This window comes from Bradyrhizobium sp. IC4059, assembly GCF_020193615.1.
GTDB classification, from domain to species: Bacteria; Pseudomonadota; Alphaproteobacteria; order Rhizobiales; family Xanthobacteraceae; genus Bradyrhizobium; species Bradyrhizobium yuanmingense.
In genome coordinates this window covers 1-55145 of record NZ_JADYVH010000010.1, presented here as the reverse complement: position 1 = coordinate 55145, position 55145 = coordinate 1, and the positions used below count along the sequence as shown (strand labels likewise).

General features: G+C 65.0%; 56 protein-coding genes and 1 pseudogene (1 of these 57 running past the window's edge). 14 read left to right on the top strand and 43 right to left on the bottom strand.

All coding sequences use genetic code 11. The features are described from left to right. On the top strand, window positions 1–808 hold the 3' portion of the coding sequence (locus I6F12_RS27410) for a LysR family transcriptional regulator (protein ID WP_225157645.1). It extends 104 nt beyond the left edge of the window; only the last 808 of its 912 coding nucleotides appear in the window; its start codon lies off the left edge, out of view; its stop codon occupies window positions 806–808. Between the two features lie 3 nt (window positions 809–811). Here I6F12_RS27410 and I6F12_RS27405 read toward each other — a convergent pair whose 3' ends face one another. Beyond that, a complete protein-coding gene (locus I6F12_RS27405; protein ID WP_225157644.1) occupies window positions 812–1813 on the bottom strand; it encodes a D-glycerate dehydrogenase in 1002 nt (333 codons plus the stop codon). A gap of 322 nt (window positions 1814–2135) precedes the next feature. Between I6F12_RS27405 and I6F12_RS27400 the strand changes: the two genes are divergently transcribed. After that, the gene (locus tag I6F12_RS27400; protein ID WP_036009040.1) at window positions 2136–2666 is read left to right on the top strand and encodes an SH3 domain-containing protein; all 531 of its coding nucleotides are present in this window, start codon (window positions 2136–2138) and stop codon (window positions 2664–2666) included. Between the two features lie 179 nt (window positions 2667–2845). On the opposite strand, the gene irrA is transcribed toward I6F12_RS27400, so the two are convergent. After that, window positions 2846–3334 carry an iron response transcriptional regulator IrrA gene (irrA, locus tag I6F12_RS27395; protein ID WP_036009037.1) on the bottom strand — a complete coding sequence of 163 codons (489 nt, stop codon included), beginning with the start codon at window positions 3332–3334 and terminating at the stop codon, window positions 2846–2848. Window positions 3335–3682: 348 nt separating this feature from the next. Here irrA and fabA point away from each other — a divergent pair, with 348 nt between their 5' ends. The 3 genes from fabA to fabI all read left to right on the top strand — a co-directional run bounded on the left by fabA (window position 3683) and on the right by fabI (window position 6404). Further along, entirely contained in the window at window positions 3683–4204 is a 522-nt protein-coding gene (gene fabA / locus I6F12_RS27390; protein WP_036009034.1) for a bifunctional 3-hydroxydecanoyl-ACP dehydratase/trans-2-decenoyl-ACP isomerase, read from the top strand. 39 nt (window positions 4205–4243) lie between these two features. Next, a complete protein-coding gene (gene fabB, locus I6F12_RS27385; RefSeq protein WP_036024480.1) occupies window positions 4244–5467 on the top strand; it encodes a beta-ketoacyl-ACP synthase I in 1224 nt (407 codons plus the stop codon). 136 nt (window positions 5468–5603) lie between these two features. Then, window positions 5604–6404 (top strand): enoyl-ACP reductase FabI, encoded by an 801-nt coding sequence (gene fabI / locus I6F12_RS27380; protein ID WP_036024482.1) that lies wholly within the window; start codon window positions 5604–5606, stop codon window positions 6402–6404. A 130-nt stretch (window positions 6405–6534) separates the two neighbouring features. Here the strand turns inward: fabI and I6F12_RS27375 are convergent, their stop codons facing one another. The 4 genes and pseudogenes from I6F12_RS27375 to I6F12_RS27360 all read right to left on the bottom strand — a co-directional run bounded on the left by I6F12_RS27375 (window position 6535) and on the right by I6F12_RS27360 (window position 9440). Further along, window positions 6535–7131: a glutathione S-transferase family protein gene (locus I6F12_RS27375; RefSeq protein ID WP_225128066.1), complete on the bottom strand. Its 597-nt coding sequence runs from the start codon at window positions 7129–7131 to the stop codon at window positions 6535–6537. A 12-nt stretch (window positions 7132–7143) separates the two neighbouring features. Continuing rightward, window positions 7144–8007: a hypothetical protein gene (locus tag I6F12_RS27370; RefSeq protein ID WP_225157643.1), complete on the bottom strand. Its 864-nt coding sequence runs from the start codon at window positions 8005–8007 to the stop codon at window positions 7144–7146. 47 nt (window positions 8008–8054) lie between these two features. Continuing rightward, a pseudogene (locus tag I6F12_RS27365) lies at window positions 8055–8506 on the bottom strand (GNAT family N-acetyltransferase). A gap of 7 nt (window positions 8507–8513) precedes the next feature. Beyond that, window positions 8514–9440, bottom strand: coding sequence for a hydrogen peroxide-inducible genes activator (locus I6F12_RS27360; RefSeq protein WP_225157642.1), 927 nt, complete (start codon window positions 9438–9440; stop codon window positions 8514–8516). A 112-nt stretch (window positions 9441–9552) separates the two neighbouring features. Between I6F12_RS27360 and katG the strand changes: the two genes are divergently transcribed. Then, window positions 9553–11727, top strand: a complete 2175-nt coding sequence (gene katG, locus I6F12_RS27355) for a catalase/peroxidase HPI (protein WP_036009010.1) — start codon at window positions 9553–9555, stop codon at window positions 11725–11727. A 64-nt stretch (window positions 11728–11791) separates the two neighbouring features. On the opposite strand, the gene I6F12_RS27350 is transcribed toward katG, so the two are convergent. From I6F12_RS27350 to rimP, 9 genes are all read right to left on the bottom strand, one after another. Continuing rightward, window positions 11792–12523, bottom strand: a complete 732-nt coding sequence (locus tag I6F12_RS27350) for a superoxide dismutase (protein WP_275970689.1) — start codon at window positions 12521–12523, stop codon at window positions 11792–11794. 205 nt (window positions 12524–12728) lie between these two features. Continuing rightward, a complete protein-coding gene (gene pnp / locus I6F12_RS27345) occupies window positions 12729–14891 on the bottom strand; it encodes a polyribonucleotide nucleotidyltransferase (protein WP_225157641.1) in 2163 nt (720 codons plus the stop codon). A 376-nt stretch (window positions 14892–15267) separates the two neighbouring features. Continuing rightward, entirely contained in the window at window positions 15268–15537 is a 270-nt protein-coding gene (rpsO, locus tag I6F12_RS27340; RefSeq protein WP_008540131.1) for a 30S ribosomal protein S15, read from the bottom strand. Between the two features lie 2 nt (window positions 15538–15539). Beyond that, window positions 15540–16658, bottom strand: a complete 1119-nt coding sequence (gene truB, locus I6F12_RS27335) for a tRNA pseudouridine(55) synthase TruB (protein WP_225157640.1) — start codon at window positions 16656–16658, stop codon at window positions 15540–15542. After that, window positions 16655–17086, bottom strand: coding sequence for a 30S ribosome-binding factor RbfA (gene rbfA, locus I6F12_RS27330; protein WP_225142402.1), 432 nt, complete (start codon window positions 17084–17086; stop codon window positions 16655–16657). The genes truB and rbfA overlap by 4 nt, the downstream gene beginning before the upstream one ends. Window positions 17087–17242: 156 nt before the next feature. After that, on the bottom strand, window positions 17243–19948 hold the full coding sequence (gene infB / locus I6F12_RS27325) for a translation initiation factor IF-2 (RefSeq protein WP_225157639.1): 2706 nt from the start codon (window positions 19946–19948) through the stop codon (window positions 17243–17245). A gap of 70 nt (window positions 19949–20018) precedes the next feature. Further along, window positions 20019–20702, bottom strand: coding sequence for an RNA-binding protein (locus I6F12_RS27320; RefSeq protein WP_036040844.1), 684 nt, complete (start codon window positions 20700–20702; stop codon window positions 20019–20021). A 23-nt stretch (window positions 20703–20725) separates the two neighbouring features. Further along, window positions 20726–22336, bottom strand: coding sequence for a transcription termination factor NusA (gene nusA / locus I6F12_RS27315; protein WP_225157638.1), 1611 nt, complete (start codon window positions 22334–22336; stop codon window positions 20726–20728). Window positions 22337–22338: 2 nt separating this feature from the next. Further along, window positions 22339–23094 carry a ribosome maturation factor RimP gene (rimP, locus tag I6F12_RS27310; RefSeq protein ID WP_124162444.1) on the bottom strand — a complete coding sequence of 252 codons (756 nt, stop codon included), beginning with the start codon at window positions 23092–23094 and terminating at the stop codon, window positions 22339–22341. Between the two features lie 368 nt (window positions 23095–23462). Here rimP and I6F12_RS27305 point away from each other — a divergent pair, with 368 nt between their 5' ends. Next, window positions 23463–24545, top strand: a complete 1083-nt coding sequence (locus tag I6F12_RS27305) for a DUF2336 domain-containing protein (protein WP_225157637.1) — start codon at window positions 23463–23465, stop codon at window positions 24543–24545. A gap of 125 nt (window positions 24546–24670) precedes the next feature. Here the strand turns inward: I6F12_RS27305 and trmB are convergent, their stop codons facing one another. From trmB to I6F12_RS27240, 13 genes are all read right to left on the bottom strand, one after another. After that, window positions 24671–25384: a tRNA (guanosine(46)-N7)-methyltransferase TrmB gene (gene trmB / locus I6F12_RS27300; RefSeq protein ID WP_109141849.1), complete on the bottom strand. Its 714-nt coding sequence runs from the start codon at window positions 25382–25384 to the stop codon at window positions 24671–24673. Beyond that, entirely contained in the window at window positions 25381–26538 is a 1158-nt protein-coding gene (locus I6F12_RS27295) for a M20 family metallopeptidase (protein ID WP_225157636.1), read from the bottom strand. Before I6F12_RS27295 ends, trmB begins: the two co-directional genes overlap by 4 nt. An 85-nt stretch (window positions 26539–26623) precedes the next feature. Further along, window positions 26624–27037, bottom strand: coding sequence for a helix-turn-helix transcriptional regulator (locus I6F12_RS27290; RefSeq protein ID WP_018319423.1), 414 nt, complete (start codon window positions 27035–27037; stop codon window positions 26624–26626). A 219-nt stretch (window positions 27038–27256) separates the two neighbouring features. Next, complete coding sequence (gene lnt / locus I6F12_RS27285) at window positions 27257–28870, bottom strand: apolipoprotein N-acyltransferase (RefSeq protein ID WP_225157635.1); 1614 nt, start codon at window positions 28868–28870, stop codon at window positions 27257–27259. After that, window positions 28867–29985, bottom strand: a complete 1119-nt coding sequence (locus tag I6F12_RS27280; RefSeq protein ID WP_225157634.1) for a hemolysin family protein — start codon at window positions 29983–29985, stop codon at window positions 28867–28869. Before I6F12_RS27280 ends, lnt begins: the two co-directional genes overlap by 4 nt. 1 nt (window position 29986) lies before the next feature. Then, window positions 29987–30496 (bottom strand): rRNA maturation RNase YbeY, encoded by a 510-nt coding sequence (ybeY, locus tag I6F12_RS27275; protein WP_225142384.1) that lies wholly within the window; start codon window positions 30494–30496, stop codon window positions 29987–29989. Window positions 30497–30555: 59 nt separating this feature from the next. Further along, complete coding sequence (locus I6F12_RS27270; protein WP_036008958.1) at window positions 30556–31551, bottom strand: PhoH family protein; 996 nt, start codon at window positions 31549–31551, stop codon at window positions 30556–30558. Window positions 31552–31615: 64 nt separating this feature from the next. Continuing rightward, window positions 31616–33010, bottom strand: coding sequence for a tRNA (N6-isopentenyl adenosine(37)-C2)-methylthiotransferase MiaB (gene miaB / locus I6F12_RS27265; protein WP_225157633.1), 1395 nt, complete (start codon window positions 33008–33010; stop codon window positions 31616–31618). 190 nt (window positions 33011–33200) lie between these two features. After that, window positions 33201–33881: an HAD family hydrolase gene (locus I6F12_RS27260; RefSeq protein WP_225157632.1), complete on the bottom strand. Its 681-nt coding sequence runs from the start codon at window positions 33879–33881 to the stop codon at window positions 33201–33203. A gap of 5 nt (window positions 33882–33886) precedes the next feature. Then, complete coding sequence (locus tag I6F12_RS27255; RefSeq protein WP_225113781.1) at window positions 33887–34342, bottom strand: Fur family transcriptional regulator; 456 nt, start codon at window positions 34340–34342, stop codon at window positions 33887–33889. A gap of 39 nt (window positions 34343–34381) precedes the next feature. Next, the gene (gene rimI / locus I6F12_RS27250) at window positions 34382–34867 is read right to left on the bottom strand and encodes a ribosomal protein S18-alanine N-acetyltransferase (protein WP_036008947.1); all 486 of its coding nucleotides are present in this window, start codon (window positions 34865–34867) and stop codon (window positions 34382–34384) included. Further along, window positions 34864–35559 (bottom strand): tRNA (adenosine(37)-N6)-threonylcarbamoyltransferase complex dimerization subunit type 1 TsaB, encoded by a 696-nt coding sequence (tsaB, locus tag I6F12_RS27245; protein ID WP_225157631.1) that lies wholly within the window; start codon window positions 35557–35559, stop codon window positions 34864–34866. Before tsaB ends, rimI begins: the two co-directional genes overlap by 4 nt. 338 nt (window positions 35560–35897) lie before the next feature. After that, window positions 35898–36539: a carbonic anhydrase gene (locus I6F12_RS27240; RefSeq protein WP_036008941.1), complete on the bottom strand. Its 642-nt coding sequence runs from the start codon at window positions 36537–36539 to the stop codon at window positions 35898–35900. A gap of 101 nt (window positions 36540–36640) precedes the next feature. Here I6F12_RS27240 and I6F12_RS27235 point away from each other — a divergent pair, with 101 nt between their 5' ends. After that, window positions 36641–37522 carry a CoA ester lyase gene (locus I6F12_RS27235; RefSeq protein ID WP_036008938.1) on the top strand — a complete coding sequence of 294 codons (882 nt, stop codon included), beginning with the start codon at window positions 36641–36643 and terminating at the stop codon, window positions 37520–37522. Window positions 37523–37565: 43 nt separating this feature from the next. Here the strand turns inward: I6F12_RS27235 and I6F12_RS27230 are convergent, their stop codons facing one another. Further along, window positions 37566–38438, bottom strand: a complete 873-nt coding sequence (locus tag I6F12_RS27230) for a Crp/Fnr family transcriptional regulator (RefSeq protein ID WP_225157630.1) — start codon at window positions 38436–38438, stop codon at window positions 37566–37568. A gap of 318 nt (window positions 38439–38756) precedes the next feature. Further along, on the bottom strand, window positions 38757–39512 hold the full coding sequence (locus tag I6F12_RS27225; protein ID WP_225157629.1) for an SDR family oxidoreductase: 756 nt from the start codon (window positions 39510–39512) through the stop codon (window positions 38757–38759). Between the two features lie 194 nt (window positions 39513–39706). Between I6F12_RS27225 and I6F12_RS27220 the strand changes: the two genes are divergently transcribed. Beyond that, window positions 39707–40600, top strand: a complete 894-nt coding sequence (locus I6F12_RS27220; RefSeq protein ID WP_225157628.1) for an AraC family transcriptional regulator — start codon at window positions 39707–39709, stop codon at window positions 40598–40600. Window positions 40601–40611: 11 nt separating this feature from the next. Continuing rightward, window positions 40612–41385, top strand: a complete 774-nt coding sequence (locus I6F12_RS27215) for an N-acyl homoserine lactonase family protein (RefSeq protein WP_225157627.1) — start codon at window positions 40612–40614, stop codon at window positions 41383–41385. A 9-nt stretch (window positions 41386–41394) separates the two neighbouring features. Here I6F12_RS27215 and I6F12_RS27210 read toward each other — a convergent pair whose 3' ends face one another. The 4 genes from I6F12_RS27210 to I6F12_RS27195 all read right to left on the bottom strand — a co-directional run bounded on the left by I6F12_RS27210 (window position 41395) and on the right by I6F12_RS27195 (window position 44091). Continuing rightward, window positions 41395–41814, bottom strand: coding sequence for a hypothetical protein (locus I6F12_RS27210; RefSeq protein ID WP_036008979.1), 420 nt, complete (start codon window positions 41812–41814; stop codon window positions 41395–41397). Window positions 41815–42051: 237 nt separating this feature from the next. Further along, on the bottom strand, window positions 42052–42837 hold the full coding sequence (locus tag I6F12_RS27205; RefSeq protein ID WP_036024535.1) for a hypothetical protein: 786 nt from the start codon (window positions 42835–42837) through the stop codon (window positions 42052–42054). Between the two features lie 79 nt (window positions 42838–42916). Then, window positions 42917–43522: a 3-isopropylmalate dehydratase small subunit gene (leuD, locus tag I6F12_RS27200; RefSeq protein WP_057026583.1), complete on the bottom strand. Its 606-nt coding sequence runs from the start codon at window positions 43520–43522 to the stop codon at window positions 42917–42919. A 170-nt stretch (window positions 43523–43692) separates the two neighbouring features. Then, complete coding sequence (locus I6F12_RS27195; RefSeq protein ID WP_036008911.1) at window positions 43693–44091, bottom strand: metallopeptidase family protein; 399 nt, start codon at window positions 44089–44091, stop codon at window positions 43693–43695. Window positions 44092–44247: 156 nt separating this feature from the next. On the opposite strand from I6F12_RS27195, the gene I6F12_RS27190 reads away from it, so the two are divergent. Beyond that, window positions 44248–44523: a hypothetical protein gene (locus I6F12_RS27190; protein WP_036008907.1), complete on the top strand. Its 276-nt coding sequence runs from the start codon at window positions 44248–44250 to the stop codon at window positions 44521–44523. Between the two features lie 473 nt (window positions 44524–44996). Then, a complete protein-coding gene (locus I6F12_RS27180; protein WP_225157626.1) occupies window positions 44997–45527 on the top strand; it encodes a hypothetical protein in 531 nt (176 codons plus the stop codon). A 161-nt stretch (window positions 45528–45688) separates the two neighbouring features. Here the strand turns inward: I6F12_RS27180 and I6F12_RS27175 are convergent, their stop codons facing one another. The 7 genes from I6F12_RS27175 to ffh form a co-directional block, all read right to left on the bottom strand. Next, window positions 45689–45898 carry a hypothetical protein gene (locus I6F12_RS27175; RefSeq protein WP_036008898.1) on the bottom strand — a complete coding sequence of 70 codons (210 nt, stop codon included), beginning with the start codon at window positions 45896–45898 and terminating at the stop codon, window positions 45689–45691. A 91-nt stretch (window positions 45899–45989) separates the two neighbouring features. Continuing rightward, window positions 45990–47396, bottom strand: coding sequence for a 3-isopropylmalate dehydratase large subunit (gene leuC / locus I6F12_RS27170; protein ID WP_036024581.1), 1407 nt, complete (start codon window positions 47394–47396; stop codon window positions 45990–45992). 444 nt (window positions 47397–47840) lie between these two features. Further along, window positions 47841–48221, bottom strand: a complete 381-nt coding sequence (gene rplS, locus I6F12_RS27165; protein WP_036008895.1) for a 50S ribosomal protein L19 — start codon at window positions 48219–48221, stop codon at window positions 47841–47843. Window positions 48222–48331: 110 nt separating this feature from the next. Beyond that, complete coding sequence (trmD, locus tag I6F12_RS27160) at window positions 48332–49087, bottom strand: tRNA (guanosine(37)-N1)-methyltransferase TrmD (protein WP_225157625.1); 756 nt, start codon at window positions 49085–49087, stop codon at window positions 48332–48334. A 147-nt stretch (window positions 49088–49234) separates the two neighbouring features. After that, window positions 49235–49768, bottom strand: coding sequence for a ribosome maturation factor RimM (gene rimM, locus I6F12_RS27155; protein WP_225157750.1), 534 nt, complete (start codon window positions 49766–49768; stop codon window positions 49235–49237). Window positions 49769–49774: 6 nt separating this feature from the next. Next, on the bottom strand, window positions 49775–50107 hold the full coding sequence (gene rpsP, locus I6F12_RS27150; RefSeq protein ID WP_025032875.1) for a 30S ribosomal protein S16: 333 nt from the start codon (window positions 50105–50107) through the stop codon (window positions 49775–49777). 100 nt (window positions 50108–50207) lie between these two features. Continuing rightward, window positions 50208–51758: a signal recognition particle protein gene (ffh, locus tag I6F12_RS27145; RefSeq protein ID WP_225128097.1), complete on the bottom strand. Its 1551-nt coding sequence runs from the start codon at window positions 51756–51758 to the stop codon at window positions 50208–50210. Window positions 51759–52211: 453 nt separating this feature from the next. On the opposite strand from ffh, the gene I6F12_RS27140 reads away from it, so the two are divergent. Together I6F12_RS27140 and I6F12_RS27135 are read left to right on the top strand one after the other, a co-directional pair. Then, window positions 52212–53276 (top strand): MBL fold metallo-hydrolase, encoded by a 1065-nt coding sequence (locus tag I6F12_RS27140; RefSeq protein ID WP_225157624.1) that lies wholly within the window; start codon window positions 52212–52214, stop codon window positions 53274–53276. A 176-nt stretch (window positions 53277–53452) separates the two neighbouring features. Beyond that, window positions 53453–53863, top strand: a complete 411-nt coding sequence (locus tag I6F12_RS27135) for a hypothetical protein (RefSeq protein ID WP_225157623.1) — start codon at window positions 53453–53455, stop codon at window positions 53861–53863. An 89-nt stretch (window positions 53864–53952) separates the two neighbouring features. Here I6F12_RS27135 and I6F12_RS27130 read toward each other — a convergent pair whose 3' ends face one another. Beyond that, window positions 53953–54657, bottom strand: a complete 705-nt coding sequence (locus I6F12_RS27130) for an SIMPL domain-containing protein (RefSeq protein WP_225142365.1) — start codon at window positions 54655–54657, stop codon at window positions 53953–53955. Window positions 54658–54662: 5 nt separating this feature from the next. Next, window positions 54663–55145: GyrI-like domain-containing protein (locus I6F12_RS27125; RefSeq protein WP_225157622.1), on the bottom strand; the 483-nt coding region annotated here is incomplete at its 5' end.

Genomic DNA, 55145 nt, shown 5'->3' with positions numbered 1-55145 from the left:
TAGCCAACGGCTGCGGGACCTGGAGGAACGCCTCGGCGTCCGCCTGATGAACCGCACGACCCGCAGCGTCGCGCTGACCGAGGCGGGTGAGCTGTTGCTCTCGCGCGTGGCCCCGGCGCTGCGCGATGTCGGTGATGCCCTGGAGCAGGTCCGGGGCCTGCGCGAGGTCGCCTCCGGCCCCCTGCGCATCAATGCGCCGCCGCCCGCGGTCGATCTGGTGCTGGCGCCGCTGGCCGGGCCGTTCCTGAGTGCCCATCCGCAGGTCGATCTCGACATCGTCAGCGAAAGCGGCTTCGTCGACATCGTGAGCGGGGGCTATGACGCCGGCGTGCGCTATGGCGAGCATCTCGCGCAGGACATGGTGGCGATCCCGCTGAGCGGCCCACAGAGCTACGTCGTGGTCGCTTCGCCCGGTTACATCGCGCGGCGCGGCAGGCCGAAGCATCCGAAGGACCTGCTCGACCATGATTGCATCCGCGCACGCTATTCGAGCGGCGTCATGCACGATCTGGAATTCGAGAGAGCCGGGCAGGTGGTGAAGGTCGATCCGCCGGCGAAGCTGATCTCGACCAATATGAATCTTGCGATGCGCGCCGCGCTCGACGGCGTCGGCATCTGGGCCACGCTCGACGGCTATGTTGGCGATGCCGTGAAGTCGGGCGATCTGATCAGCCTGATGGAAGAATGGTGCGAGCCGTTTCCAGGCCCGTTCCTGTATTATCCGAGCCCGCGCCAGACGCCGCCAGCGCTGCGCGCGTTCATCGATTTCGTTGCGGATTGGCGCAAGCGCGAAGGGCGCGGGAAGTAAACCTCAAAGCATGCTCGGCAGCACGCGGTCCGGCGGCTTGTGGGCGTCGAGGAAGGTGCGGATGTTGATGATCACCTTCTCGCCCATCTCGACGCGGCCTTCGATCGTGGCCGAGCCCATATGCGGCAGCAGCGTCACCTTGCCGGCTCTGGCGAGCCGCACCAGCTTCGGATTGACCGCGGGCTCGTGCTCGTAGACGTCGAGGCCGGCGCCGCCGATCTCGCCGCCTTCGATCAGCTTGATCAGCGTGTCCTCGTCGGTGACCTCGCCGCGCGCGGTGTTGACGATATAGGCGTCTTTGCGGATCAGCTTCAGCCGCCGCGCCGAGAGCAAGTGATAGGTCGCCGGCGTGTGCGGGCAGTTCACCGAGATGATGTCCATCCGCGCCAGCATCTGGTCGAGGCTTTCCCAATAGGTCGCCCCTAGCTCCTCGGCGATCACGGGGGCGACGGGACGGCGATTGTGATAGTGGATCTGCAGGCCGAAGGCGCGGGCGCGGCGCGCCACCGCCTGGCCGATGCGGCCCATGCCGATGATGCCGAGGCGTTTGCCTCCGATGCGGTGACCGAGCATCCAGGTCGGCGACCAGCCGGCCCAGGGCTTGCCTTCGGTCAGGATCGAGGCGCCTTCGATCATGCGCCTGGGCACCGCGAGGATCAGCGCCATGGTCATGTCGGCGGTGTCTTCGGTCAGCACCTTCGGCGTGTTGGTGACGGTGATGCCGCGGGCATGGGCGGCTGGGACGTCGATATTGTCGACGCCATTGCCGAAATTGGCGATCAGGCGGAGCTTGCAGTCGGGCTGGTTCACGACCTCGGCGCTGATGTGATCGGTCACGGTCGGAACCAGCACGTCGGCGGTGCGGGCGGCTTCCGCGATCTGCTCGGGCGACATCGGCGTGTCGTCGAGATTGATCCGCGCGTCGAACAGCTCGCGCATCCGCGTCTCGATCGAATCCGGCAGCTTGCGCGTCACCACGACGAGGGGCTTTTTCTTCACCGACATGTCCTGCTCTCATGAGACATCGCAGGCCGCCTCTGTCGCCAAAGGCCGGTCGTTGAGGCCTCATTAACCCGGTTGTTCGACACTGCCCTTGCCGTGTCCGTCCCCGGCGTTTCCTCCAAGCTCACCCGACATTTCCGGCCGGAAAATCGGGGCCAATTGGTTGCTCAAGTGCCCGTTCTCTCTAGCAGAAGGCCGGGCCAAGACAAGAACCACGGCTCAAGGCTTGGAACCCGCGTGGGGCGGGGAGAAGGGGCAGGCGCGGCAGGGTTTTGGAATTTGGGGTGAGGGCCCGGTGTGCCGGGTCTTCGAAGGAGACGGGTTGATGGCGTTGGGGCGTTTTTGTTGGGTGATGGCGCTCGTTTGCACTTGGTTGAGCGCCTCGGTCGGGCCCTCGCATGCGGCGAAGGACAATACCCCGCAGACCACCAGCGGCTTGCCGGTGCCGCGCTATGTCAGCCTCAAATCGGATCACGTGAACGTCCGCGCCGGCCCGACCAAGGACAATGACGTCGCCTGGGTCTACACCCGCGCCGGCCTGCCGGTCGAAATTACCGCCGAGTTCGAGAACTGGCGCCGGGTGCGCGATTCCGAAGGCGCCGAGGGCTGGGTCTATCATTCCCTGCTGTCGGGCCGCCGCACCGCGGTCGTCACCATGAAGCACAAGGACGATCTCGCTCCGATCTATGACCGGCCCGATCCCGACAGCGCGGTTGCGGCCAAGCTCCAGGCCGGCGTCGTCACCCAGGTCAAGAAATGCGCCGCAGGCTGGTGCCGCGTCATCGGCAATGGCTTCGACGGCTGGATCCAGCAGGAGCGCCTCTGGGGCGTCTATTCGGACGAGCAGGTCAACTGACGCCGGGCGGCGGAGCAATCTGCCGCCCCAACGTCATGCCCGGGCTTGTCCCGGGCATCCACGCTCTTCTGACTAGTCCCAAAACGTGGATGGCCGGGACATAGGCGAGCGCAAGCGACGCCGTCCCTTTGGACGGCTATGCCCGGCCATGACGACCAAATCAGTGATGCAGGATTAGCTCAGCGCTTCTTGCGCAGGCGCACGACCATGTCGATGCGGGAGATCTCGTAGCCCTCGGGCACCTCCGGCATCTTGGACAGCGCCAGATGCGGATCCTCGATGTCGACCAGCTCGTGGCTGTTCTCGAGATAATAGTGGTGGTGGGTGGTGACGTTGGTGTCGAAATAGGTCTTCGTGCCGTCGACGCTGACCTGGCGCAGCAGGCCGGCATCGGTGAGCTGGTTCAGCGTGTTGTAGACGGTCGCCAGCGACACCGGGACCTTGGCGAGGGTGGCTTCCTCGTAGAGCATTTCAGCCGTGAGGTGGCGTGCGCCCTTGCCGAACAGCAGCCAGCCCAGCGCCATGCGCTGGCGCGTCGGCCGCAACCCCGCGGACTGCAGCATTTCGTTGACGTCGTGCCAGGGACACCCGGTCAGGGCCGGCTGGCGGCCGGACAGGAGGGCCGCGGCATGGTCGTCGTCGTGTTGGGACGCGGTATTCTCGTTCATTTCCAAGATTTCGGGCACGCGTGAACAATATCTCCCTGTAACATAAGAAGAGAAAGATGCAGATGCAAGTTTCTCGCAACTAGAGACGTTCTAATTAGGCTCGGAACCGGTTGGGGGAGCCCGTCATTTTACCTTCATCTCTGCGCTTTGCTACCCGAAATGGCCTGTGTTAGAGAGCGCGCGGTTCCGCTTAGCCGATTTTGGCGCAGCCGGGCATGGAGGCCCGGTTGGCAATCCATGCGAAGCTTGCGCAAGTCGCGGCCGGCGGTGGCGATTGGCGGTCCGATCGAGACGGGCCCATTTTCGCCAGGAACGCCGCTCAATCGGGATTTGAACAGAGGCTCGTGAATGCTGAACAGGCGCAACGGTTACGACTATGAAGATCTGCTGGCTTGTGCCCGCGGCGAGATGTTCGGCCCAGGCAACGCCCAGCTGCCGCTGCCGCCGATGCTGATGTTCGACCGCATCACCGACATCAACGACAATGGCGGTGAGTTCGGCAAGGGTCTGGTGCGCGCCGAGCTCGACGTGAAGCCCGACCTCTGGTTCTTCGGCTGCCATTTCAAGAACGATCCGGTCATGCCCGGCTGCCTCGGCCTCGATGCGCTGTGGCAGATGGTCGGCTTCTACCTCGGCTGGAGCGGGGGTGAAGGGCGCGGCCGGGCGCTTGGCCTGAGCGAACTGAAGTTCGGCGGCCAGGTGCTGACCGACGCCCGCAAGGTTGTGTACAACGTCGATATCAAGCGCGTGATGCGTTCGAAGCTCGTGCTCGGCATCGCCGACGGGTGGCTTTCGGTCGATGACCAGATTATCTATCGCGCCAAGGATCTGAAGGTCGGCCTGTTCAAGCAGGGCACGAGCCTGGGCTGAGCGCATCACTAAGAAGACAACGATTGAGGCGAGGCTGTCATGAGGCGGGTTGTGGTCACCGGGATGGGCATCGTCTCGTCGATCGGAAACAACACCCAGGAAGTGCTTGCGAGCCTTCACGAGGCGAAGTCGGGCATTTCGCGGGCTGAGAAATATGCCGAGCTCGGCTTCCGTTCGCAGGTGCAAGGCGAGCCGTCGCTCGATCCATCGACGGTGGTCGACCGCCGCGCGATGCGCTTCCTCGGCCAGGGCGCGGCGTGGAATCACATCGCGATGGAGCAGGCGATCCAGGATTCCGGCCTGTCGCCCGACGAGGTCTCCAACATCCGTACCGGCATCATCATGGGCTCCGGCGGCCCCTCGGCGCGCACCATCGTCGAAGCCGCCGACATCACCCGCTCCAAGGGACCGAAGCGCGTCGGCCCGTTTGCGGTGCCGAAGGCGATGTCCTCCACGGCGTCCGCGACGCTCGCGACCTGGTTCAAGATCAAGGGCGTGAACTATTCGATCTCATCGGCCTGCGCGACCTCCAACCATTGCGTCGGCAATGCCTATGAGACCATCCAGATCGGCAAGCAGGACGTCATCTTCGCCGGCGGCTGCGAGGAGCTGGACTGGTCACTGTCGGTGCTGTTCGACGCCATGGGCGCGATGTCCTCGAAGTACAACGACACGCCGGCCACGGCCTCGCGTCCCTACGATCTCAATCGCGACGGCTTCGTCATCGCTGGCGGCGCCGGCGTCTTGGTGCTGGAAGAGCTCGAGCATGCCAAGGCGCGCGGCGCGCGCATCTATGGCGAGGTGGTCGGCTATGGCGCGACCTCTGATGGCCACGACATGGTGGCGCCGTCGGGCGAAGGCGCCGAGCGCTGCATGCGCATGGCGATGTCGACGGTGAAGACCAAGGTCGACTACATCAACCCGCACGCGACCTCGACGCCGGCCGGGGACCCGCCGGAGATCGAGGCGATCCGCAAAGTGTTCGGCGTCGGCGAGAAGTGCCCGCCGATCTCGGCGACCAAGGCGCTGACCGGCCATTCGCTCGGCGCCACCGGCGTGCAGGAAGCGATCTATTCGCTGCTGATGATGAACAACGGCTTCATCTGCGAGAGCGCGCACATCCAGGAGCTCGACCCCGTGTTCGCCGACATGCCGATCGTGCGCAAGCGCATCGACAACGCCAAGATCGGCACCGTGCTGTCGAACTCCTTCGGCTTCGGCGGCACCAACGCCACGCTGGTGTTCAGCCGGCTGGATGCGTGATCTCTGACTTTGTCATGCCCCGCGAAGGCGGGGCATCCAGTACGCCGCGGCTTCTCTATTTATCACGACGGTCTCTGGAATACTGGATCGCCCGCCTGCGCGGGCGATGACGTCGAAAATAGGAGCGATGGCGGCAATGGAAGGTTTGATGAAAGGCAAGCGCGGTCTGATCATGGGCATCGCCAATGATCATTCCATCGCCTGGGGCATGGCGCGGACGCTTCATGCCCATGGCGCCGAGCTTGCCTTCACCTTCCAGGGCGAGGCGCTCGGCAAGCGCGTCAAGCCGCTGGCGGAGCAGCTCGGCGTCGATCTGGTGCTGCCTTGCGACGTCGAGGACATCGCAAGCGTCGATGCCACCTTCGCGGTGCTCCGCGAAAAGTGGGGCAAGCTCGACTTCGTGATCCACGCGATCGGCTTTGCCGACAAGAACGAGCTGAAGGGCCGCTATGCCGACACCAGCCGCGAGAATTTCTCGCGCACCATGGTGATCTCCTGCTTCTCGTTTACGGAAGTCGCAAAGCGCGCCGCCGAGCTGATGACGGAGGGGGGCAGCATGATCACGCTGACCTTCGGCGCCTCAGAGCGCGCGATGCCGAACTACAACGTGATGGGCGTGGCCAAGGCGGCGCTGGAGGCCTCCGTGCGCTATCTCGCCGCCGATTTCGGACCGCGCGGCATCCGCGTCAACGCGATCTCCGCCGGCCCCATCCGCACGCTCGCCGGCTCCGGCATCGGCGAGGCGCGGGCGATGTTCGCCTTCATGCAGAAGCATTCGCCGCTGCGCCGCGGCGTCACGCTCGACGACCTCGGCGGCTCGGCGCTGTATCTGCTGTCGGACCTCTCCGGCGGCGTGACCGGCGAGGTCCATTATGTGGATTCCGGCTACAACGTCATCCTGATGCCGCGGCCGGATGATCTGAAGTCATCGGAATAGCTTCGTAGCCTGGATGGAGCGCAGCGAAATCCGGGACAGGCTCATCCGCGGATGCGATTGCCCCGGATTGCGCTGCGCTCCATCCGGGCTACTGCAGCTACTTCGCTTTGCCTCCCCTACGAGAGCTTGCTTAACCCGCCGCGATCTTCTCCGCGCGCTGGAACGCCGGGCGCGCCGTGCAGCGCGCGAGGTAGGCGTCGAACGCGGGGCGCGACGGCACCATCTTGAACAGGCGCACCGCGAAATTCAGGCCGGAGCCGATGACGACGTCGGCTGCGGAAAATTCCCCGCCGAGAATCCACGGGCCCTTCTCGAGCGCGGCCTCCAGCACGTCGAACACCTGCGTCGCGCTGCCCCACGCCGCGGTCGAGGTCGGGATCTCGATCTTGGTGAAGATCTGGATAATGGCGGGCTCGATGCAGCCCGGCGAGAAGAACAGCCATTGCAGGTAGCGCGCCCGACGCGGATCGGTCAGGGCTGGCGCGAGCTTGGTTTCGGGATAGCGGTCGGCGATGTAGGCGCAGATCGCCGCGGCTTCGGCGAGCGCGGCATCGCCGTCGGTCAGCGCCGGCACCTTGCCCATCGGATTGATCTTCAGATAGTCCGGCGCTTTCTGCGCGCCTGTCGAGATGTCGGTCAGCACGCGCTCATAGGGCAGGCCGCTCTCCTCCATCAGCCAGAGCGTCGTGAACGAGCGCGAGCGGGGCGACCAATAGAGTTTGATCATGGCGGCGAACCTTTATTGCTGGAGCAGCTGAGGTAGCGTTTTGTCGAGACTCGTCGTCAGCAGCGTGCGGACACCATCGCGCAGCGCTTGGTTGCCCGCCACCTCGTTGGCAGACGCCGGAAAGGCCGTCTCATCCAATTCCTTGTTGGGGCCGCTGATCGGGTTGATCCCGATCAAGCGTGATATCATGGGTTCGGCATCCGTTGACGCCGCGCCTTTCTTGACGACCTCGAACGACTGTCCGCCGTACACGGTGATATAGGTCAGCGCGAACAGGAAAGTGCGTCGCTTGATGGGATTGCCCCACTTCACGATGCCAAATCCTTCGACCGATTGATTCGTGTTGCTGAAGCCGTTCTGAAATCTCTCGACCAGGACATAGAGCTGACATTTGGTGCCTGCCGCGCTCTGCTGAACGAATTCCTGCCGCTCCTGGTTTCGTCTCAGCATCGGCGATCCGGATCCGCCGGCCTGCGCCCAGGCGCTCGGTGAATAAGCGAGGCGCTTGACAGATTTGCCGGCCGCGGCCGCGCGAACCCGCGACATGACGATGTCATCAAGTCCCCAGCCATCGATCGCGACGGGCACGTACTCGTTGCCAAACATGGTGAAGCCAACCTGCTGAACACCGAACCGGTTGCCGACGACGGAAATGAGACCAATCCCGCACGGTCCTGCATCCGCAGCGGCAGCCTGTTTGGAGCTCGGGGCGGCTTTGGGCGTGGTGCTCTTGGCTGGCCGAGTCGGCGATGGAGCGGATTGGGCCGCCGCGCCGGCGATGAGCCCTAACAGAAAGATCGTAGTCAAGCAGATGCGAAACATGGGACGGCTGATGCGGGTTGCGGCTTCCAGGATATTCTCATCGACGAGAGACATCTACTAGTGCGCGCCGATGACAACCGCAAGGTGAAGACCCGCTCGTCCTACCCGCCGCCTGGCCGTTGCCGCTTCCACCGGTAACACTTCATCACGAACCCGTTCGACGGCTCGATCTCTTCCTTCTCGAACACGACCAGCGCCAGGCCTTCTCGTTCTCGCGGACGCAGCGCAGATAGATCTCGTCGGGCATTTGCGTGCGCGTGAAGGCGAGCAATTGCCGGCCGAGCGATCGGCCCTGATGGGCAGGCGCGACGAACAGCATGTCGAGATAGAGCTTCGGCAGGTGCAGCGCGAGCATCGCGGCGATCGTGCCGCGATCGTCGGCGACGAACAGGCTCCAGCCGTTCTCGATCTCGCGCCTGATCCGCGCACGCAAGTTCGCCAGCAGGAAGTCGCTGGCTTCGGCGAGCCCGGTCGAGGCCCAGCTCTCCATCCAGACGCGGCCGATCTCATCGTATTCGTCGGAGCGGGCGAGGCGGATGACCGGATGCGACATCAGCCGGTCAAGCCTTCTGGCCGCGCAGGGATTGCCGGGCGCGCACCTTGCCGGCCGACAGGCACACCACCTCGGAAATCTGCAGCAGCTGCCGCGCCAGCGGGCTGGTCTTGCGCCAGACCATGCCGATGGTGCGCGACGGCTCGGGGTCGCGGAAGCGCGCCAGCGAGACCGAGGCGGAGCGCGTCTCCACCGGCACCGCCATCTCCGGGATCAACGTGACGCCGATGCCGGCGCTGACCATCTGCACCAGCGTCGATAGCGAGTTCGCATCGAGCATCTCGCGCGGCGGCGCAGCCTGCATGTTGCAGAAGGAGAGCGCCTGGTCGCGGAAACAGTGCCCTTCCTCGAGCAGCAGAAGCCGCATCTCGCGCATCATCTCGCGCGACGGCACCGGCGTGCCTTCATCGGCGCCCGGCCGCACCAGCAGAAACTTCTCCTCGAACAGCGCTACCTCGGTGAGCGAGGGCTCCGACACCGGCAGCGCCACGATGGCGGTGTCGAGCCGGCCCTCCACCAGCTCCTGGATCAGCCGCGGCGTCATGGTCTCGCGCACGCGGATGTCGAGCTCCGGGTGCATGCGCGTGAGGTTCTTGGTGATCTTGGGTAGCAAATAGGGCGCGATGGTCGGGATCATGCCGATGCGCAGGCGGCCGGCGAAGCGGTCCTGCGAAGCGCGCGCGAAATCGCCGAGTTCGTCGACTGAGCGCAGGATGTCGCGAACCCGTTGCGCCAGCTCCTCGCCGAACCGGGTCAGCGCGACCTGGCGCGCGCTGCGTTCCAGCAACAGGCCGCCGAGCGTCTCCTCCAATTCCTTGATTTGCATCGACAGGGCCGGCTGCGAGATCGAGCAGGCCTCGGCGGCACGGCCGAAATGGCCGTGGCGCGCCAGCGCATCGAAATACCGGAGCTGGCGCAGCGTCAGGTTTATCATCAGAAAATCCTATCGCAGCGATCACTAAAGTCAACTTCCCCTGATAGGACGCGACGCTTAGAGTGGTTCTACCTGGTCAAGGGCGCGATCGACGCCGCCAGAGGAGGTATTCATGGACGACACTTCGAAGTGCCCGTTTTCGGGCGGAAAACCCACGCGCTCAAACCGCGATTGGTGGCCGACGCAGCTCAACATCGAGGTGCTGCACAAGAATTCCGACAAGTCCGATCCGATGGACAAGGACTTCGATTACGCCAAGGAGTTCAAGTCGCTCGACCTGAACGCGGTCATCAAGGACCTGACCGCGTTGATGACGGATTCTCAGGAATGGTGGCCGGCCGACTTCGGCCACTATGGCGGCCTCATGATCCGCATGGCCTGGCACAGCGCCGGCACCTATCGCACCACCGACGGCCGCGGTGGCGCCGGCGCCGGTCAGCAGCGTTTCGCCCCGCTCAACAGCTGGCCCGACAACGCCAATCTCGACAAGGCCCGCCGGCTGCTCTGGCCGATCAAGCAGAAATACGGCCAGAAGATTTCCTGGGCCGACCTGATGGTGCTCGCCGGCAACGTCGCGCTCGAATCGATGGGCTTCAAGACCTTTGGTTTCGCCGGCGGTCGCGTCGACGTCTGGGAGCCGGAAGAGCTCTATTGGGGTCCGGAAGGCACCTGGCTCGGTGATGAGCGCTATAGCGGCGAGCGCCAGCTCGCCGAGCCGCTCGGCGCGGTGCAGATGGGCCTCATCTACGTCAATCCGGAAGGCCCGAACGGCAAGCCGGATCCGGTCGCCGCGGCCAAGGACATCCGCGAGACCTTCGCCCGCATGGCGATGAACGACGAGGAGACCGTCGCGCTGATCGCTGGCGGCCACAGCTTCGGCAAGACCCATGGCGCCGGCGATCCCTCGCTGGTCGGTCCAGAACCGGAAGCCGGTGCGCTTGAAGACCAGGGCCTCGGCTGGAAGAGCAAGCATGGGGCGGGCCACTCCGCCGACTCCATCACCAGCGGTCTGGAAGTGACCTGGACGAAGACGCCGACGAAGTGGAGCAACAACTTCTTCGAAAATCTCTTCAACTTCGAATGGGAGCTGACGAAGAGCCCGGCCGGCGCTCAGCAATGGACCGCCAAGAACGCCGAAGCGATCATTCCGGACGCGTTCGATCCGTCGAAGAAGCATCGGCCGACCATGCTGACGACCGACCTCTCGCTGCGCTTCGATCCCGCATATGAGAAGATCTCGCGTCGCTTCCTGGAGAACCCGGATCAGTTCGCGGACGCCTTCGCCCGTGCCTGGTTCAAGCTCACCCATCGCGACATGGGTCCGATCCAGCGCTATCTCGGCCCGCTGGTGCCGAAGGAGACGCTGATCTGGCAGGATCCGATCCCGGCCGTGAACCACGAGCTGGTCAGTGAGCAGGACATCGCGGCCCTCAAGTCGAAGATCCTGGCCTCGGGCCTGACGGTGCCGGAGTTGGTCTCGACGGCCTGGGCCTCGGCCTCGACGTTCCGCGGCTCGGACAAGCGCGGCGGCGCCAACGGTGCGCGCATCCGCCTTGCTCCGCAGAAGGACTGGGAGGTCAACGAGCCGGCCCAGCTCGCCAAGGTGCTCGGCAAGCTCGAAGCGATCCAGAAGGACTTCAACGCCTCATCCGGCGCCAAGAAGGTCTCGCTCGCCGACCTGATCGTGCTCGGCGGCACCGCCGCCGTCGAGAAGGCTGCCAAGGATGCCGGCGTCGACGTCAAGGTCGGCTTCACGCCGGGCCGCATGGATGCTTCGCAGGAGCAGACCGATGCGGCCTCCTTCGCCCCGCTGGAGCCGCGAGCCGATGGCTTCCGCAACTACATCGGCAAGCGGCATCAGTTCATGCAGCCCGAAGAGGCCCTCGTCGACCGCGCCCAGCTGCTGCGGCTGACCGGTCCGGAGATGACGGTGCTGGTCGGTGGCCTGCGTGTGCTCGGCGCCAATGCCGGCGGGTTGAAGCACGGCGTCTTCACCTCGAAGGTGGGAACGCTAAGCAACGACTATTTCGTCAACCTGCTCGACATGAGCACGCAGTGGGCACCGCCCGGTGCGGACGGCGTCTACGAAGGCCGCGACCGCAAGACCAACACCGTCAAGTGGACCGCAACGCGCGTCGATCTGATCTTCGGCTCGCACTCGCAGCTTCGCGCCTTCGCCGAGGTCTATGCCACCTCGGACTCCAAGGAGAAGTTCGTGAAGGACTTTGCGAAAGCCTGGACCAAGGTGATGAACCTCGACCGCTACGACATCGCGGCGCGATCCTGATCGGGGGCCCGCAAACAAAAGGGCGGCCGAGAGGCCGCCCTTTTTTCATCATCCCGGATCGGCGTTACACGTCGAGTATGCCGGCCTTCGCGGCAGCGTAGCGCTCGCCCACCGCCTTCCAGTTCACTGTGTTCCACCATGCCTTGAGATAATCGGCGCGCCGGTTCTGGTAGTTCAGATAGTAGGCGTGCTCCCAGACGTCGTTGCCGAGCAGCGCCCGCTTGCCGTCCATCATCGGATTGTCCTGATTGGGCCTTGTCTCGATTGCGAGCTTGCCGTCCTTGCTGACGGTCACGAACACCCAGCCCGAGCCGAACACGCGCCCGCCGGCAGCGTTGAAGTCCGTTTGCAATTTCTCCATGCCACCGAGATCGCTGTCGATCGCGGCGAGCAGGGCGCCTTCCGGCTTGCCGCCGTTCGGTCCCATGATCTGCCAGAACATCGTGTGGTTGGCGTGGCCTCCCATGTTGTTGCGGACGCCGGTGCGGATCGCGTCGGGTACGGCGCCGAGATTGCCGAGCACCTCGCCGACCGGCTTTCCAGCGATCTGCGGATTGTCCTTCGCGAAATTGTTCAGGTTGGTAATGAACGCCTGGTGATGGCGGCCGTGATGAATCTCCATCGTCTTGGCATCGATATGCGGTTCCAACGCGTTCGGCGGATAGGCCAGCGGATCGAGTTTGAACGGCCCTGTGGGCGCCATGGCCGCCTGCGCAAACGCCAAGCGCGGGGCAGCGGCGGCCGCAACGAGGCCGGTGGCTGCGAACATGAGACGGCGCCGGGATATGGATGACATCTGGTTCTCCTGTCTGGGACGATCCGCTGAGTGAAGCGTATGGCGGTAGACGTAGATACGCGGTTGCAGCCACTGCGGGTTTCGAACGAAGTGGCTGTGATGGTGCGACGGAATCGCGCATGGCGTTCGACGAAGCAGGTAGCAAACGGCCAAAAAAAGAAGGGCGGCCTTTCGGCCGCCCTTGGTGTTCAGATGTTCCGAGAGGTTACTCGCCGGCGGCTTCGCGCGGGGCCTTTTCGCCCTCGGCGGCCTTCTCCTTGCCCTCGAGATCCTCACCGGTGGTCTGGTCGACCACCTTCATCGACAGGCGGGTCTTGCCGCGATCGTCGAAGCCGAGCAGCTTGACCTTGACCTTGTCGCCTTCCTTGACGACGTCGGAGGTCTTCTGCACGCGGTTGGCCGCGAGCTGGCTGATGTGGACGAGACCATCCTTGGAACCGAAGAAGTTCACGAAGGCGCCGAACTCCATCACCTTGACGACAGTGCCGTCATAGATCTGGCCGACTTCCGGATCGGACGCGATCGACTTGATCCACTTGATCGCCGCCTTCATCGCCTCGCCGTCGCTGGAGGCGACCTTCACGGTGCCGTCATCCTCGATGTTGACCTTGGCGCCGGTCTTCTCGACGATCTCGCGGATCACCTTGCCGCCGGTGCCGATCACCTCGCGGATCTTGTCGGTGGCGATCTTGAAGGTCTCGATGCGCGGCGCATATTCGCCGAGCTCGGCGCGGGCCGCGGTGAGGGCCTTGGCCATCTCGCCGAGGATATGGATGCGGCCGTCCTTGGCCTGAGCCAGCGCGACCTTCATGATCTCTTCGGTGATGCCCTCGATCTTGATGTCCATCTGGAGCGAGGTGATGCCCGCTTCCGTGCCGGCGACCTTGAAGTCCATGTCGCCGAGATGGTCCTCGTCGCCGAGGATGTCCGAGAGAACCGCAAAGCGCTTGTCTTCGAGGATCAGGCCCATCGCGATGCCCGCGGTCGGCCGCTTCAGCGGCACGCCCGCATCCATCAGCGCCAGCGAGGCGCCGCAGACCGAAGCCATCGAGGACGAGCCGTTGGACTCGGTGATCTCCGAGACCACGCGCGTGGTGTAGGGGAATTCATGGTGCGGCGGCAGCACCGGACGAATCGCGCGCCAGGCCAGCTTGCCGTGGCCGATCTCGCGGCGCTTGGTGCCGCCGAGGCGGCCGGTCTCGCCGACCGAATAGGGGGGGAAGTTGTAGTGCAGCAGGAACGTTTCCTTGTAGGTTCCGGACAGCGCGTCGATGTACTGCTCGTCCTCGCCGGTGCCGAGCGTGGTCACGACCATCGCCTGGGTCTCGCCGCGGGTGAACAGCGCCGAGCCGTGGGCGCGGGGCAGCACGCCGACTTCGGCGACGATGTTGCGGACCGTCTTGCTGTCGCGGCCGTCGATGCGCTTGCCGGTATCGAGGATATTCCAGCGAACGATCTTGGCCTCGAGCTCCTTGAACACGCCGGCGACACGGAGCTTGTCGTATTTCGGCTCCTGGCCCTCCGGGAAGTAGTGGGCCATCACCTTTTCCTTGGCGACGCCGACGGCGGCATAACGCTGCTGCTTGATCGGAATCGCGTAGGCGGCGCGCAGCTCCTGCTCGACCAGGCCGAGCATCTCCTTCTCGAGCGCGGCGTTGTCGATGACGGTGACTTCGCGCGGCTCCTTGGCGGCCTTCTCGGCGAGCTCGATGATCGCGTTGATGACAGGCTGGAAGTGGCGGTGACCGAACATCACGGCGCCGAGCATGATGTCTTCGTTCAGTTCCTTGGCTTCCGATTCCACCATCAGCACGGCGTCGGCAGTGCCGGCGACGACGAGGTCGAGCTGGGTGTCGACCATCTCGTCGAGCGTCGGATTGAGAATGAACTCGTCGTTGGCGAAGCCGACACGGGCTGCGCCAATCGGGCCCTTGAACGGCACGCCGGACAGGGTCAGCGCCGCGGAGGCCGCGACCATCGCCACGACGTCGGGATCGTTCTCCATATCGTGCGACAGCACGGTGACGATCACCTGGGTCTCGTTACGCCAGCCGTCGACGAACAGCGGGCGGATCGGTCGGTCGATCAGGCGGGAGACCAGCGTCTCCTTCTCGGTCGGACGGCCCTCGCGCTTGAAATAGCCGCCGGGAATGCGCCCCGCAGCGTAGGCCTTTTCCTGGTAATCGACGGTCAGCGGCAGGAAGTCGACGCCCTCGCGCGGCGCCTTCGCCGCGACGACGGTGGCGAGCACCACGGTCTCGCCATAGGTGGCGACGACGGCGCCGTCGGCCTGGCGGGCGATCTTGCCGGTTTCGAGCTTGAGTGGGCGTCCGCCCCAGTCGATCTCGACTGAATGCTTATTGAACATAGAGGTCTTCTTTCATGGGTTCTCGAAAGAAGGGACGGCTCTCGAAAAACAAAAACCATGCGCAAGATTGCGGGACGCTGATCGGAGCGGATGATCAGCGTCCTGCGATCCTGCCATGGTTTTTGGATGTCGGATGGCGTCCATCCTTTCGGGTCATACGGGCGCCTTGCCCGTTGTGCCCAGCCGCCGGATTGCTGCTGGACTGTCAGTCGGCACGAATGCAAACACCGAAACTTCGATCTTCGCTCATCATGCCCGGACGCGAATCAACAATCCGCATCCGACGCGCACGCAACCTCGATCAAAAAGCTTAAAACAAGCGCTTTCGTTCGAAACCACGCGCGAAAACGCGCGCCGGTGGCGCGCGCAGGAACTCTTAACGACGAATATTGTGCTTCTCGAGCAGCGCCTTGTACCGCGCCTCGTCCTTCTTCTTGAGATAGTCGAGGAGCGAGCGGCGGGTCGAGACCAGCTTCAAGAGGCCGCGACGCGAATGGTTGTCCTTCACGTGGGTCTTGAAATGGTTGGTGAGGTTGTTGATGCGTTCCGACAGGATCGCGACCTGAACCTCGGGCGAGCCGGTGTCGCCGGCCTTGGTGGCATTCGTCTTGATGACTTCCGCTTTGCGTTCTGCGGCAATCGACATCGTCAATTTCTCTCGTTGCGACCGGGGCTGGCAGTCAGGCCGGTCAGGTTGAACACACGCTTGGGGATGATTTCGCCATTGCCAACTTCGGCAAGCGCCAAAAGACGGCCTGCCACCGTGACATAGACTGTGCCGCTACAAGTGGGCGCATCCCGTCCGCGCAACAAAACGGCCTGGCCCCGATGGAGCCTTGCCGCATCAGCCCGAGTGACGGCCAGTGCCGGGATGTCGTCCAGCGCGGTCTCAACGGGCAAAAGCGCGTCGGCGAGGCTGCCCTCGCCGGACGCGGCTCTATCGCACAAAGCCTCCAACTGATCCAGCGGAATCATGTCGTTTTCGCCAAATGGGCCGACCAGGGTCCGCCGCAGCGCGCAGATATGGCCGTAAGTGCCGAGGATCCGGCCCATATCGCGGGCGAGCGCCCGGACATAGGTGCCCTTGCCGCATTCGGCCTCGAACACGGCCCGGTCGTTATCTGGTTGATCGACAAGGGTTAAATGGTGAATCTCGACCGGGCGGGGCGCCAGTTCCACAACCTCGCCGTCGCGGGCGAGGTCATAGGCGCGCTCGCCCTGGATCTTGATCGCCGAATAGCGCGGCGGGATCTGCTCGATCACCCCGGTGAAGCGGGGCAGCAGCGCCAGGATGGCCTCCCGGCTCGGGCGCTGGTCCGAGGTCGCGGTCACCCGGCCCTCGATGTCGTCGGTATCGCGCTCCTGGCCCCAGCAGACCGTGAAGCGGTAGCGCTTGCGGCCGTCCATCACGAAGGGGACGGTCTTGGTGGCTTCCCCGAGCGCGATCGGCAAGCCCCCCGAGGCGAGCGGATCGAGCGTGCCGGCGTGTCCGGCGCGCTTGGCGTTGAACAGGCGCTTGAGCACGGCGACGGCCTGCGTCGAGGTCATGCCGATCGGCTTGTCGAGCACGACCCAGCCATGGACGTCGCGGCGGTCGCGGCGGACCTGGTTGCCCTTCTGCTGCTTGGCGCGCGGATCGTTGTTGACGCGGCGCGGCTCCTGATGCGGCTGCGAATTGCCGCCCATCTCCGCGAAATCGTTGGTCTGCGCGTCGCGCTGATCGGTGTCGTTGCCGCCGATCGTGCCGTGAGCGGGGTCCATGGTCATTGCTCTTCTTCCCGATCCGAATGCGGATCCTGTTCCAAATCCTTCTGCACCGCAGGCGTTCGCAAAAGCTTCTCGATCCGTTCCGCTTCGTCGAATCGTTCGTCGACGCGGAAGCGAATGTCAGGTGCAAATTTCAGGTTAACGCGCCGCGCGACCTCGCCGCGCAAGAACTTCTTGTTGCGCTCGAGCGCAGCGATGACGATCTCGGTGTCGCGGCCACCGAGCGGCATCACGTAGACCGTCGCGAGCTTCAGGTCGGGCGACATCCGCACCTCCGGCACGGTGATGATGTGACCTTCGAGGTCGGCATCATGCACATTGCCTTGCGCCAGAATATCGGCCATCGCGTGGCGAACCTGCTCGCCGACGCGCAGCTGACGCTGCGAGCCGCCGGGCGCGGAACCCTTCTTCTGATGATGCCGTGGCATTTTCTGAAAATCACCTCGTCATGCCCGCATCTGGGACACGGGCATTGTCATTTGTCCTGTTGAAACGAAGAGGGGGTGGATGGCCGGAAACATCCGGCCATCGCACTCCCGCAATCTCAGTTCAAAAAGATCCGAACGCTTCGGTAAGATTTGGACTTACAGGGAGCGCTGGATCGTCTCCACGCGATAACACTCGATCACGTCACCGGCACGCATGTCGTGGTAGTTCTCGAAGGCCATGCCGCATTCCTGGCCGGACTGGACTTCCTTCACTTCGTCCTTGAAGCGCTTCAGCGTCGACAGCTTGCCTTCGTGCACGACGACGTTGTCGCGGATCAGGCGCACATTGGCGCCGCGTTCCACCGTGCCGTCGGTGACGCGGCAGCCGGCTACCTTGCCGACCTTGGAGATGTTGAAGATCTCCAGGATCTCGGCATTGCCCAGCATGGTTTCGCGCAAGGTCGGCGCGAGCAGACCGCTCATCGCCTTCTTCACGTCGTCCACGAGGTCGTAGATGATGTTGTAGTAGCGGATCTCGATGCCGTTGCGCTTGGCGGCCGCAGCGGCCTCCTTGTTGGCGCGAACCGAGAAGCCGATGATCGCGGCGTTGAAGCCTTCGGCCAGCGTCACGTCGGATTCCGAGATGCCGCCGACGCCGGCATGCAGGATGCGGGCGGCGACCTCGTCGGTGCCGAGCTTCTCCAGCGAGCCGAGGATGGCTTCCAGCGAGCCCTGCACGTCGGCCTTGACGATCAGCGGGAATTCCTTGCGGCCCGCCGTCTTCAATTGCGACATCATCTGCTCGAGCGAGCCGCGCATGCCGGAGATCGAGGCTGCCGCGTTCTCGCGCTTCTGGTGCGCGCGGTAGCTGGTGACCTGGCGGGCGCGGGCTTCATTCTCGACCACCGCGAGACGATCGCCGGCCTCGGGCGGGCCGTTGAAGCCGAGCACCTCGACTGGAACCGAGGGGCCGGCCTCCTGCACGGTCTCGCCCTGATCGGAGATCAGCGCGCGGACGCGGCCCATTTCGGCACCGGCGACGATGATGTCGCCGACGCGAAGCGTGCCGCGCTGGACCAGCACGGTCGCGACCGGACCGCGGCCGCGATCGAGCTTGGCCTCGATCACGGTGCCTTCGGCGGGACGCTCCGAATTGGTCTTGAGCTCGAGGATTTCGGCCTGCAGCGCGATCATCTCGAGCAGCTTGTCGAGATTGGTCTTGTTCTTGGCGGACACCTCGACGTCGACGACTTCGCCGCCGAAAGATTCCACCTGCACCTCGTGCTGGAGCAGCTCGGTGCGCACGCGCTCGGGCTTGGCATCGGGCTTGTCGATCTTGTTGATGGCAACGATGATCGGCACGCCGGCCGCCTTGGCGTGATTGATGGCTTCGACCGTCTGCGGCATCACGCCGTCATCGGCCGCGACCACCAGCACGACGATGTCGGTGACCTTGGCGCCGCGGGCGCGCATCGCGGTGAACGCTGCGTGGCCGGGCGTGTCGATGAACGTGATCTTCTTGCCGGTTTCAGGCGATGTCACCTGATAGGCGCCGATGTGCTGGGTGATGCCGCCGGCTTCGCCGGAGACCACGTTGGCGTGACGGAGCGCGTCGAGCAGCGAGGTCTTGCCGTGGTCGACGTGACCCATGACGGTCACCACGGGCGAACGGGTCTCGGTGTCGGTCGAATCGTCGGTCGCGTCGAACAGACCTTCTTCAACGTCGGAGGCGGCAACGCGCTTGACGGTGTGGCCGAGCTCTTCGGCAATCAGCTGCGCGGTGTCGGCGTCGATCACGTCGGTGATCTTGTGCATCGCGCCCTGCTTCATCAGCATGCGGATGACGTCGACCGCGCGTTCGGACATGCGGTTGGCGAGTTCCTGGATGGTGATCGCTTCCGGAATGACCACTTCGCGGATGAGCTTTTCCTTGGGCTCGTTCGAGGCGTGGCCCTTCAGGCGCTGGGTGCGGCGGCGGAACGAGGCGATCGAGCGCTCGCGCACCTCATCGGCATTGAGCGCGGTGACGACGGTCAGGCGGCCGCGCTCCTTCTGCGGGCCGGGCTTGTGGGTGGGCTTGGGGGCTACCACGGGACGCGCGGCGCCGCCGGGACCGCGACGGATCTGGCGCGGCGCCTCGTCGTCGTCAGCTTCGGCCGCAACGGCGGGGCCGCGGCCAGCCGGTCCACCCGGACGCTGCGCGGTCGTGGTTGCAGGGCGCGCCGTCGTGGTTCCAGGACGCGCTGTGGTCGTGGTTCCAGGCCGGGACGCAGGCGCACCGGGGCGCGGTGCGGAGGCGGCCGGTACCGCGGCGGCGGGACGCGGTGCGGACGGCTGCTCGCCTTCGCCAAAACGCTTCTTGGCCTCGGTCTCGGCCTTGCGCTTGGCTTCGTCCTCGTGACGGTGGCGCTCTTCCTCGGCCTTGCGGCGGGATTCGGCGGCTTCGCGCTCGGCGCGCTCGGCAGCCTCACGGGCGGCGCGGCGCTGGGCCTCTTCCTCGGCCTGGCGGCGTTCCTCGACCTCGCGCAGCTTGGCATCGGCGAGCGCACTGGCGCGGGCCGAACGCTCATCCTCGGTGAGGGTACGAAGCACCACGCCGGAACCGGCGTTGCGCGGCGGGGGCGGAGCCGGACGCGGCGGCGCGGCGGGTGCGGCCGGCGCCGGCTTTGCCGTCACCTCGGGCGCGTGCGGCTCGGGTCCATCGCCAATGCGGCGCTTGCCGCGCTTCTCGACCACGACCTGCTTGCTGCGGCCATGGCTGAAGCTCTGGCGCACGGTGCCCGTTTCGACGCGCGGCTTGAGCGATAGCGTCTTGCTCGGAACGCTCAGCTTCTTGTCGCCAGGGGTCTTGGTATCAACCATTCAGCAGTCCTAATCCTGATTTATCAGTGTTGTGCGTTGCCGCACCATCCAATCGGGTCGTCGTTGTCTCTCAGAAATCCTGGCCGGGTTTTTCGGCAGTCTTGTCGTCGTCCGCCATCCGGTATCGGACCAGGATCTGGCTACGTGACAGGAATGACTTGCTCGCCGGGCCCGCGAGCAGGGCAGCATGTATCACATTTGACCGGGTCAGTGCCAAATCCAATTCTACCGATTTCAGAGCGGTGACGACGGGAATCTGCGGCTGGGCACCGCGATTCCCGGCATTCTGACGCGCCAGCATGTCCAATTTGCGGATTCCGTCCGCGGCCCCGTCGCTGGCATGGATCAGGACCTCGACCGTTCCTTCCCGAAGGGCGCTCTCGACCTTGCCGAAACCGGCCACGACCTGGCCCGCCTTGGCGGCGATCCCAAGGGCTTCGGTCACGCTCCGGACCAGGAGCGCCTCGATGTCGGTGGGAAGCGTCTGAGGGATGCGCAGCTCGCGCTTGAAGGCCTTGCTAAATTGGTGACGCCGCACCGCTTCCGCAACCGTCTTGCGGGAGGCGGTGAGCCACATCCCGCGTCCGGGCAGCTTGCGCTTGAGATCGGGAACTATTTGTCCGTCAGGCGATGCAACGAAGCGGATCAGCTCGTCGATCGGTCGGACCTCGCGGCTGACCGCGCACATGCGCATGGTCGCGGACCTTTCGGTCCGCGGCCCATGGTCAAGTTCGAGGTCGGAATCTGCAAGCATCCGGGCGACATTCTCCTTTGCCCTTAAGCCGGTTGATCTTCGGTCGCCTCGGCCTCCTCGGTGGGCTTGGCGAGATCGGCTTCGGTGATCCAGCCGGCCTTGACGCGGGCCTGCATGATCATCGCTTCGGCGTCGTCACGGGAGATGTCGATGCCGTCGAGCGCACCGGCGTGCTTGGTCGGCTCGCTGCCTTCCTTGCGCTCGGTCCAGCCGACCAGATCGTCGGTGGCGCAGCCGGCGAGGTCCTCGACGCTCTTGATGTCGTTCTCGCCGAGCTTCACCAGCATCTTCGAGGTCACGCCGGGCACGTCCTTGAGCGCGTCCTCGACGCCGAGCTCCTTGCGCCTCGCCTCGAGCTCGGCTTCCTGCTGCTCCAGATATTCGCGGGCGCGGTTCTGCAGCTCCTGCGCGGTCTCCTCGTCGAAGCCCTCGATGCCGGCGAGCTCCTTGACGTCCACCATCGCGAGCTCCTCGACCGAGGTGAAGCCCTCGGACGCCAGCAGCTGGCCGACCACTTCGTCGACGTTGAGCGATTCCATGAAGACCCTGGTCGAGTTCTCGAAGTCGGCCTGGCGGCGCTCCGATTCCTCCTGCTCGGTCAGGATGTCGATATCCCAGCCGGTGAGCTGCGAGGCCAGGCGCACGTTCTGGCCGCGGCGGCCGATCGCGAGCGAGAGCTGGTTGTTGGTGTCGGGCACCACGACCTCGATGCGCTCGCGGTCCTCGTCGATCACGACCTTGGAGACTTCCGCCGGCGCCAGCGCGTTGACCACGAAGGTCGCGATGTCGGGCGACCATGGAATGATGTCGATCTTCTCGCCCTGCAGCTCGTTGACCACGGCCTGCACGCGCGAGCCGCGCATGCCGACGCAGGCGCCGACCGGATCGACCGAGGAATCGCGGGAAATCACGCCGATTTTCGCGCGCGAGCCCGGATCGCGGGCCACCGCCTTGATCTCGACGATGCCGTCATAGATCTCCGGCACTTCCTGCGCGAACAGCTTCGCCATGAACTGGGGATGGGTGCGGGAGAGGAAGATCTGCGGGCCTCTCGTCTCGCGGCGGACGTCGAAGATGTAGGCACGAACGCGGTCGCCGTTGCGGAACACCTCGCGGGGCAGCATCTCGTCGCGGCGGATGATGGCTTCGCCGCGGCCGAGATCGACGATCACGCTGCCATATTCGACGCGCTTGACGACGCCATTGACGATGTCGCCGATGCGGTCCTTGAATTCCTGGTACTGCCGGTCGCGCTCGGCCTCGCGCACCTTCTGCACGATGACCTGCTTGGCCGATTGCGCGGCGATGCGGCCATATTCCAGCGGCGGCAGGGTGTCGGCGATGGTGTCGCCGACCTGGGCGCCGGGATTGGCGCGCTGCGCGTCCACCAGCGAGATCTGGTTGCAGTGATTCTCGACCTTGTCGACCACCAGCATGTGGCGCGACAGCCGCAGCTCGCCCTTCTTCGGGTCGATCTCGGCATGAACGTCAGTCTCGCTGCCGTAACGGGCGCGCGCCGCCTTGGCGATGGCGTCCTCCATCGCCGCGATGACGATGCCGCGGTCGATCGACTTTTCGCGTGCGACGGCGTCGGCGATCTGAAGCAATTCGAGTCGGTTGGCGCTGACTGCCATGGCTAGTCTCCTTGGTCAGGCTCGATCTCGCCGCGCCGCGCGCGTTCGGCGGCAAGGCGATGTTTCTTCGTGTTGGTCGGGGCCGGCTTCTTCTTCGGCTTGGTGTTCTTGGTGATCTTCGCACTGATCTCCGCGTGCGGTGCAGCCGGCGGCTCCAGTCCGAGATCCCTGCGCATCTTGCGCTCCTCGGCCTTGCCACGGCGCATGGATTCCGCGATCAGCTCATCGGTCAGCACCAGCCGGGCCTCGCCGATATCCTCCATCGTCAGGAGAACGTCGGCATCGTCGCCAGCCTTGGCATCGTCGCGATGCAGATGCACGCGGTCGCCCTCGACCGCGCCGAGCGTGCCGCGGAAGCGCTTCCGCCCCTCATGCGCGACCGCCATCTCGATCTTCACCAGGTGCCCGGAATAGCGCTCGAAATCGGAGCGGCGCACCAGCGGGCGGTCGATTCCCGGCGAGGAGATCTCGAGCCGATAGGCGCGGTCGATAGGATCGGCGACGTCGAGCACGGGCGACAGGGCCCGCGAGATCGCCTCGCAATCCTCGATCTGCATCGAGCCGTCCGGCCGCTCGGCCATGATCTGCACGGTGCAGCCGGCCTCGCCGGAAATGCGGATCCGGACCAGGCGGTAGCCCATGCCCTGCAGCACGGGAGCTGCCACCGCGGACACCCGTGCCGCGACGCCGGGCTCGACCACGAGCCGCGGCTCGGCCAGCAATTCGGCATCCGTGGAACCAGGGTTCGGTTCGGTCATGTCCAGGGTCAGAGCGCTCGTTGGTTAAGGCTTGGGTTAAGGCTTGGTTACGATTTCAAAGCCCGCTTCGGAACTTTCCCGACCACACGTCGGGCGCATCTCCCGCCGAGCCGCGTTCAGGTAATAAAAAAGAGCGGGTCCTTGCGGGCCCACTCTCACTACGCGGATCGTATGAGAAGATGAATTGGCGCTGATATAGCCCTTTCCGCTTCTCCGGACAAGGCCCATTGCAGCGGGAACGGGGCCTTTTTGCGCCCGTCTGCGGGCCCTGCAACGCTTCCTTCATCAAGCAGGCCTAGATTTCCCGATTGTGGGGCGGCTTGGACCTAGGGCGCACCCGCGGCGTGCCCCGTTCGAGTTGCGTTTTCATGACCGTTGCCACGTCGCTCATTCCTGGACTGGACGATATCGTCAAGCGCGGCGATCCGCGCCGCCGCGGCGAGATCGCGCGTGCCATCTCCCAATTGTTCTTTCGGGATGCGGACAAGCTCCGCCCCGAGCTGATCGATCTGTTTGACAATCTCCTGATCGATCTCGTGCCCCATGCCGAGCTGGCATCGCGCGTCGATCTGTCCGAGCGCTTCTCGCGCCTGAACAACGCGCCGCCGCACCTCGTCAATCAGCTCGCGCGCGAGAACGAGATCATGGTGGCCGGCCCGGTGCTGCGCCGCTCGCCCGTGCTCGAGGAGGCGGCGCTGGTCGAGATCGCGCGCTTGAAGGGCCAGGGTCATCTTCTGGCGATGACTGAGCGTCCAGCTTTGTCTCCCGCCGTCACCGACGTGCTGGTCGAGCGCGGCGATCGCGACGTGGTGCGCCGTGCCGCCGCCAATGCCGGTGCGGTGTTCTCACCGGGCAGCTATTCCGAGATGATCAAGCGCGCGGCGCAGGACGGCGTGCTGACGCTGAAGATCGGCCAGCGCAACGACCTTTCCGGCGAGCACCTGAAGCAGCTGCTCGACGGGACGCTCGACGTCATCCGCCGTCGCCTCTCCACCGTGGTCAATCCCGCACGCCAGGCCGAGATCAAGCGCGCGATGGCGGCGATCGAGGAGGCCGCATTGCCGCCGGGTCCGCGCCGCGACTACTCCGCGGCACATCACACCGTGCTGACCCTGCGGCGCGAGGGCCATCTCGGCGAGAGCGCGCTGCTCGGCTTCGCCAAGGCGCACAAATACGAGGAGTCGATCGCCGCGCTGTCGGCGCTTTCAGGCATTCGGCTCTCGGTGCTCGATCGCCTGATTGCGGGCGACCGCTACGATCCGCTTCTGATCCTCGGCCGCGTGCTGAACCTCGGTTGGCCCACGGTGCGCGCGCTCATCCTGCTTTGGTACGGGCCGAACCGCACGCCGGCCGATGCCGATATCGAGGCCGCCCGCATCAACTTCACGCGCCTGATGCCGGCCACCGCCGAACGCGTCGTGAATTTCTGGCGCAACCGGCAGACGATCTAGCGTCCCACTCCGTCATTGCGAGCGAAGCGAAGCAATCCAGAACTCGTTCCGCGAAAACGCTCTGGATTGCTTCGTCGCCAGCGCAAATTGCCTTGCAATTTGTCGCGGGCTCCTCGCAATGACGGCTAACCCACCCGCCTGAACCGCAGATAAGCCGCCTTGCGTCCCTCGCGCGCGGCCTTTCGGCCGTAGCGCGTCATGGTGTAGCCCGGCCATGGAAGCCGGAAATCGTCGGCGCGTTCGGCCAGCCAGACGAAGTCCTGCGAGCGCGCAAGATGCGACAGTGTCCAGGCGCAGTAATCGTCGATGTCGCAGACGAAGCGGAATTCGCCGCCTCGCTTGAGCACGCGCGCCATCGCGGCAATGGTGCGGTCCTGGACGAAGCGCCGCTTCCAGTGTCGCCGCTTCGGCCAGGGATCGGGATGGATCAGGTCGATCCGCGACAGCGACTCCTTGGGAAGCCAAGCCAAGAGCTCGGCGGCATCGCCCGCGAACAGGCGGATGTTGCCGATGTTGGCCGCCTCGATCTGCGCGAGGATCTTGGCCATGCCGTTGACATAGGGCTCACAGCCGATGAAGCCGGTGGTGGGGAAGTTCTGTGCCTCGGCCGCGAGATGCTCGCCGCCGCCGAAGCCGATCTCGAGCCTGACGTCGTCGGCTGCGGGATCGAAGATGTCGCGGGCGTCCGCCGGCGCCTCACCGTCGATATCGAGGGCAAGATGCGGCAGCAGCTGCTCGATCAAGCCGGCCTGGTGTTGCCTCAGCTTGTGGCCCTTGCGGCGCCCGAAGAAGGCGCGCTCGCTGTCGTCGCGGTCGGGGCTTGATTTACGTTCGCTCATCGCAGCGTCTGATACAGGCGATGGAGCAGCCGCGCGCGTGGGGCCAGCGAGGAGACATAGAGCTGCTCATAATGGGTGTGTGCACCCTTGCCGTCGACGCCGAGCCCGTCGAGCGTTGCGGTGAAGGGAGCGGTGAAATTGCCGTCCGAGCCGCCGCCGGTGTGGGTGTCGATCAGCTCGAAGCCGATCTCGCCGGCGAGCGTCCTGGCATGCTCGTACAGCGCGGCACCTGCATTGCTCTTCTCGTAAGGCGGCCGGTTGAGCTCGCCCTTGACCGTGACGGTGACGCCATCGGTCTTCGAGGTCAAAGAGAGAATCTTGCCGACGAACTCGTCCGCGTCCTTGAGGCTCACGACGCGCAGATCGACTTCCGCATAGGCCTCCTCGGGCGTGACGTTGGGGCGCGTGCCGCCGCGCACCACGCCGACATTGACGGTCACGCCGCGCGCAACATCGTTCATTCCTTCCAGCGCCAGGATGACGTTGCCGAGTTCGCGGACGGCGCTGCGGCCGTCTTCGGGCCGCGAGCCAGCATGCGCGGGCACGCCCTTGATGAATACCCGGAAGCGTCCGACGCCCTTGCGCCCGGTGACGATCTTGCCGCCGTCGCGCGCCGGCTCGGTCACCAGCACGTATTTGGCCTTGCGCCCTTCCTGCTCGATCAGCGCACGCGAGGTCGGGCTGCCGATCTCCTCGTCGGAGGTGAACAGATGCGTGATGCCGAGCGGCGAGCGATCGCCCGTCGCGCAAAGCGCGCGGAAGGCGTGGTGGGCGATGTAGGCGCCGCCCTTCATGTCGTAGATGCCCGGACCGAACGCGACGTCGCCTTCGACCTTGAACGGCAGGCGCTCGATGAAGCCGATGGGATGGACGGTATCGAGATGGCTCAGCACCAGGATGCCCGGCTGATCCTGCCCCCAATTCGTGCGCGCCACGAGATGATCGCCGCAGCCGTCCGTGCCGGCGATGCGCTCGAGCGTGACGGGCAGGTCGCCGTATTGCTCCGCGACCACGGAGACCAGCTTGTTGACCTGTTCAGGTGCTTCCGTCGGCGTCTCGATCTCCACCCAGCGGCGGATGCCATCGAGAATAGTTTGTGAATCGAACCAATTGGAGCAGGTCATGGACGCATCTGTGCCTTTGAATCGCATCATCGAAGCGGACGCGCATCAAAGCGCGGTCGTAAATGACGACATAGGCCAGATTTGATGCAGTCTCAAATCGCGGGGGACATGAGCTTCAACGCTTGTCCGGACCTTCGCGGGCCGCAATCTGCTCGACGAGATCGACGATCGAGCGGCGCATCTTCGAATCAGTGATTCGCGTGAACGCCTTGGTCAAAGCGAGCCCTTCGGAGGTGGCGAGAAAGTCCGAGACGTAAGAGGGCGAGGCGCCTTCGCTGAAGCCATCCGGACCTGGCACGCCGCTCGGGCCGCCCTCGAACAGGAAGGACACCGGCACCTGCAGAATCTCCGCGATCTGCTGGATGCGGCTTGCGCCGACCCGGTTGGTGCCCTTCTCGTACTTCTGAATCTGCTGGAAAGTCAGGCCCAAAGCTTCACCGAGCTTCTCCTGGCTCATGCCCAACATGATGCGGCGCATGCGCACGCGACTGCCGACATATTTGTCAACAGGGTTGGGCGCTTTCGACATTTCCTCAGCCCTCCAAACACCACCTTCGGCGCAATGATCAAGCATGCCTCGGGTGCAGCACCGTCAAAATCAAACCCTGTTATTGGGAAACATTGCGGAGAAATTTAGCAATGCACCGCCATCTTTCGCAGCCGGTGCAGAATGGGGAGCCCGCGTGCAGTCTGTCAACCGTGGGACTACGGTTGTCAAAGGATTCCGGCCGCTGCGGCGGCGGTGCGATCAGGGCTGGCGTTTGCCTATTCGTCGGCGGACCGCCAGCAGCACGGCCACCGCGACGAGCATGATTGCGGGCACATCACCCACCCGTGCATAAACGGTCGGTGGGATCGCGGCCGGCAGGTTTGCGTCCAAAATGCCTTCGAGGCCGAGACCGAGGCTCGCGACCGTGCGGCCGACCGGATCGATCACTGCGGAGATGCCGGTATTGGCCGAGCGGACCAGCGGCAATCCGAGCTCGATCGCGCGCATCCGCGACTGCTCCAGGTGCTGGTAGGGACCGGTCGAGATGCCGAACCAGCCGTCATTGGTCAGGTTCACGATCCAGCCCGGACGTTCGTTGCGTGCAGCCACTTCGTCGGGAAAGATCGCCTCGTAGCAGATCAGCGGCAACGCGGGCGGCGCGCCGGCAACGGGGAGCGCATGCCGCACGGTGCCTGGAATGAAGCCGCCGCGCACACGCGTCAGTTGCTCGAAACCGAGCTTCTCCATCAACGACTGGTACGGAAGAAATTCTCCGAACGGTACCAGATGCAGCTTGTCGTAGACGGCGAGCACGCTGCCGTCGTGGTCGATCACGTAGATCGAGTTGTAGGCCCGCGTGATCGGTGTGCCCCGCGGCACATCGGGCGCGCGGACCGATCCCGTGACCAGCACCGTGCCCTTCGGTAACAGATCGGCGATTTGCGCCATCGCGTCGGCTTCGCGGGTCAAGAAGAACGGAAAGGCGGATTCCGGCCAGATCAGGATGGTGGCATCGCGCACGCCGGTCGATTGCGGGCCGGAGGCGCGGTCCGACAGCGCAAGGTACTTCTTCATCACCTCCGGCTTGGCGGCATAGTTGAATTTCTCGTCCTGCTGCAGGTTGGGCTGCATCAGGCGCAGCTTGGCGCCGGATACGATCGTGGTCGGATGCAGCGACAGGCGGATTGCGCCAAAGATGCTCATGACGAGCAGGAGCGCGACGGCCGCGGCCGGCACCCGCCATTGCAGGCGCCGATCCGGCGTGCGGTCGATCAGCGTCGCCGGGCTCGCGAAGATCGCAATCGTCAGGAACGTCACGCCCCACAGGCCGATCAGCGAGGCCGTCTGCGCCAGCGGCAATGGCTCGGACAGCGCATAGCCGAACGTGTTCCAGGGAAAGCCGGTCAGCGCATGGCCGCGCAGCCATTCGCTGATGGTGAGGCTCGCTGCGAGCGCCAGCACGCGCGTGGCGTTCTTGCTCCAGAGCAGGCGCGCCAGCGCAAAGCCGATCGCCGTGAAGATCGAAAGATAGGCCGGCAGGCCCAGCACCGCGAACGGCGTCAGCCAGGCGAATGTGTCGGCTTCGACGAAGAAGGCGTAGCCGATCCAGTAGAGGCCGGGCACGAAATAGCCGAGCCCGAACCAATAGCCGGTCAGGGCGGCGGCGGGCACGCCGCCATAGCGGCCGGCCCCGGCGCCGTCGATCAGCCAGACCAGCACCGGGAAGGTGACGAACAGCACCGGAAAGAGGTTGAACGGTGCCAGCGCCAGCACCGACAGCGCTCCGGCCGCCATGGCGACGACTGCGCGCTGCCATCCCCAGGTGAGGATGATGGCGAGCGCAATTTGCCGTAGGCGCTGCGATGGGCTCACTGCGAGGCGGCCCCGTCGCGCGGCGGCGATGTCGGCGTGTCGCTGGCCGGCGCTTGTCCGCCCTCCGGCGTGGCTTCACGCCGCCGGCTCTCGCGCTGGGTGCGGGGCGCCGGGCGTTCCTTCCGCGTCGCGATGCGCAGCCGCTTGACGCGGCGCGGATCGGCATCGAGCACCTCGACCTCGTAATTGCCGGGGCCCGAGATCACCTCGCCGCGCACCGGCAGGCGCCCGACGAAGCTGACGAGATAGCCGCCCAGCGTCTCCACCTCCTCGCCTGCCTCGCCGGTGACGAAATCCTCGCCGATCACCGAGCGGACGTCGTCGAGGCTGGCGCGGGCGTCGGCGATGAAGGCGTTGTCGGGCAGGCGCACGATCGAGGGCGGCTCGTCGCTATCGTGCTCGTCGTCGATCTCACCGACGATCTGCTCGACGATGTCCTCGATCGAGACCAGCCCGTCGCTGCCGCCATATTCGTCGACCACCAGCGCCAGATGGATGCGCGAGGCCTGCATCTGCGCGAGCAGGTCGATCGCCCGCATCGACGGCGGTACGTAGAGCAGCTTGCGGATGATGTGCGCCTCGTGAAGCGGCAGCGCGAGATCGACCGCGCGCAAATCGAGCCCGGCCGGCAGCGGCTTCTTGCGCTTGGTCTTGGTGGCTTCCGACACGCGGGCGCGCGCGGTCATGAAGGCGAGCAAATCGCGGATGTGGACGATGCCGACGGGATCATCGAGCGTCTCGTTGAAGACGACGAGGCGCGAATGGCCGGCGCTCTCGAAGCGGTCCATCAGTTCCCCGAGCGGGATGTCGCGCTTGACCGCGACGATGTCGGCGCGATGCACCATGACGTCGGCGATGCGGCGCTCGTGCAGGCTGAGGATGTTGCGCAGCATGGTGCGCTCGACCGCGGAGAAGCCGGTGTCGTCGGGCGTCGAGGCGTCGAGCACGACCTGGAGGTCGTCGCGCACCGACCCCGCCTTCCAGCCGAACAGTGTGCGGATGGCGCGCAGCAGCCAGCTTTCGGCACTCGGGCGCAGCACCTCGCCCGGCGTCACCACAACCGGCAAATTGGCCGTGGTGCGGGGATTGTCGTGGGTAGGCTCGGAATCCGGCATCTCAGTGCGTCCCCGGGCGGTCGGCATAGGGATCGGGAATGCCGAGATGGGCGAGGATTTCGGTTTCGAGCGCTTCCATCTCCTCGGCGTCGTCGTCGTTCTCGTGGTCGTAGCCGATCAGGTGCAGGAAGCCGTGCACGGCGAGGTGGCTCAGATGATGGTCGAACGGCTTGTGCTCCTCGTCCGCCTCGCGCCGCATGGTCTCATAGGCGATCGCGATATCGCCGAGCATGCGCGGGGCATCGCCCGGCTTCCACGCGCCCTCCGGCTGCAGCGCCGGGAACGACAGCACGTTGGTCGGCTTGTCGATGCCGCGCCAGTTGCTGTTGAGCGTGCGGATGCCGGCATCATCGGTCAGCATCACGGCCACTTCGGCGTCGGCAACGTCCTCGTCGACGCTCTCGGCGGCCGCCGCCAGTGCGCGCTGGATCACGGCTTCAGAATCGGGCTCGCGCTGCCAGCAATCGGCGACGACGAGGACCTCGGTCATGGGAAGGTTGGAATGGGACATTGTGTTGTCTCGGACGAAGGGTGCCGTGCTCGCGCCCTGTTTGGTCCGGTGCTGCCTCGTCAGGATTGACCGGTGGCCGGCCGCTGCGGCGGCCCTTCATAGGCGGCGACGATCCGCGCCACGAGCTCGTGGCGGATCACGTCCTCGGCCTTGAAATGAACCTGGGCGATGCCCTCGACGCCGCTCAGGAGGCGGGTCGCCTCGGCCAGGCCCGAGGTCTGGCCGTTCGGGAGGTCGATCTGCGAGGGATCGCCCGTCACGATCATGCGGCTGTTCTCGCCGAGACGCGTCAGGAACATCTTCATCTGCATCGACGTGGTGTTCTGGGCCTCGTCCAGGATGATGGCGGCGTTGGTCAGCGTGCGGCCGCGCATGAAGGCGAGCGGCGCGATCTCGATCTCGCCGGTCTGCAGCGCGCGCTCGACGATGCGCGCATCCATGAGGTCGTAGAGCGCATCGTAGATCGGCCGCAGATAAGGGTCGACCTTCTCGCGGAGATCGCCGGGCAGAAAGCCGAGCCGCTCGCCGGCTTCCACCGCCGGGCGCGACAGGATGATCTTGTCGACCTCCTTGCGCTCGAACAGCTGCGCGGCATGCGCGACGGCGAGCCAGGTCTTGCCGGTGCCGGCGGGGCCGATGCCGAACACCAGCTCGTGCCGCTTCAGCGCGCGGATGTAGGAATCCTGCGCGGCGGTGCGCGCCCGCACCGGACGCTTGCGCAAGTTGATGCTGTCGAAGGTCGATTTGGCCGATTTGGCGTCGAACTCGAACAGCGAGCCCTGCGCGATCACGGCGCGGATCGCGCCCTCGACCTCGCCCTGGTCGAGATCGTGCCCCTTCGCGGCCTGCGCGTAGAGCATCTCCAGCACGCGGCGCGCAGCGTCGCAGCCGTCGCGGGTGCCGCCGATTGTGATGTGGTTGCCCTTGGAATCGACGATGACGCCGAGCCGCCGCTCGATCTGCGCCAGGTGCTGGCCGTAGGGGCCGACCAGCGCGGAAGCGGCGCGGTTGTCGTCGAAGTCGATGACGACCTGGGTCTCGGGCGGAACTTGCATGTCGCGGTCAAATTTGCGGCTGGGAGCGAACGAAGACGAATCCGATGCGCTTTTGGGCAAGGGTTCAGGCTCCACTGGCTTGCGATAAAGCGGGCTCGCGCGCCTTGCGCGGCATCACGAGCTCGCCGAGAAAACTGTAGCGCTCGAGGCTGTCGATTCTGACAGGCAGGATCTGTCCAATGATGTCGGGCGCGGCCATTACGTGGGCGGGCTGGAGGTAGGCGGTGCGGCCCACGATCTGGCCCTCCTTGCGCGCCGGACGCTCGAACAGCACGTCGACCGTTGAGCCAATCGCGGCCTTGTTGAAGGCCGATTGCTGGCTGTCGATCAGTTCCTGGAGCCGCTCCAATCGCTGGTCCATCTCGGCGGGGGACACCGTCTCCTGCATATCCGCGGCCGGCGTTCCCGGCCGGGCGGAGTATTTGAACGAATAGGCCGCAGCGTAGCCGATTTGCGTGACAAGCGCGAGGGTGGCGAGAAAATCTTGCTCGCTCTCGCCGGGGAAGCCGACGATGAAATCCGATGAAAAAGCAATGTCTTGGCGTGCGGTACGAAAACGGTCGATGACCCGCCGGTAATCATCGGCGGTATGTTTGCGGTTCATGGCCGCCAAAATGCGGTCCGAGCCCGACTGCACCGGCAGGTGCACGAACGGCATCAGGGCACCGAGATCGCGATGGGCCGCGATCAGGCTGTCATCGACGTCGCGGGGGTGGCTGGTCGAATAGCGCAGCCGCGCGATGCCGGGAATCGCCGCCAGATGTTCGAGCAGCCGGCCGAGCGGCCAGGTTTGTCCGTCCGGCCCCTCGCCGTGATAGGCGTTGACGTTCTGCCCGATCAGCGTGAGCTCGCGCACGCCGTTGTCAGCGAGCCGCTTCACGTCCTCGACGATCTTCGCCACGGGGCGCGAGACTTCGGCGCCGCGCGTGTAAGGCACGACGCAGAAGGTGCAGAACTTGTCGCAGCCTTCCTGTACCGTGACGAAAGCGGAAATGCCGCGCGCGCGGATCGCGTCCGGCTTGGGCTGGGCCAGGAAGCCGAACTTGTCGGCGGCGGGAAATTCGGTCTCGATCGCGCGGCCTTCGCCCTCTGCGCGCTTCAACAGCTCCGGCAGATGATGATAGCTCTGCGGTCCCACCACGACGTCGACGACAGGCGCGCGCCGCACGATCTCCTCGCCCTCGGCCTGCGCCACGCAGCCCGCCACCGCGATCTGCATCGCGCGGCCTGCACGCGCGGCCTCGTCCTTGGCGACGCGTAGCCGGCCGAGCTCGGAATAGACCTTCTCCGAGGCCTTCTCGCGGATATGGCAGGTGTTGAGGATGACGAGGTCGGCATCCTCCGCGCTCGCCGTCTCCACGAATCCTTCCGGGGCCAGCGTGTCCACCATGCGCTGGGCATCGTAGACGTTCATCTGGCAGCCATATGATTTGATGTGCAGCTTGCGCGGCGGCGTCATGGAACCCGAAATGGAGCTGGAGGACGGCCCTCAGATATAGGCTGCAGGGCCGAAAATCCAGCGAATGGAGCCATTTCCGCCTGTCATTCCGGGGCGCGACGCAGTTGCGAACCCGGAATCCAGAGTTTTACTGCGAGATTCCGGGTTCACGCGCGTCGCGCGTGCCCCGGAATGACGGTTCGGGGCAACATCAGCCCGCCAGAGCGTCCGCCGCGACCCGCCGGACCAGCTCGGGCAGCTGATGCATGTCGGCAAAGAGCAGGTCGGCGCCGGCCAGGCGCAAAGTTTCGGCATAGCCGTCGCGGCAATGGCTGCCCCCGTAAAAGCCGAAAACCGTCATGCCGGCGGCGCGGGCGCCGGCGATGCCGGCCAGACTGTCCTCGATCACGACGCAGCGCTCGGGCGGCACGCCCATTTGGCTCGCCGCGAACAGGAACAGGTCCGGCGCCGGCTTGCCGTTCTTCACCTGCGAGGCCGAGAAGATGTTTGGCGCGAGGCGCTCGTAGAGCCCGGTGCTCCCGAGGCTCACGCGCATCCGCTGATGCGAGCCGCCCGAGGCGACGCAGACGGCTTGCGTGACGACATCCAGCACATCGTGGATGCCGCGGATCGCTTCGAGGTCGGCTTCGAATGCGCGAAACAGCTCGTCCTGGAGATCGCCGTCATAGGCCTCCGGCAGCTTGCGGCCGAGCTCGGTCTCGATCTCGAGATTGGCCTGCTTTGTCGAGCGGCCGAGGAAGCGCGCGAACACCTGCTCCGACGTGATCGGATAGCCGTGGCGCGTCAGCACATCAGCGTGCGCGCGACAGGAGATCACCTCGCTGTCCACGAGCACGCCGTCGCAATCGAAGATGATGAGGTCGATGGGCACTAAACTCAATTCGTCGGCTTGTCGTCGTCGAGCGGGACGCAATAGAGCTCGAGCCGGTGATCGACCAGGCGATAGCCGAGCTTGCGGGCGATCTCGGCCTGCAGCTTCTCGATCTCCTCGGAGGTGAACTCGATCACCTTGCCGTCGCGCAGGTTGATCAGGTGGTCGTGATGGCTGTCGCGCATCTGCTCGTAGCGCGCGCGGCCCTCGCGGAAATCGTGGCGTTCGATGATGCCGGCGTCCTCGAACAGCTTCACGGTGCGATAGACCGTCGAGATCGAGATCTTGTCGTCAACCGCAACGCAGCGCCGGTACAGTTCCTCGACATCGGGGTGATCGGCCGCCTCCGCCAGCACGCGGGCGATGACGCGGCGCTGCTCGGTCATGCGCATGCCCGTTGCGGCACAGCGCGCCTCGATCTCGGATGCCTTGGACGCAGAAGAATGTTTCAGTGTGGTCATAGCGTTGTCTGCCTGGGCGGGCGCTTTCTGCCGCCGATGTTACGACAAGTCACGCCGCATCAGAAGGGCGTTCAATTGTTCCCCGTTGGGCTGCTTATAGTAGCGATCGCGGCGTCCGACCACCACGAATCCGGCTCGATCGTAAAGCCGCCGCGCCGGCTGGTTGTTCTCCTCCACTTCCAGAAATATGGTGCGTACGCCGCGCCCGGCGAGGTGGCCGAGATGGGTCATCAGCAGCGTGCGGGAGAGGCCGCGGCCGCGATAAGCCCCGTCCACCGCGATCGAGAGGATCTCCGCTTCGTCCGCGCCGATCCGCGACACCGCAAAGCCGATCGTCTTGCGGCCGAGCCGCAAGCGATGCACCAGCGTGTTGCGCTCGCTCATCATGCTCTCGAACTCGCCTTCGCCCCAGCCGTGCGCGAAGGAGGCGCCGTGCAGCTGCGCGAGGCGCGCGGCATCGCGCATGGTCGCGGGCTCGACGGCGGCGGTGCCGCCGCGCCACCACTCCGACAGCCATCCCATCATGAGGTCGCGGCTTGTGCTGCGAGCGGCGTCGATGCCGCCGGCTTGGCGTCGGGCGCTTTCAGATAGAACGGCCGCGCTGGTGTGGTGTCGGGATTGGCCGCCGCGCCGAGCCAGGCGACCCAACTGATGTCGGGCGCGGGCTGCGCGTCGACCGCGATGGGTTGCGGTCCGTCCTTCGGCCAGCGACCTGCGAGGATCCCGGCGGCATTGCCGACCAGATGCGGCGCGCCGAATTGCGAGGCCGCGATCGCCGCGTCGATGGAGGCGACAGCCGGCCGCACCAGCTGGCTGCCATCGCCGGCGACGATCTGGAAATAGACGTGATCGTGCCGCGCATCGATCGCAGAGATCACCGGCACCGTTCCGCTCTTGGCGACGACCCCAGCGGCATAGGCCGACAGCGTCGTCAGCCCGACCGCCGGCCGTTTCGCCGCAAGCGCAAGGCCCCGCGCCGCCGAGATGCCGACGCGCAGGCCGGTGAAGCTGCCGGGCCCGACGGTGACGGCGATGCGGTCGAGCGAGGTGAAGGCGAGGCGGGCCGATTGCATCACGCGCGCGATCATCGGCATCAGCGCCTCGGCATGGCCGCGCTTCATCAGCTGCGATTCCCGCGCGAGGAGCTCGCCGGCATCGGTGTCGAGAACGGCGGCCGCGCATGCTTCGAGCGCAGTATCGATGGCAAGGATCAGCATGATGGAGCAAATGGCGAGTGGCGAATGGAGAACACTCTAGCGAACCAGGCGCCTGTCCGCCATTCGTCAGGCAGGATTTGCACTTCCGATATGCCCTATTGCGCAAGGAGGGCTATCGCATTTGAGAGTTTTTCCCTGCGGCCATCCTTCGAGACGCCCGCTTGGGCGGGCTCCTCAGGATGAGGGCGGAGTGCGCGGCAACAGTTTCAAGGAGCACTGACGCTGATTAGCCTCATCCTGAGGAGGCGCGTAAGCGCCGTCTCGAAGGACGAGGCGTGCGCGCAGGCCGCTGCCACAAATCATATGCGATAGCCCCGCATTTCGCTGGGTGGGCAGGATTATCCCTCGCGTGCGTTCCTGAATTCCTTGGTCGCCTTGTCCAGCACGAACAGCGATCCCTCCGCCACGCCGAAATAGGCGCCGTGGGTCTGCATCCGGCCGCTCTCCACGGCCTTGCGGACGAACGGGAAGGTCATCAGGTTTTCCAGGCTGCGGAACACGGCGGCCTTCTCGATGCGCTCGACGAATTGCGCCATGGTCTCGTGCTCGCGCTGCTCCACGACCTCGCCCGGCTTGATGAACATCTGCATCCAGCGGCCGATGAAATCGCCGGGCGTGAGTGGCTCGATCTTGTCGATGAAGGCGCGGATGCCGCCGCATTGGGCGTGGCCGAGCACCACGATGTGCTTCACCTTCAGCACCGTCACCGCAAATTCGAGCGCTGCCGAGACGCCGTGCGCGCCTTCGTCAGGCTGATAAGTCGGCACCAGATTGGCGATGTTGCGGACGACGAAGAGCTCGCCCGGCCCCGCGTCGAAGATCACCTCGGGGGAGACCCGGGAGTCGCAGCAGCCGATCACCATGGTCTCAGGCGACTGCCCTTTGACCGAGAGCTCACGATAGCGGTTCTGCTCGGTCGGCAGCCGCTGGGTGGCGAAGGCCTTGTAGCCTTCCAGCAAGTGCGTCGGGAATGTCGTCATGGCCCATGCCTAATCACATACCGCCAAGGCCGACAAGCCTTTCGAATGGGCAGGCCAAATGCTATCGCCTGGGGGACGACAGACCAGGAAGGAACGCCAGCATGACCCGCCCGCGCCGCAGCCATCTGTTCATGCCCGGCTCCAACCCGCGCGCGCTGGAAAAGGCGCGCAATCTCGCCGCCGACGGCCTGATCCTCGATCTCGAGGATTCCGTCGCCCCGGAGGCCAAGGCGGCGGCGCGCGACGGCATTGCGGCGGCGATCGCCGCCAAGGGTTTTGGCAGGCGCGAGGTCCTGATCCGGACCAACGGCCTCGATACGCCCTGGTGGCCAGATGACGCCGCCATGGCCGCCAAGGCCTCGCCGGACGGCATCCTGGTTCCAAAAGTTTCAAGCGTCGAGGATCTCGACGCCATCGGCCGCAAGCTGGCCGAGCTCGGCGCCGCGCCGACCGTCAAAGTCTGGGCCATGATCGAGACCGCGCGCGCCGTGCTGCATGCCGAGGAACTGGCCGCCGCCGGCCGCGATCCTTCGCGCCGTCTCTCGGGCTTCGTGTTCGGCCCGAACGACATCTCGCGCGAGACGCGGATCCGGATGCTGCCGGGCCGCGCCGCGATGATCCCGATGATCACCCATTGCATCCTGGCGAGCCGCGCGCACGGCCTCGAGATCCTCGACGGCCCCTACAGCGACATCGCAAATTCCGACGGTTTCGCCACCGAATGCGCGCAAGGCCGCGACCTCGGCTTCGACGGCAAGACGCTGATCCACCCCTCCCAGATCGACGCTTGCAACGCCATCTTCACCCCGCCGGAGGAGGAAGTCGCCCGCGCGCGAAAGATCATCGCGGCGTTCGAACTGCCGGAGAACGCCTCGCGCGGCGCGATCCGCCTGGATGGTGCGATGGTGGAACGCCTGCACGCCGACATGGCCCGGCGCACGATCGCGATTGCGGACGCGATCGCTGCGATGGGGAAGGGCTGAGGCGCGAGAGCAACTTTTCCACGCGCCAAGCAGGCTTTGCACTCTATCGTCCCGCCCGCGAAACTGCTTTGAATTCACCGCCTGCTCCGTGGGAGGCGGCGATGGCGCTTTGCCGGAACCGCGCATCGGCAGGCTGGGGCGCCGCCAATTCCTGGCAATACATTCGATCGATCGTGCGCTGCATGAGCGCATAGCAATCGCATGCGATCCTCTCGAGCCGCGACCGATGGATCTCGACAAACCCGCGCCGCTCGGACGGGATGGCGCCGGCCTCGCGTAGCTTGCTCATCGTCAAAGTCACCGTCGTCCGCCGGACCCCAACCAGTTGCGCCAGCGCCTCCTGCGTCACCGGAAGCAGGTCCTCGGGAACGCGGTCGTGAAGCTGCAGGAGCCACCGCGCCATGCGGCCATCCACCCGGTGCAGCGCGTTGCAAGCGGCGACATGCTGGAGCTGCAGCAACACGGCGCGGGCGTGGACCTGCACGACATTCCTGATCGCGGCGCTTTGCACATGGGCAGCGCGAAATTTGGCGGCGGAAATCACCGATGCAGTGCCGGCTGTGCGAGCAATCGCGGTCACGGATGAAGGCGAGGGGCCGAGCACGGAGAACGAGGCCAAAGCGCCTTCGCGTCCCATCAAGCTGGTCGCGACCGTTTGCCCGTCCGGCATATCGAGCATGAAGGCGATCGCGCCGCTATGGGGAAAATAGACGGGGTCGAGTTCGTCGCCCGATCGCACCAGGACGGCATCGGGTTCGAACGAGACCTTCTGGAAGTGGGGCGTCAGCAAAGCGAGATCCGCCGGCGGCAGCGCCGCCAATAGCCGATTCCCGATGCCCTTGCGGTGGGCAGTCACGGTGTCCTCTGTTGAACGAGCACCCAACGAACGACGGGAAGCATCTGTTTCATTCGCCATGATTATCCGAAATGCGGATTGCGGAACGGTAGCGATCCAAACAGAGCTAATAATCGAGATCAAGCACGGATATTTGCGGTGAGCTTTCCCCGCATCCTCGCCGCGCAAACAGTCATACTATTTACGCCCGTTGTCATCCGACGATGCGCACAAGCGAAAGCTCTGCTGTACGCTGCCATCAGCGGTCCGGCAGATGGTCGGGTCTTTCTCGGTGACGGTAGCGGTGACGAAATCGCGGATGCGATCGCGGTGATGCGGAAGGGCTGAGGGCTCGCACACTCCGTCGCCTCGCGACGGAGTGCGCCAATGCCGCAGCACTCAGATCGTCTGGCCGCCAGACACCTCGATGCGCTGGGCCGTAACCCAGCGATTCTCCGGGCCGAGCAGGCTCGCGACCATCGGCCCGATGTCGTCGGGCACACCGACGCGGCCAAGCGCGGTCATTTGCGCGAACTGCTTGTTCAAATCCGGCATGTCGCGGACGGCGCCGCCGAGGAAGTCGGTCTCGATCGCGCCCGGCGCGACGACGTTGGCGGTGATGCCGCGTTCGCCGAATTCTCTTGCCATGTAGATGGTCAAAACCTCGATGGCGCCCTTGGCGGCGGCATAGGCCGAGAAGCCGGGGAAAGACACGCGCGTCAGCCCGCTCGAGAAGTTGACGATCCGGCCATTGTCGCCAAGCAGCGGCAGCAAGGCCTGCGTCAGAAAGAACGGCCCTTTGACATGGGTGTCGAAGAGCGCGTCGAACTGCTGCTCCGTCGTCTCGGCTATGGCGGCCATTTCGCCCTGGCCGGCATTGTTGACGAGATGATCGAACTTGTCGGCGTGCCAATGCTCCGCCAGCACTGAGCGGACTTTTGCGGCGAACGCCGGAAAGGTCGATACGGAGGTGACGTCGAGCTGGAGCGCGACCGCTTTTCGGCCGAGCGCCTCGATCTCGGTGACGACCTCGCGGGCGGCGGCGGCGCCGCTGCGATAGGTCACGATGACGTCGCCGCCGTGACGCGCGATGGAGATTGCGGTATTGCGGCCAAGGCCCCGGCTGGCGCCGGTGACGAGCGAAATGGTGGGCATTTGAGGCTTCCTCGTGAAGTTTCGGAGGGGCCTTTCTGCCTGTGATCGAGCATCCGATGTTGCCGGATCCTGTGATCGTCTTGCCCAATCCTCCAGGAATGCGGCCGGCGGCAGCCTTGCCTGAAACTCCCGTCTTCTTGCCCGATCGCCCCTCGGCAATTGCCGGCATGCTTGGCGCGGCCTAGATTGGGCCCGTGACCGAAACGCTGCTCCAGATCGCCAGCAATTACGCCGCAGCTCACGCCGACGGCAAAGGCCTTGCGTGCACGCCTTTCGCCGGCATCTCGATCATCCGTGAGACCGCGCCGAGCGCGCTCCAATTTGCGATCGCCAAGCCCCTGGTCGCTTTGGTGCTGCAAGGTGCCAAGCGTGTTGCGGTCGGCGCCACGTCGTTCGACCTGGGTGCGGGCGATTCGCTGGTGATCTCGAGCGACGTGCCGACGGTCAGCCAGATCACGCGCGCCACAGCCGCGGTGCCCTATTTGTCGCTCGTCGTCGAGCTCGATCCCATCGTCATCGAGGGGCTGGTCGTCGAGATGGGGGCCGCGCCTTATGTTCCGTCGCAGCCGCTTCGGGTCGAGCCAGCGGAGCGGGATGTGAGCGATGCGGCGCTGCGGTTGTTGCGCCTGATCGATCGGCCCTCGTCCGCCTCAATTCTCCAGAGCCAAGTGCTGCGGGAGCTGCATTATTGGCTATTGGCCGGTCGGCACGGTGGTGCCATCAGGGCGCTCGGTATGGCCGACAGCCATGCGCAGCGGATCGGCCGTGCGGTTGCGATCATTCGCGCCGACTATGCCAAGCCTTTGCGTGTCGACCGGCTCGCCAAGGCCGCGGGGATGAGCCAGTCGGCCTTTCACCTGCACTTTCGCAGCATCACGTCGCTGACCCCGCTTCAGTTCCAGAAGCAGCTGCGTCTGATCGAGGCGCGCCGCACCATGCTGGCCGATGGCGCGAGCATCGCGACCGCCTCTCATCGGGTCGGCTACGAAAGCGTCACGCAGTTCACGCGGGAATATTGCCGATTGTTCGGCATGCCGCCTGGGCGCGACATGCGCGAGGCGAAGCGGCGCGTCGAATCGGCGGCTTGAAGAGCTCTCACATGGCGACGATCGACCGGATCTACATCCTCGACGGAGGCATTGCTGAGGTCGAAGACGGCTCGATCTATTCTCCCGGCATCAATGTCGGCATTCCCATGGCGTTGAGCTGCAATGCCTATCTCATCCGTCACCGCGGCGAGTGGCTGATCTGGGATACGGGAATAGCAGATGAGCTGGCGAAGTATCCGGAAGGGCGCATCATCGCACACGGCATACGCGGCATCGTGCGTCGTCCCATCGCGGACCAATTGGATGACATCGGGGTGCGGCCCCGCGATATCGGCACGATCCTCCTCTCTCACGCGCATTTCGATCATATCGGAAATGTCGACCTGTTCGAAAACGCAAGATGGATCGCTCAACGGGCCGAGTTCGAAGCCATGTTCGGACCTGACCCCGACGAGTTCGGCTACTCACTGCCGCACTACGAGGCGTTGCAGGAGCGGCCTTTCGAGATTGTCGATGGCGACCACGACCTATTTGGCGACGGCGCGGTGCGCATGATCTTCACGCCCGGCCATACCCCCGGGCATTGCTCGCTGCTGGTGAAGCTGCCGCGGCGCGGCGCCGTGCTGCTGAGCGGTGACGTCGCGCACAACCGGGAGAACCTCCGGCACATGCGCGTGCCGTCGTTCAATGCCGACCCGCAGGCGACGGTTGCGTCGATGGCCAAGGTGGTCGAGCTGCTACGCGTCGAGAACGCCGAAATCTGGATCAATCACGATACGGCGCAAAGCCAGGGGATGGCTTACGCGCCGAAATGGATCGAGTAGCGCAATGCCTCACCGCGGCACGAGGTCGGCACGCTCGAGCGTCTCCAGGGTCGAGGCGTTGGCGCAATAGCCGTGGTAATTCTCCGCGGCGGTGCCCTCAGTGAGATCGCGGTCGCACTGTCCCTTGTGATTGCAGAGCGAGCAGACCCGCTCGAGGTCGCGGAGCAGCAGCGGCTGCGCGCGGCCGAGCGCCTCACTGCTGATGCCGAGCTGTTCGAGCATCTTCGGCAGCTCGTCGGCGGCGTGCCGGCCATGACGGACCAGCTCCTCCAGATCGTCCGGCGCGATCCTGAGATCATTGGCGATCCGGTCGAAATCGGCGCGGTCGAGCTGCCGCATTTCGTTGATCTCGCGGCGGTGCTTCACCCAGTTCGCGAAGGACTCGATGAGATCCTGGACGATGGGGTAGGGCCTGGTTGCGGTGCTCATGGAAAGCTCCATTCGGACGGTCGGAATTGGAGCGAGATAAGCACAATGATGCAGAAGCGCGTTGCGCTGGATCAAACAGGAAAGAGCGGGGTTGCCGACCTCTCCCGCTTGCGGGAGAGGTCGCGCCGAAGGCGCGGGTGAGGGCTCTTTCCTCTGGGGGATTGTCCCATTGCGGAGATACCCTCTCCCCGACCCTCTCCCGCAAGCGGGAGAGGGAGCGCACCTCCTGCGCCGCAGCTACCTGAATCTCTCCGCCGCCCACGCATACAGGCTGCCGGGAATCGGCTTCTCGCCGCCGCGTCCCTTCGGCGAGATGTGCAGGCCGATGATGGCGGGGTCGGTGACCAGGCCAAGATAGCTCGAGGGATCGAAGAACAGCTTTGGCTCGGCATGCACGGCATAGAACGATTGCTTCGGCAATGCGTTCTGCAGCTCGCCGGTGCGGCGCGCGAGCGCGGTGAGTGCCGCGGGCCCGTAGATCGCGACGCGAACATCCGAGAGCCGGTTCGAGCCGCCGCGCAAACGGCGCATCATGAAGGTGATGCGATGGCGCAGCGACAGCCAGTTCGGCGTCAGCTCCTCCTGCTCCATCAGCTCCGCGAAGGCGGCAACGATGCCGTGCGCGGGCGGCAGATAGAGCACGGAATTGCCGAGCTGGCGCGGCCGCTCCCAGGCGAAGTACGGTTTGGCCGGATCGATCTCGACCGGCCTCAACAGCAGCACGTCGGCATCCAGCCAGAGGCCGAGGCCCTTCGCCATCAGCTTCATGCGGAAGAAGTCGCTGAACTGCAGAATGGTCCAGTCGCGCCAGCTGCCGTCCGGCTGCGGCGGGCGCAGGCGTTCGGAGAACGCATGCGGCAGGATCGCCTCGGCCTCGGCATTCGCGACGCCGGCCGGCAATCCGGGAATAGTGTCGAAGCTGTAGACCGTGACCTTGTGGCCGGCAGCCAATTGCGAGCGCAGACAGGTCTGGCGCAGCGCGTCCATCGGGCCATGCCAGAAGGTGACGATCTCGGGCAGCATGCGGGAAGTCATAAGGGATAATCAGAACAAAGAAAAAGCCCCGGCGCTTGCGGCACCGGGGCTCAACAAAAACTTGCGATCAGGCCCAGGCGCGTTCGCGCTTGAGCTTGTCCTCGTAGGAGTCGATCGAGGCCTTCTTCTCCATTGTGAGGCCGATGTCGTCGAGGCCGTTGATCAGGCAGTGCTTGCGGAACGGATCGATCTCGAACTTGACCTTGCCGCCGTCGGGGCCGCGGATCTCCTGGTTCGGCAGGTCGATCGTCAGCGTCGCATTGGCGCCGCGCTCGGCGTCGTCGAACAGCTTGTCGAGGTCCTCTTGGGTGACGCGGATGGGCAGAATGCCGTTCTTGAAGCAATTGTTGTAGAAGATGTCGCCGAACGAGGTCGAGATCACGCAGCGGATGCCGAAGTCGAGCAGCGCCCAGGGCGCGTGCTCGCGGCTCGAGCCGCAGCCGAAATTGTCGCCGGCGACCAGCACCTTCGCGTTGCGATAGGCGGGCTGGTTGAGCACGAAATCCGGATTCTCGCTGCCGTCGTCCTTGTAGCGCTGCTCGGAGAAGAGCCCCTTGCCAAGGCCGGTGCGCTTGATGGTCTTGAGGTACTGCTTCGGAATGATCATGTCGGTGTCGACATTGATGATCTTCAGCGGCGCCGCGACGCCTTCCAGCGTGGTGAACTTGTCCATGGTTGCGCTTTCCCGCACGTGGTTCAGGGAACCGGCTATTTATCGCGATCGGGCCGGAAATCCTAGGCCGAATTCGGCAGGGCTAGTCTGCCGTAGGGGGTTTGAAGCCGAACTGGCGCGGCATCGGGATTTCACCTCTCCCCGGTGGGGAGAGGTGGACCGAGAGCGTCCTACTCCGCCTTAGCCTCAATCGCGGCCATATCATCGTCCGACAGACCAAAATGGTGGCCGATCTCGTGGATCAGGACATGGCGGACGATGTGGCCGAGGCTTTCGTCGTGCTCGGCCCAATAATCCAGGATCGGGCGGCGGTAGAGCCAGACCATGTTGGGCAGCCGTGCCACGTCGCCAAAGCTCTGCTGGGGCAGGCCGACGCCCTGGAACAGGCCGAGCAGGTCGAACTCGCTCTCGCATTCCATCTCGTCCAGGACCTCCTCGGTCGGGAAGTCGTCGACGCGGACGATCACGCCCGCGCAAAGCTTGCGAAATTCCGCCGGCAGGCGCTCGAACACGTCGTGAGCCATCGCTTCCATTTCGGCCAGCGAAGGGGCTTTCAATTCCGTCCACATGAGCACCTCTTAGCGCGGGTTTCCCGCTGATGCATCTGGCTTTATAAGCGCGGCGAGGTTGACGGGCGCCGCCAAAACGGGGAGCGTGGGTCGTCAACGGGACGGTTCAGGGTGGGCGGAAAAATGCGAACGAAAACAGCGCTGACTCTACTGTGCATGGGGTTGTTTTCGCAGTTTTGCGTCGGCGCCGAGGCGCAGGCCGCCAGTTCCGAAATCCGGATGGCCCAACTGGTCTCGCCGGACGATGTCCCCCCGCCGCGCAAGCGGCCGCGCCTGCGCATCACGCCCTATTACAGCCCGGACGGCGTCTATCCCCGCTACAATCCCGGCCCCGACGCGGTCCGGGTCTGCAACGCCACCTATGTGCAGGAGTACCGGCCGAGCGGCACGGTGATCGTGCCGCGCGTGAGCTGCTACTGGCGTCGGGGCTGACTTCGCGGCGACCGCGTGAGGGTGTGATGGCGAGATGGATCGCATGGGCCTTTGCCGTCGCGCTGGCCACTGGGCTGCCTCGCGCGTCCGCCGCGCCAAGGGCGACGGTCCCGGAGGCGTCGGCGGGGATCGCGGTTTTCGATGTGCGACGACACGCGCGAACCTATGACATCGCACGGCCTGCCATACGCCGCGATCCGCGCTACTACGCGCGGCCTGTCTACTATCGTCCCTATCCCTACGGCGTGCCGGCACCGTTTGTGTTCACCTACGGCCCCTTCTGGTAAGGCGCCGCTTTGGCGGCCGGCTTTGCGATCGCGCGAGGCACGGCGTCGCATCGCGGCGCCGCGCCTCGTTCATTCATGGCGCGTTCACATCGCTGTCCGCAACTTGATCTCGGGAGCGACCGCAATTGAACGGCAATGCGCGGCGGAGACGTCGCAGCTGTGCCGTCCGGATTCAGGGAGGATTCCATGCTGAGAATGTTTGGCCGCCGGGCTGGCCCGATGCGCCTGCTCGGGCTTGCGGCCGCCGCGACGCTGATGCTGTCGGCCGGCAGCGCGCGCCGCGCTGAAGCGCTCACCTTGATCAATCCGGCGACGTCGCCGATGACGAAGGCCGCGACCGACGATCTCGTCACGCAGGTTCGCCGTGGCGGGCATGGCGGAGGGCATTTTCACGGCGGCGGTTTTCGCGGCGGCGGCGGGCATATCGGCCGCGGGTTCCATGGCGGTGGCTTCCGCGCCGCGCCGGCCTTTCACCACAGACATGTCGGCATCCATCGCCATGGCGGCTTTCGCTACGGCGGATATGGCGGGGTCCACCGGCACTGGGGCCATCACCGCCCCCATTTCCGGCATCGTCACTTCTACCGGCCCTATTATGTCGGCGGCTACTATCCTTCCTACTCTTATCCGCGCCGCTGCCGGATCATCTGGACCTATTACGGCCCGCGCCGCGTCTGCCACTGGCCCCGGTGGCACTATCCGTACCGATACTGGTGACGTGAGTGAATTGCTGGCTCTGCATTCGTCATGGCCGGGCATAGCCGTCCGAAGGACGGCGTCGCTTCCGCTCGCCTATGTCCCGGCCATCCACGTTCTTGGGGCTTGTGCAGAGAGTTCGTGGATGCCCGGGACGAGCCCGGGCATGACGGAGAGACTGGTCAGAGCCAATCCTTCAGCTTCCACGACGAAGCTTTCCACCGCATCAGGTTCTCCAGCTTCCATTGCTTGAACATCGCCGGTGGCCAGCGGCTGAGCTTGGAGATCTCCTCGACCTCCGGCTTGGCGACGATGCGCAACGGCGGCGCGCGTCGCCGGTGCTGGCGCGTGGCCTCGCTGATGAGATCGACATATTCCGGCTTGTTGGCCATGACGTGTCCTCGCGAAACCGTCGCGAGGACATCGTCGGCGCCGTCGATTAACGACGCTTTTGCCGCGATTGCTACAATTGCAGGGACCAGCTTAGCGCCAGTCCCTGACGTCGACGAAGTGGCCCGCGATCGCCGCCGCTGCCGCCATCGCCGGCGACACCAGATGGGTGCGACCCTTGAAACCCTGGCGGCCTTCGAAATTGCGGTTTGAGGTCGAGGCGCAGCGCTCTTCCGGCTTCAGCTTGTCCGGGTTCATCGCAAGGCACATCGAGCAGCCCGGCTCGCGCCATTCAAAGCCGGCCTTGATGAAGATCTTGTCGAGACCCTCGGCTTCGGCTTGCTCCTTCACGATGCCGGAGCCCGGCACGACCATGGCATTGACGTTCGCCGACACGGTCTTGCCTTCGGCGATCTTCGCCGCGGCCCGCAGGTCCTCGATGCGGCCGTTGGTGCAGGAGCCGATGAAGACGCGGTCGAGCTTGATGTCGGTGATCTTCGTGCCCGCCGTCAGGCCCATATATTTCAGCGCGCGATGCTTGGAGATGCGCTTGGCCTCGTCCGCGATCTTATCAGGATCGGGCACGATACCGGTGACAGAAATCACGTCTTCAGGCGAGGTGCCCCAAGTCACGATCGGCGGCAGCTTTGCGGCATCGAGGCGCAGCTCGTGGTCGAAATGCGCGCCGTCATCGGAGCGCAACTTCTCCCAGTAGCGCATCGCCGCGTCCCAGGCCGCGCCCTTCGGAGCCTTCGGGCGATCACGCAGGAAGTCGAACGCCTTCTGGTCGGGCGCGACCAGGCCAGCGCGCGCGCCGCCTTCGATCGACATGTTGCAGACCGTCATGCGGCCTTCCATCGAGAGCGCACGGATCGCTTCGCCGGCATATTCCAGCACGTAGCCGGTGCCGCCCGCGGTGCCGATCTCGCCGATGATGGCCAGGATGATGTCCTTGCCCGTCACGCCATCCGGCAATTTGCCGTCGACGGTGACGCGCATGTTCTTGGCCTTCTTCTGGATCAGCGTCTGCGTCGCCAGCACGTGCTCGACCTCGCTGGTGCCGATGCCGTGCGCGAGCGCGCCGAACGCGCCATGCGTCGAGGTGTGGCTGTCACCGCAGACGATGGTGGTGCCGGGCAGCGTAAAGCCCTGCTCGGGGCCGATGACGTGGACGATGCCCTGGCGCTTGTCGAACTCGTTGTAATATTCGATGCCGAACTCCTTGGCGTTTTCGGCCAGCGCCTTGATCTGCTCGATGCTTTCAGGGTCGGGATTCGGCTTGGTGCGGTCGGTGGTCGGCACGTTGTGGTCGACGACGGCGAGCGTCTTCTCGGGCGCATGGACCTTGCGCCCCGTGGCGCGCAGGCCTTCGAACGCCTGCGGCGAGGTCACCTCGTGCACCAGATGGCGGTCGATATAGAGCAGGCAGGTGCCGTCCTCGGCTTCGTGCACCAGATGGTCGTTCCAGATCTTGTCGTACAGGGTGGTCGGCTTGGACATGAGCTTGAGCTCCGAAGAATGTGTGTCAGCGATGAGCGCGGCAGAGCGCGCGGGCAACAAAATCGTCAGCGCAGCTTTTAGGCTGCGCGGCTAAGCTCTGACGTTGCCGAGGTCGCGAAGCGTCCGAAGAACCGGCCAGGCAGCCGCGAGCGATCGTCGATGACGATGCGCTGGATGCGGGCGAAGCTGGTCGGATCTGGAAACATTCTAGAAGCTATATAGCACGCGGAAGCTAAAGCGCGAGAGTTTCAACTCGTCATTGCGAGCCACCGGGTCCGCGCGTAGCGCGGCCCGATGACAGGCTCCGTGAAGCAATCCAGAAATGCATCCGCGGAGACAGTCTGGATTGCTTCGTCGCAAGGGCTCCTCGCAATGACAGCAGCGCCAACAAAAAAGCGCGGAGCCGAGCCCCGCGCTTTCGAAAGACCTGCCTGGTAGCGAAGCTTACTCGCCGACGGCAGCAGCGCGGTCCTGCTTCTCGACGATGCGGGCCGACTTGCCGCGCAGGTTGCGGAGATAATAGAGCTTGGCGCGACGCACCTTGCCGCGGCGCACCACCTTGATCGAGTCGATCATCGGGGAGAGCAGCGGGAACACGCGCTCGACGCCCTCGCCATAGGAGATCTTGCGCACGGTGAAGCTCTCGTTGAGGCCACCGCCGGAACGGCCGATGCAGACGCCCTCATAGGCCTGCACGCGGGTGCGGTCGCCTTCGACGACCTTCACGTTGACGATCACGGTGTCGCCGGGGGCGAATTCCGGGATGTCCTTGCCGGCCGACAGCTTGTCGAATTGCTCCTGCTCGAGCTGCTTGATCAGGTTCATGGGTAAATCTCCATCGGCGCGCCCAGCCCTGGAAACGGGGGGCTGCGCAAAATTCGTCTATCCAGCCATTGCGGATTTGGCCGCTCCTATAAGGCAAGCCGGAGCGTTTGTCACCCGTCTGTCTTGTTTTTTGGCGTTTTTTGGCCGCTCCCCCGATTCGCGGCTTTTTCCCACAAATCCGGGCGCCGGGCGGCCGTCAGGGCCTCGGATTTGGCCCGCCGCCAGGCCGCCACCTTGGCATGGTCGCCGGAGGTGAGGACAGCAGGGATCGGAACCCCCTCGAACAGCTGCGGGCGGGTGTATTGGGGGTACTCCAGCAGGCCGTCCGAAAAACTTTCCTCGGTTCCCGAGGCCTCCTTGCCCATCACCCCCGGCAGCAGCCGGACGCAGCCGTCGATGAGGGCTAAAGCTGCGATTTCGCCCCCGGAGAGCACGTAATCGCCGATCGAGACCTCCTCCAGGCCCCGAGCGTCGATCACCCGCTGGTCCACCCCCTCGAACCGCCCGCAGACGATCAGGGGGCCGGGGCCCTCGGCGAGCTCGGTGACGCGCGCCTGGGTCAATGGCCGACCCCGGGGGCTCATGAGCAGGCGGGGCCGCGCTTTTGACGGGTCTTGCCCGATTTCGGCAGCATCGATCGCCGCGGCCAGAACGTCCGCCCGAAGCACCATGCCCGGCCCGCCGCCGGCCGGGGTGTCGTCGACGCTGCGGTGGCGGTCGGTCGCGGACGCCCGGATGTCGCGAGCCTCGATCTGCCAGAGCCCGGACGCGAGCGCCCGGCCGGCGAGGCTCACGCCGAGCGGCCCCGGAAACATCTCCGGAAACAGCGTCAGCACCGTCGCGCGCCAGGGTGAGGGATTGGTCATTGCATCCTAGTCTCGTCGTCCCGGCGCGCGAAGCGCGAGCCCGGGACCCATAACCACCGCAGCCCGTTTTGCGATGGCTGGAGCGATCAGCTTAGCGAAAAATTCCGGCCTGTGGTTATGGGTCCCCGCCCCCGTGCGCTTTGCGCACTAGGCGGGACGACCCGTGGATGGAGCGTCGCCCTCGATCTCCTGCGGCAGCGCGATCACGACGCGGCCGCCTTTGAGGTCGACTTCCGGCACCACCGCGTTGGAGAACGGCAGCAGCATCGTCGGGCCCTTGGGCGGCGCGATCTCGATGATGTCGCCGGCGCCGAAATTATGGATCGCGAGCACGCGACCGAGCGCATCGCCATCAGTTGTGACGGCGGCGAGCCCGATCAGATCGGTGTGGTAATATTCGTCCTCGTCCGTCGCGGGCAGTTTCTCGCGCGGGACATAGAGCTCGATGCCGTTGAGGCGCTCGGCCTCATCGCGGGTCGCGACACCCTTGAATGTCGCGACCAGATGATCTTTGGCCTTGCGCACCTGCGCGATTTCGAACTGGCGCCTGCCGTCCTTGGTCGACAGTGGACCGTAGCGGCGGACGGCAAAGGGATCCTCGGTGAAGGTCCACAGCTTGACCGCACCGCGCACACCATGCGCGGCGCCGATCCGCGCGACGCAGACCAGCGCCGACATGATCCGGCCTTACGCCTTGGCGGCGGCTTCGGCCTGCGCCTTGCGCTCCTTGCGCGGCACGGCCTTCTCAGGGTTGTTGCGCGCTTCGCGCTTCTTGACGCCGGCGGCATCGAGGAAACGCGCGACGCGATCCGACGGCTGCGCGCCCTTGGCGAGCCAGGCCTTCACCTTGTCCATGTCGAGCTTGAGGCGGGTCTCGTTGTCCTTCGGCAGCAGCGGATTGAAATGGCCGAGACGCTCGATGAAGCGGCCATCGCGCGGAAAACGCGAATCGGCGACGACGACGTGATAGACGGGACGCTTCTTGGTGCCTGCACGGGCGAGGCGGATAACGACGGACATTCAGTTCTCCTTGAAAGTGTGGTTTGCAAAGTACGTTTTGTTCGGTTGATTGGTATTTCCGCGCCGCGCGAGATGCTGATGATCCCGTGCGACGAATTCCTCATTTCTTCTTGCCGGGGAAACCGCCGAGGCCCGGCAGCGTCGGCTTGCCGCTCAGCCCGGTCAATCCGGGAAGGTTGGGCAGGCCGGTGCGAAGGCCGGGCGGCAGATCCTTCGGCAGATTCGGCAGGCCTTGTCCGCCGCCCGCGCCTTGCATCTTCTCCTGCAGCGCCTTCATCTCTTCGGGCGAGGGCATCTTCATGCCGCCGCCAAAACCCATCGCCTGTGCGATGCCGGCGAGCGGGCCGCGCTTGCCCGATCCCATGGCCTTCATCACGTCGGCCATGTTCCGGTGCATCTTCAGCAGCTTGTTGACGTGCTCGACGCTCTGGCCGCTGCCGGCCGCGATGCGCTTCTTGCGGCTGGCCTTCAAGAGGTCCGGATGACGCCGCTCCTCGCGCGTCATGGAATCGATGATCGCGACCTGACGCTTCAGGATCTTGTCGTCGATGCCGGCGGCCGCGATCTGGTTCTTCATCTTGGAGATGCCGGGCATCATGCCCATCAGCCCGCTGATGCCGCCCATATTGGCCATCTGCAGCAGCTGCTCGCGCATGTCGTTGAGGTCGAACTGACCCTTGCGCATGCGCTCGGCGGTGCGCGCGGCCTTCTCGGCGTCGATATTGGCGGCGGCGCGCTCCACCAGCGACACCACGTCGCCCATGCCGAGGATGCGGCCGGCGATACGATCCGGGTGGAAGTCTTCCAGCGCGTCGGTCTTCTCGCCGGTGCCGATCAGCTTGATCGGCTTGCCGGTGACGGCGCGCATCGACAGCGCGGCGCCGCCGCGGCCGTCGCCGTCAACGCGTGTGAGCACGATGCCGGTGAGGCCGACGCGCTGATCGAACGAGCGCGCGAGGTTCACGGCGTCCTGGCCGGTGAGCGAGTCCGCAACCAGCAGCACTTCATGCGGATTGGCCGCGGCTTTGATCGCGGCCGCCTCCGCCATCATCTCTTCGTCCAGCGTGGTGCGGCCGGCGGTGTCGAGCAGCACGATGTCGTAACCGCCGAGCTTGCCGGCTTCCAGCGCGCGTTTCGCAATTTGCGGCGGCTGCTGGCCGGCAACGATTGGCAAAGTGGGAATGTCGAGGTCGCGGCCGAGCACGGCCAGCTGCTCCATCGCCGCCGGACGGTAGACGTCGAGCGAGGCCATCAAGACCTTGCGCTTGTCGCGCTGGACCAGGCGGCGGGCGAGCTTGGCGGTGGTGGTGGTCTTACCGGAGCCCTGCAGGCCGACCATCATGATCGGCACCGGCGGCACGGAATTGACGTCGATGGTCTGGCCTTCGGCGCCCAGCGTGTTGACCAGCTCGTCATGGACGATCTTGACCACCATCTGGCCGGGGGTGACCGACTTGACGACGGTGGCGCCGATCGCCTGCTCGCGCACGCGCTCGGTGAAGCTGCGCACCACTTCGAGCGCAACGTCGGCCTCCAGCAGCGCGCGGCGCACCTCGCGCATCGCGGCGTCGACGTCCTTCTCGGTCAGCGCACCGCGCCCCGTCAGACGATCGAGAATGCCACCAAGCCGTTCCGACAGATTGTCGAACAATGCCGTTGTCCTGTTGCTGTCTTCCCGATGGGAAGAGCGCTCCGTAACTCACCGCTGTCATGCCCCGCGAAGGGGGGGCATCCAGTACGCCGCAGCACCTCAGTTCAAGCCGAGCCGCCTCTGGGATACTGGACCGCCCCATCAAGTCGGGCGATGACACCTTCCTGGATAAGCATCTTCCAAACACCTTTGCGCCCGAGGGCGCACAGCGCTGTCGGGCGTTGACCTCCGGCCTCGAGGCCGGTCGGCGGGTCGAAAAGAAAGCCTTTCCGAGAAAGTGGCCGGGTTAAACGCCGCTCCCGCTCAAAAGTCAAGGAAACTTAGGGTGTCGGCCCGCCCTCGGTAAGCCAAGGTTTTGAAAACGTGATCCTTTTGTCGCAGGTTCCTTTTCCGCCAGCCCCGCCCATATAGGCGGTGATGTCTTACCCCTCCAACCATCCCTAGAAGCCCGCCGTGCCGATCACCCGCCGCCGCCTTTTCGGACTATTCGCCGGAACCGGTGCGCTGGTCGGCGTCCCCTCCCTCTGGATGTCCAGCATGAAAACCTATGACGGCCCCGCCTCCGATCATTTCGACGGCCTGACCTTCTTCGATCCGGACGGGGCGCCGCCGAAATCGCTGCGCGAGGTGCTGCGCTGGCAGCTCGGCGGCAAGCGGCAGCGGGCGACTTGGCCGGATTGGGCGCCCAGTCCCCATGCCGACACCCCGCCAGCGCGCGTTGACGGCGACAAGGTGCGGCTCTCCTTCGTCGGTCATGCCAGCTGGCTGATCCAGGCCGGCGGCCTCAACATCCTGGTCGATCCGGTCTGGTCGGAGCGGGTCTCGCCGGTCGCCTTCGCCGGGCCGAAGCGGCACAACGACCCCGGCATCGCCTTCGAGAAGCTGCCGAAGATCGACGTCGTGCTGGTCTCGCACGGCCATTACGACCATCTCGACATCGCGACGCTGTCGCGGCTCACCAAGAATTTCGCCCCGCGCGTGGTCACCCCGCTCGGCAACGACGTCACCATGCGCAGCTGGGATCCCGGCATCAAGGTGGAGGCGTTCGACTGGCATGATCGCGTCGAACTCGGCGAAGGCGTCGCGGTGCATTTAGTGCCGACAAGGCACTGGACCGCGCGCGGCCTGTTCGACCGCAACAAGGCGCTGTGGGCGAGCTTTGTCCTGGAGACGCCGGCCGGGAAGATCTACGTGGTCTGCGATTCCGGCTATGGCGATGGCCGCCATTTCCGCCGCGTCGCCGAGAAGCACGGCAAGCTGCGCTTGGCGATCCTCCCGATCGGCGCCTACGAGCCGCGCTGGTTCATGCGCGACCAGCACATGAACCCCGAAGATGCGGTGAAGGCGCTGGCCGATTGCGGCGCGGAAGCCGCGCTCGGGCATCACCACGGCACGTTCCAACTGACGGACGAAGCGATCGACGCACCGGCGACAGCGCTGGTCGAGGCGCTGGATGCCGCGAAGATTCCGCAGGAAAGATTCGTGGCGATGCTGCCGGGGCAGGTGGTGGAGATTTAGGTCGTGTATCCATAAACCCGGCGGCTTGATGCGACGAAAGCAATGTCCGCTTTGCTCCCATTGCGGCAGGTGCGTGCGGTTCTGCGCCGTTGAACCAGAAAGCCCATGACGCAACAAAGCACCATGGATTTCTTTTGGTCGGAAGACCTTTATTAATCGATGGATGGAGCCGGCCTGTGGGATTTTTGCTGAGAGTTGTGCTTGCAACCGCTCTCGTGAACCTTGCTCCGGCCGCCGCCCAGGCGAGGAACGCCGTCGCTTCTCCTGCCTTGCAGAAGGAATTCGATGGCTTCATCGAGAAGTTTCACGCGGCGCTGAAGGCAAACGATTCCGCCGCCGTCGCCGGTATGACACGGTTGCCGTTCATGAACGACAACGCAATTCGCGACGCCGCGCAATTTGGCGCCAAGACCTATCGGACCTCGTTCACGGCGAAAAATCGCGCGTGTATCCAGCGCGGCAAGGCCGTCTACGATCGCGATGACTATAAGAACGACAGTTACTTCGACTTCTGCGGCGAGCTCATCTTCGTCTTTACCAAGACGCCGACGGGGTTTCTTTTTACTGATATCAGCGTGAATGATTGATCGGGCAACAATGCCATCCCCTGCCGCCGGACGTATGATCGGGTCGCCGGCCCATTGGTGTTGCGGCGATGCGCCCCTTACGAAAGAGGCTACTGCCCCTGCTTGATCGCCCAGCTCACATTCACCGTCACCGTCAGCGTCTCCTCGCCGGGCGCGACGGCGGCCTGTGGGGCCGCGGCCATCCGTTCGGCCATGCGGCCCTTGAACAGCGGCACCGGGCCGCCGCCCTCGGTGACGCTGAGCGGCGCGCCCAGCGTGACGCCGGCAGCCTTCGCATAAATCTCCGCCTTGCGCCGCGCATCGGCAACGGCCTGCTCGCGCGCATCATCGAGCAGCTTTGACGCCTGCGTCACCTCGAACGAGATATTGCCGATGTCGTTGGCGCCGGCGCTGACCAGAGTGTCGATGATGCCGGCCACCTTGGTCACGTCGCGGATCTTGACGGTGACGCGGTTGCTGGCGCGGAAGCCGACCACCGGCGAGGCGCCGGTGGATTTGTTCTGGCCGTATTGCGGCTGCAGCGACAGCCGCGAGGTCTGGTAGTCCTTCTCGGCGATCCCGGCGCCCTTCAGCGCCAGCAGCACCTTGCCCATCGCGGCATTGTTGGCATCGGAGGCCTCTTTCGCCGTCTTGGCGTCGTTGGCGACGCCTGCATCGATTTGCGCGAGATCGGGCGCCGCGGATACGGAGGCTTCGCCGCTCACCGAGATCGCGGAGGGAAAATCCTCGGCGCGCGCGGGCGCGGCGAGCAGCGTGGTGGCGAGGACGGCGGCAAGTAGGGCAGGCTTTTTCATCAGTCTCACTTCAGTGGCACGAAAACATTGATCACGAGCTTGTCCTCGGACGTCTTTAGGGGATCGGTGAGGTACTCCTCGATGAAGGTGTCCTTGGCTTCCAGCCTCTTGTCGTCGAGGTGATTGGTGATCGCCTCATACGTATTGTCCATGTTGTCGTAGGAGCCGCGATGGACGAATTTCAGCGCCTTGCCTTCAGGCGATTTGCCGATGCTCATGTCCTTGGACAGGTTCTTCGGGTCCTGATCGACCGGGATCTGGGCAAGAAAGGTGAAGCCGGTATCGTCCGTCGATGTGTAGACGATCATCGAATTGCCCGATGGCTTGATGCCCTGCTTGTCGAGCAGCGTGTTCAACGCCTTGAAGGCGTCGATCAGCGTGTCGAAGGCGGAGTCCCAATTGGCGGTGCCCTTGACCATCACGACCTTCTTCGACTCGAGCATGGTCTCGAGGCCAAAGGGATCGGCGGTCTGAACCGGGGCGGGGGT

Bases quoted from the DNA above. Each gene is read 5' to 3' on its own strand.
- I6F12_RS27405 (WP_225157644.1), bottom strand. From the start codon at position 1,813: ATGTCGGTGAAGAAAAAGCCCCTCGTCGTGGTGACGCGCAAGCTGCCG.
- I6F12_RS27400 (WP_036009040.1), top strand. From the start codon at position 2,136: ATGGCGTTGGGGCGTTTTTGTTGGGTGATGGCGCTCGTTTGCACTTGG.
- irrA (WP_036009037.1), bottom strand. From the start codon at position 3,334: ATGAACGAGAATACCGCGTCCCAACACGACGACGACCATGCCGCGGCC.
- fabA (WP_036009034.1), top strand. From the start codon at position 3,683: ATGCTGAACAGGCGCAACGGTTACGACTATGAAGATCTGCTGGCTTGT.
- fabB (WP_036024480.1), top strand. From the start codon at position 4,244: ATGAGGCGGGTTGTGGTCACCGGGATGGGCATCGTCTCGTCGATCGGA.
- fabI (WP_036024482.1), top strand. From the start codon at position 5,604: ATGGAAGGTTTGATGAAAGGCAAGCGCGGTCTGATCATGGGCATCGCC.
- I6F12_RS27375 (WP_225128066.1), bottom strand. From the start codon at position 7,131: ATGATCAAACTCTATTGGTCGCCCCGCTCGCGCTCGTTCACGACGCTC.
- I6F12_RS27370 (WP_225157643.1), bottom strand. From the start codon at position 8,007: ATGTCTCTCGTCGATGAGAATATCCTGGAAGCCGCAACCCGCATCAGC.
- I6F12_RS27360 (WP_225157642.1), bottom strand. From the start codon at position 9,440: ATGATAAACCTGACGCTGCGCCAGCTCCGGTATTTCGATGCGCTGGCG.
- katG (WP_036009010.1), top strand. From the start codon at position 9,553: ATGGACGACACTTCGAAGTGCCCGTTTTCGGGCGGAAAACCCACGCGC.
- I6F12_RS27350 (WP_275970689.1), bottom strand. From the start codon at position 12,523: ATGTCATCCATATCCCGGCGCCGTCTCATGTTCGCAGCCACCGGCCTC.
- pnp (WP_225157641.1), bottom strand. From the start codon at position 14,891: ATGTTCAATAAGCATTCAGTCGAGATCGACTGGGGCGGACGCCCACTC.
- rpsO (WP_008540131.1), bottom strand. From the start codon at position 15,537: ATGTCGATTGCCGCAGAACGCAAAGCGGAAGTCATCAAGACGAATGCC.
- truB (WP_225157640.1), bottom strand. From the start codon at position 16,658: ATGACCATGGACCCCGCTCACGGCACGATCGGCGGCAACGACACCGAT.
- rbfA (WP_225142402.1), bottom strand. From the start codon at position 17,086: ATGCCACGGCATCATCAGAAGAAGGGTTCCGCGCCCGGCGGCTCGCAG.
- infB (WP_225157639.1), bottom strand. From the start codon at position 19,948: ATGGTTGATACCAAGACCCCTGGCGACAAGAAGCTGAGCGTTCCGAGC.
- I6F12_RS27320 (WP_036040844.1), bottom strand. From the start codon at position 20,702: ATGCTTGCAGATTCCGACCTCGAACTTGACCATGGGCCGCGGACCGAA.
- nusA (WP_225157638.1), bottom strand. From the start codon at position 22,336: ATGGCAGTCAGCGCCAACCGACTCGAATTGCTTCAGATCGCCGACGCC.
- rimP (WP_124162444.1), bottom strand. From the start codon at position 23,094: ATGACCGAACCGAACCCTGGTTCCACGGATGCCGAATTGCTGGCCGAG.
- I6F12_RS27305 (WP_225157637.1), top strand. From the start codon at position 23,463: ATGACCGTTGCCACGTCGCTCATTCCTGGACTGGACGATATCGTCAAG.
- trmB (WP_109141849.1), bottom strand. From the start codon at position 25,384: ATGAGCGAACGTAAATCAAGCCCCGACCGCGACGACAGCGAGCGCGCC.
- I6F12_RS27295 (WP_225157636.1), bottom strand. From the start codon at position 26,538: ATGATGCGATTCAAAGGCACAGATGCGTCCATGACCTGCTCCAATTGG.
- I6F12_RS27290 (WP_018319423.1), bottom strand. From the start codon at position 27,037: ATGTCGAAAGCGCCCAACCCTGTTGACAAATATGTCGGCAGTCGCGTG.
- I6F12_RS27280 (WP_225157634.1), bottom strand. From the start codon at position 29,985: ATGCCGGATTCCGAGCCTACCCACGACAATCCCCGCACCACGGCCAAT.
- ybeY (WP_225142384.1), bottom strand. From the start codon at position 30,496: ATGTCCCATTCCAACCTTCCCATGACCGAGGTCCTCGTCGTCGCCGAT.
- I6F12_RS27270 (WP_036008958.1), bottom strand. From the start codon at position 31,551: ATGCAAGTTCCGCCCGAGACCCAGGTCGTCATCGACTTCGACGACAAC.
- miaB (WP_225157633.1), bottom strand. From the start codon at position 33,010: ATGACGCCGCCGCGCAAGCTGCACATCAAATCATATGGCTGCCAGATG.
- I6F12_RS27255 (WP_225113781.1), bottom strand. From the start codon at position 34,342: ATGACCACACTGAAACATTCTTCTGCGTCCAAGGCATCCGAGATCGAG.
- rimI (WP_036008947.1), bottom strand. From the start codon at position 34,867: ATGATGGGATGGCTGTCGGAGTGGTGGCGCGGCGGCACCGCCGCCGTC.
- tsaB (WP_225157631.1), bottom strand. From the start codon at position 35,559: ATGCTGATCCTTGCCATCGATACTGCGCTCGAAGCATGCGCGGCCGCC.
- I6F12_RS27240 (WP_036008941.1), bottom strand. From the start codon at position 36,539: ATGACGACATTCCCGACGCACTTGCTGGAAGGCTACAAGGCCTTCGCC.
- I6F12_RS27235 (WP_036008938.1), top strand. From the start codon at position 36,641: ATGACCCGCCCGCGCCGCAGCCATCTGTTCATGCCCGGCTCCAACCCG.
- I6F12_RS27230 (WP_225157630.1), bottom strand. From the start codon at position 38,438: ATGGCGAATGAAACAGATGCTTCCCGTCGTTCGTTGGGTGCTCGTTCA.
- I6F12_RS27225 (WP_225157629.1), bottom strand. From the start codon at position 39,512: ATGCCCACCATTTCGCTCGTCACCGGCGCCAGCCGGGGCCTTGGCCGC.
- I6F12_RS27215 (WP_225157627.1), top strand. From the start codon at position 40,612: ATGGCGACGATCGACCGGATCTACATCCTCGACGGAGGCATTGCTGAG.
- I6F12_RS27210 (WP_036008979.1), bottom strand. From the start codon at position 41,814: ATGAGCACCGCAACCAGGCCCTACCCCATCGTCCAGGATCTCATCGAG.
- I6F12_RS27205 (WP_036024535.1), bottom strand. From the start codon at position 42,837: ATGCTGCCCGAGATCGTCACCTTCTGGCATGGCCCGATGGACGCGCTG.
- leuD (WP_057026583.1), bottom strand. From the start codon at position 43,522: ATGGACAAGTTCACCACGCTGGAAGGCGTCGCGGCGCCGCTGAAGATC.
- I6F12_RS27195 (WP_036008911.1), bottom strand. From the start codon at position 44,091: ATGTGGACGGAATTGAAAGCCCCTTCGCTGGCCGAAATGGAAGCGATG.
- I6F12_RS27190 (WP_036008907.1), top strand. From the start codon at position 44,248: ATGGGGTTGTTTTCGCAGTTTTGCGTCGGCGCCGAGGCGCAGGCCGCC.
- I6F12_RS27180 (WP_225157626.1), top strand. From the start codon at position 44,997: ATGCTGAGAATGTTTGGCCGCCGGGCTGGCCCGATGCGCCTGCTCGGG.
- I6F12_RS27175 (WP_036008898.1), bottom strand. From the start codon at position 45,898: ATGGCCAACAAGCCGGAATATGTCGATCTCATCAGCGAGGCCACGCGC.
- leuC (WP_036024581.1), bottom strand. From the start codon at position 47,396: ATGTCCAAGCCGACCACCCTGTACGACAAGATCTGGAACGACCATCTG.
- rplS (WP_036008895.1), bottom strand. From the start codon at position 48,221: ATGAACCTGATCAAGCAGCTCGAGCAGGAGCAATTCGACAAGCTGTCG.
- trmD (WP_225157625.1), bottom strand. From the start codon at position 49,087: ATGACCAATCCCTCACCCTGGCGCGCGACGGTGCTGACGCTGTTTCCG.
- rpsP (WP_025032875.1), bottom strand. From the start codon at position 50,107: ATGTCCGTCGTTATCCGCCTCGCCCGTGCAGGCACCAAGAAGCGTCCC.
- I6F12_RS27130 (WP_225142365.1), bottom strand. From the start codon at position 54,657: ATGAAAAAGCCTGCCCTACTTGCCGCCGTCCTCGCCACCACGCTGCTC.